Source organism: Sphingopyxis sp. Root1497 (genome assembly GCF_001427085.1).
Classification (GTDB): domain Bacteria; phylum Pseudomonadota; class Alphaproteobacteria; order Sphingomonadales; family Sphingomonadaceae; genus Sphingopyxis.
Window position 1 is genome coordinate 900,787 of the sequence record NZ_LMGF01000005.1, and the last position, 57,671, is coordinate 958,457.

Genomic DNA, 57,671 nt, shown 5'->3' on the forward strand with positions numbered 1-57,671 from the left:
AGTGGTTGAGCCTCAAACGCTCTCGCGTTCTTTCAGCCAGCCGATCCCGCGGCGCAGCAGGTCGTAGAAGACCGGCAGGTCCCAGGCGCAGCGATCGACCGTCGGCCACCACTCCATCATCGGCTGCAGGTCGTAATGCCCCCGGCAATGGCCGAGCGTGAGGTACAGCACCGCGCCCGCGCCATGTTGCTTGATGTAGAAGACCGGATAGGTTCCCGGCGCATCCTCGGCCTCGACGAAGCCGGTGCCCGGCCCGGTGCACTCGGTGTCGAGCAGCACATGCAGGTCGCCATGTGTTTCGAGGTGATAAAGTTCGTCGGTGGTCTCGAAGGGCTCGATGCCTTTGGTCAGCGCATGATCGGGGTCGGCGACGCGCACCGTATAGGGTTCGATCGCGGGGTGGGTGATGAACTGCGAGCCGAGCAAATCCATCATCAGCGGCGCCCAGCGCGGCGCGTCCCAGACGCCGGTATCGAGCAGCCGCAGGATCGAATTGGTGCCGTGCAGCGCATACCAGCGTCCGCCGCGCTTCAGCCAGTCGCGCAGCGCCTCCTGCGCCGGCAGCGACGGGGTGACGTCGCAGGTATAGGTGATGAGGATGTCGGCGGCCTCGATCGCGGCGATATTGTCGTAATTTTCGAACACCCGGGTGCGGATGCGCGGGTCCTCGGCGAGCAGCTTGAGCAGCTCGAGCCGCGCGAAATCCATGTCGTGCCAGACGCCGCCGCAGATCAGCACACAATCGATGCGGGGCGGATGTTCGCTGTCGCTCATCGTCGGTCCTCTCCTGTTTATGCTTCCATCATGCGAGACGTGTGCCGGCCCGTCACCTTGCTGTATTGATAGGTTCCTGTCGCGAGCGAAACTGGCAAGAAGGCGAAGAGAGGAGAGGCGCGATGCAGCAACGACTGCGCGACAAGGTCGCTTTGGTCACTGGCGGGACGAGCGGGATCGGCGCGGCGACGGTGCGGCGGCTGGTCGGGGAGGGCGCGCGCGTCGTCTTCACCGGCTCGAACGCCGAGGCGGCGGCCCGCGTCGAAGCCGACACCGGCGCGATCTTCCGCACCCACCGCGTCGAGGATGCGAGCGTGTGGGACGCGCTGATGGCCGATATCGAGGCCGAATATGGCCGTCTCGACATCGCCTTTGCCAATGCCGGGACCGAGGCGGGCGATGCGAGCGTCGAGGATATCGACATCGCCGCGTGGAACCATATCGTTGCGGTCAACCAGACTGGGGTGATGCTGACCGTTCAGCACGCGATCCGCGCGATGGCGCGGAATCCTGGCGGCGCGGCAGGATCGATCATCGTCAATTCGTCGATGAACGCGCACCGCGCGATGGGCAATTATGCCGCTTACTCGGTGACCAAGGCCGCGGTCGTCGCGCTCGTCAAATCGGCGGCGATCCATTGCGCGGGCAAGGGGTACAAGATCCGCGTCAACGCAATCCTGCCCGGTGTCGTCGAAACCGACATGATCCGCGGCGTCATCGACCGTTCGCCCGACCCCGCCGCCGCGCGCGCGGCGTTCGAGGGCATGGCGCCGATGAAGCGGATGGCGCAGCTCGACGAGATCGGCGCGCTCGTCGCCTTCCTCGCGTCCGACGAGGCGGGTTTCATCTCGGGCGCCGACTATGTGATCGACGGCGCGACGACCGCGGGCATGATGGGGGTCTAAGCGACCTCAGCCCCGCTCGATCCGGTAAAGGCCGCGATGCTCGCGCGGTTCGCTGCGTTCATATTGCGGCGGCACCGCGATCGTCGCGCCCAGCGCGGCGGCGGCGTGCCAGGGCCAGCGCGGGTCGTAGAGCGCGGCGCGCGCGATCGCGACCATGTCGGCGTCGCCGTTCGCGACGATCGCCTCGGCCTGCGCGGCGTCGGTGATCAGCCCGACCGCGATCACCGGCATCGCGACCGCATCCTTGACCCGGCGCGCGAGCGGCACCTGATACCCCGGCGACAGCGCGATTTGCTGCGCCGGATGCAGCCCGCCGCTCGACACGTTGATCGCCGCGCAGCCGCGCGCTTCGAGGGCGCGTGCGAAGGCGATCGTTTCCTCGATCGTCCAGCCGCCGTCGACCCAGTCGGTCCCCGACACGCGGACGGTGACCGGCCCGCCAAAGGCGGCGTGCACCGCGTCGAAGATTTCGAGCGGGAAGCGCATCCGGTTTTCGAGGCTGCCGCCATAGGAATCGTCGCGCCGGTTCGACAGCGGGGAGAGGAACTGGTGGAGCAGATAGCCGTGCGCGGCGTGGAGTTGCACGGCGTCGATCCCGAGCCGGGCCGAACGCCGCGCGGCGTCGGCAAAGGCGGTGCGGATGCGGTCGAGCCCGGCGTCGTCGAGCGCAAGGGGCGCATTCTCCGTGTCGAGGAAGGAGATCGCCGATGGCGCGAGCGTTTGCCAGCCGTTCGCATCGCCGGGGGCGATCTGGCCGCCGCCGTCCCATGGCTTCGCGGTGCTCGCCTTGCGCCCGGCATGGGCAAGCTGGATCGCGACGGGGACGGCGGAAAAGCGGCGGATCGACGTCAGCACCCGCGCCATCGCGGCTTCGGTCGCGTCGTCATAGAGGCCGACGTCGGCGTAGCTGATCCGCCCTTCGGGCGTCACTGCGGTCGCCTCGATCGTCAGCGCGCCGGCGCCCGACATCGCGAGCTGGCCGAGGTGGATCAGATGCCAGTCGGTCATGCATCCATCCTCGGCCGAATATTGGCACATCGGCGCGATGACGATGCGGTTGGGCAGCGACAGCGCGCCGATGTCGATCGGGGTGAACAAATGGGCCAAGATCGCCTCCCGCTGGTGATGAGATAGGTCCCTCTAAACGAAAATCCGACGGGACCCATGGTCAATTTGCCGAGTATCTTCGGCTGCAGGGAGGGCAAGCCCCAGCCCAAACCCAAGCCAAACTCGCAGCCGCGATAGCAAGACTATATTTCCTTCACGGAACGTCGTGATAAAGGAAGCGAACGGGCAAACGCGGACGCCCGTCCAGGCGCTCGCCGCCCAAGTTCCGCTCCACGGGCCGCATTTTGCGGCAGGAGCGCGCTTGGCATGACGATTCTCGAACCTTCTCCCCCTTCGCTCGGCCTTTTTCGGCTGTTCCTGAAGTTCCTGCGCTTCGGCTTCCTCGCATTCGGCGGACCGGTCGCGCAGATCGCGATGGTGCGCCAGGTGCTCGTCGAGGAGGAGCGCTGGATCTCCTCGACGCGTTTCAACCGGCTGCTCGCGGTGATGCAGGTCTTGCCCGGGCCCGAGGCGCATGAGTTGTGCGTCCATCTCGGCATGGTCGCGCGCGGCCGGATCGGCGGGCTGCTCGCGGGACTGGGGTTCATGCTGCCGGGCTTTTTCCTGATGCTGCTCGCGGCCTGGCTCTACGACAGCTGGATCGTCGGCCAGCCGGGGACGGCGAGCATCTTTTTCGGCATCCAGGTCGTCGTGCTCGCGATCATCCTGCGCGCGGTGCAGCGGATCGGCAGCCATATCCTCGAGGACGGATTGCTCTGGATCATTGCGGGGGTCAGTTTTGTCGCGACGCTCGCCGGGGTGCCGTTCTGGATTCCGCTGCTGGCCGGCGGGCTGGTCTATGCCTTGTCCGCACGCAAAACGCTTGCCGCGATGGTCCTCGTCGCGGCGGCGGCGCTGGCGTGGCTGATCCCGGCATCGAACGGCTTCCACCCTGCAGTGAATGTGGTGGCGGCGGGTCCGGCGACGACGCTCGCCCTGTTCATCGCGGGGCTGAAAGGCGGGCTGCTGACCTTCGGCGGCGCTTATACCGCTATCCCTTATGTGCGCGCCGATACGGTGGGGCGCGGCTGGCTGTCCGACGGATCGTTCCTCGATGGGGTCGCGCTGGCGGGCATCCTGCCGGCGCCGCTCGTCATCTTCGCGACCTTCGCGGGCTATGTCGCCGGCGGATTTCCGGGGGCGCTGGCGATCACCATCGGCATGTTCCTGCCCGCCTTCGCCTTCTCGATGATCTTCTTCGAACGGCTGGAAGCGGTGGTCGAACATCCGGCGCTGCACCGCGTGCTCGCGGGCGTTGCGGCCGCGGTCGTCGGGGTCATCGCGGCGACTTTGGTCCAACTCGGCTGGTCGACCGCCGAGCGCGCATCGGGGTTCGTGGCGCCGGTGCTGATCTTCGCGGTCGCGCTGGTTCTGGTGTGGAAATTGAAGGGCAAGTTCGTGATTCCGGCGCTGGTGCTGGCGGGCGGGGTCGCGGGCTGGCTGCTGGGCCTATGAGGCGCGCTCCGCCAGCACGTCATAGTGCCGCCCGAAGCCATAGCGGGTGAAGCGAGCAAAGCCCGCGCCGCGCAGCCGCGCCTCGATCGCGGCGGCGTCGGTCCAGCGGCGGTCGACCTCATAGAAGATCGCGGCGATGCGCGGCAGGTGCGTCGAGGCCGCCAAGGCTTCGATCACGGTCTCCTCATGCCCCTCGACGTCGATCTTGACGACCAGCGGGAAACGTTCGTCGATCGATGCGTCGACGTCGACGATGCCGAGGATCCGGATCGTTTCGCCGGTGGCGGTGCTGTTGCGCAGGCTCGCGGTGCCGCTGTGCGCGGCGTCCGTGGCGATCGTCGCGGTGCCGGATTCGAGCGAGACCGCGGCATCGACGGCGCGGACTTTTTCGCTGTCGCCGTTGAGCGCGATATTGTCGGCCAGCCGCGCAAACGTCGCGGCGACGGGTTCGAAGGCGGTGACGGTGCGGCAATGCGGATTGGCGGCCGCGATCAGGCTGTAGAGCCCCTGGTTGGCGCCGATGTCGACGAAGGAAAAGGGGCGGCGCTGGTCCGCCAGATAGTCGGCAAGGACGCGGCCGTAGGTGGCGTGATAGCAATATTGGAAGGTGCGGTCGCGCCAGTTGGCGCGCATCAGCACGCCGTAGCGGGTGCGCACCGGATCGGCGGCGGTGCGGCGGAGCGCCGACAACAGCCGCGCGCGCCATTTGGCGAGCGTCTTGAACAGGCCATATTCGATGAAAGCGCCGACGGGCGAGGGGGCGACGAGGCTGGTCATGCGCGCCCCATGAAATCGAGGATTGCGGTCGCTGCACGCTCGGACGACGGGCGCGCGTCGAGGTCGAAGCTATAGGCGAACTGGTTGCGCTGGCGGCGGCGGTCGGCGGGTTCGAGCATCGGCACCTCTTCGAAGGCGGCGGCGAAATCCTCGAGCGTCTCGACCACCGGACCTGCCTGCCAATGCGCGAAATCCTGATTGCCGCGCCAGGCGTGGCCGCGCGGGTTGAGGAAGACGCAGGGGCGCGGGCGGCGGAGAAACTCATAAACCTGGCTGCTCGCGTCGCCGAGGTAGATGTCGGCGGCGTCGGTATAGGTCATGTCGAGGCTGGCCGGGCTGCCGGTGTCGATCAGCATATGGTCGCGGTCGTAATGCGCGGGATCGGGCAGCCGGTTCCAGCCGAGCGCGAAGGGAGACAGCGACGCGGTCACCCGTTTTTGGAACAGCATGACGTGCGGCGCGAAGATCAGGTTGTACCGGTCGCTGTTCGCGAACCAGTTGAGGATCTGCGGCCCCATGCGGTACCAACTGGACAGCGCGGGCGAAGGGTGCGGATTATAGAGAACGGTCGGCCGGTCCTTGACGAACAGGCGCGGGCGCGGGCTGCGCGGCGGCAGGTCGAATTTGGGATAGCCGACGATCGCATGGCCGTCCTCGCGCAGCAGCCCGGCGTCGGCCAGCCGGTCGCGGATCTTCGCGCCCGACATCAGCACCAGGTCGAACTTGCCGCTCGCCTTGTCGAAGCCGATCGCGCGGTCACCGGCGCCGTGGCGGGTGTGGACCAGCTTGAGATTGTCGAGCCCGAAATGCGTCTTGAGCAGCAGCGAGGTTTTTTCGGGGACGACGAGCGCGTCGAGGTCGCGGAAATGGTCGAGGTTGCGGCGCAGCACCGACAGCGTGTCGGCGGGCACCGCACCGCCTGTCGCGCGCCGCGCGGTACCGGCCAGACGCGACGCCGGGCGCAGGCGGACGATGTCGGGGCGCGGCCCCGCTTCGCGATCGACAAGGCGCGTGACCTCGGCCTCGCTGCCCGCGGAGACGAGGATGCGGATGTCGGCGCGGTTCGACAGGCGGCGGAGTGCCAGCGCGACGGGGAGGGCGTGGGCGACCTGGTGGCCGCCGCTGTGGTTGAACAGGAAACCGATGCGCATGGGGTCAGTCCTTGGGCTTGCGCCAGTCGAGCACCGGCCAGCCGCGCGCGGCGGCGATGGCGGCAAGCCGGGGCGAGGGGTTCACGGCGACGGGCTCGTCGCAGAGGTCGAAGAGCGGCAGGTCGGAGGCGTGGTCCGAAAAGAAGCGGATATGCGCGGCGTCGCGATCGATGCCGGCGCGCGCGAGGAAGGCCTGAACCATCGCGCATTTGTCGGCGCCGTAACAATTGGTGCCGGTGATGGCGGGGACGAGGTGGCCGTCGCGCCACGACGAACCCGTCGCGACGACGTCGCCGATGCCGAGCCGGCGCGCGAGCGCGGCGGTGTAGAAATGCGGCGCGGCGGTCGCGAGCAGGATGCGGCGTCCGGCGGCGCGTTCGCGCTCGATCAGGGCGAGGCCCTGGCGATAGAGGCCGCGCGCGACGAGGTGCTGGGCGAAGCGATCGGCAAGGCGCGCCGCCTCGCGCTCGCGCAGCGCACCGCCGAGCGCGACCCGGTGCATCGCCTGCTTCATCCGGCCACGCGGCAGCAGTTTCAGCGCGTAGAGCAGCGCGAGCGGCAACAGCAGCGGCACGAGCAACAGCCGCCACGGCGCGCGCGTCCGCGCCGCGAAGAAAAGAAAGGGGGTGTAGGTCGGCAGGATGGAGAGGGTGCGGTCGAGGTCGAAGACCGACAGCAGGGCCGGAGCCGGCGCGATGACGGCTTGCGGTGCCTGCGCCGCGATATGCATTTCCGCCCGACCCATGGTCTGCTCCTTGTCCGGAGCGAGCCATGGCGGCGGCGGTTATCGGCTCGGTGGGCTGAAGATTTGATTTTGGCCATGTTCGGCATCGCGGCGCGAAGATGACGAAAATCAAATGTTCGAAAGCGTGGCGGTGCGCCGCCCGCTTGCCTAAGGGAAGGGGATGCAAATCCTGGTGATCGAGGACGATGCCCGTGTCGCGGAGCATATCGGCAAGGGGCTGAAAAGCGCCGGCCATGTCGTCACGCACGAGGCCGACGGCCGCGCCGGACTGATCCGCGCCACCACCGACGGTTTCGACCTGATCATCGTCGACCGCATGCTGCCCCATGTCGACGGGCTGACGATCGTGCAGACGATCCGCGCGACGGGCGACGCGACGCCGATCCTGTTCCTGAGCGCGCTGGGCGAGGTCGACGAGCGCGTCGCGGGACTGCGCGCCGGGGGCGACGATTATCTGACCAAGCCTTTCGCGATGTCCGAACTGCTCGCGCGTGTCGACGTGCTCGCGCGGCGCGGGCCGGCGATCGTCGCCGAAACGAAGCTTGCGGTCGGCGACCTCGAGATCGACCTGCTCGGCCAGCAGGTGAAAAGGCAGGGCAAGGCGATCGACCTGACGACGCGCGAATATCGCATCCTGACCTATCTCGCGCGCAACGAGGGGCGGGTGGTGACCCGGTCGATGCTGCTCGAACATGTGTGGGACTATCAGTTCGACCCGCAGACCAATATCATCGACCAGCATGTCAGCCGGCTGCGGCAAAAGGTCGATCGCGGCTTCGACGCGGCGCTGATCCACACGGTGCGCGGCACCGGTTATCTGATGCGCGCGGGATGAGCGGCGGGCGCCTGCGACGCGTCTTGCGCAGCCTGACCTTTCGGCTCGGGCTGATCTATGTCGCGCTGTTCCTCACATCGCTGGCCCTGCTGTTCGGCACCGCCTGGTGGATCGGCGTCCATCGCCCGCTGACCGCCGAAGCCGACCGGGTGCGTGCCGAAGCCGCAGCGCTGGTTCGCATCGACGCGACCCAGGGACGCGCGGCGTTGATCGGGGCGCTCGACCGGCGGCGCGAAGGCGCCGGAAAGACCCGCGCCTTCCACGCGCTGGTCGGTAGCGGCGGCGTCGTCGCGACGGCCAATCTGCCGAGTTGGCCACGCGAGCAGATCGCGGGCTGGCAGTTGCTGGAGGCCGACCTTTATTTCGAGGGGCAGGAGATTGATTTCGAAGCGCTGGTCGTCGAGCGCCGGCTGGCCGACGGCGCGCGCCTCATCGTCGGGCGCGATGTCGAGGAGATCGACGATCGCGACGAGATGTTCACGCTCAATTCGGCGTGGATGATCGCGATCGCGGCGCTGCTCGCGGTCGGCGGCAGCCTGGCGATGGGCGCGGCGATCAGCCGCCGCATCGACGCGGTGACCCGCACGGCGCGGCGCGTGATGGCGGGCAGCCTGACCGAGCGCATCCCGCTGCGCGGCACCGGCGACGATTTCGACGAACTGGCCGAAACGCTCAACCTGATGCTCGGGCGGATCGAGGAATCGGTCGAGTCGGTGCGGCGGGTGTCGGACAATGTCGCGCACGAACTGCGCACCCCGCTGGCACGGCTTCACGCCGACCTCGACGAACTGCGCACGGCCGACAATGATGCGGAGCGCGAGCGGCTCGCCGAACAGGCGGTCGCCGAAGCCGAACGGTTGCAGGCGATCTTCGACGCGCTGCTGCGGATCGCGCGGATCGAGAGCGGGCGGCATTTCGCGGGCACGAAGCCGGTCGACCTGTCGCTGTTGCTCGCCGACGCGGTCGAGCTGCACGGACCCGACGCCGAGGACCATGCCCAGACGATCGCGGCGCGGATCGCACCGGGGCTGACCATCGAGGCCGACCGCAACCTGTTGTTCCAGGCGATTTCGAACCTGCTCGACAATGCGGTCAAATATGGCGGCGAGGGCGGCAGCATCGGCGTCGAGGCCGATGCGGTCGACGGCCGGATCCGGGTCGCGATCAGCGATCGCGGGCCGGGCATCGCGCCCGCCTATCGCGAGCGGGTGAAGGAGCGATTTTTCCGCCTGCCCGAGACCGCGGGGCGACCGGGAACCGGGCTGGGCCTCGCACTCGTCGCGGCGATCGTCGCGCTGCACAAGGGCAGCATGGAGATCGGCGACGCCGCGCCGGGGACGAAGGTCGTGCTGACCTTCTGACCCCTATGGTCGCGGCGCCGTCCGCCGCGATCGGCGCCTTCGCGTCAGAACAGGTGGATGTCGTGCCGCTGCAATCCAATCTGCCAGTCGGTCCATTGATCGGGTGCGGTATCCGCCATCCAATGCGAGGCAAATCCGCCGGTATCGAACACCAGATTATCGTGCCCGGTCGTGCCGGAACCGACGGGCGCCAGGAACAGGTCGCCACCCCAGCCGCCGGACCCCATCAGCAGGTCGCCCGCCGCCGCACCCTGCGCCGCCGGGCTGGCATAGATGAAATCGCCCGACTGCAATTGTGCCTTGGTCACGCCGCGCAGCGTCACCAGATCGCCGCCGCCCAGATCGATGACCGCGTTGCCACCGACATTCTGGGTCGCATCGATCACCGCCTGATAGTCCAGGAATCCGCGCTGCGAGAGGTCGATCCTGTCGGTTCCCGACAAGAAATCGGTGATCAGATCCTGGCCTGAATCCGCGAAGAAGCGGAAGATGTCGGCGCCGCCGCGGCCGGCGAACTGGTCGTTGCCCTGGCCGCCGACCATGGTGTCGTTGCCCTCCCCGCCGCGCAGCACGAAAGTCCCGTTGGTCTCGGCCGATCCGTCGAAGTTCAGGGTCTCGGTCGCCCCAAGCGGCTTGGCATCGACGATCAGCTGCGCGCCGCTGGCGACATTGCCGTCGACGGTGGTGATCACATAGCTGTAGCTGTTTCCGGCGGTATCGCGGAAGCTCGTGTCGCTGCCCGACAACAGATTGATGCGCTCGATACTGACCAGGCTGGTCGCGGCGAAGGTCAGGCCCGCGCTGTAATTGCCCTGCAACACAAGCGTGTCGGTGTGGCCGCCGCCATTGACCCGATCCGCGGCGGTCATCGCGGCACCGAAGTAGAAGAGGTCGTTGCCGACAAGCCCCGACACGGTGTCGTCGCCGCCTTGCGACAGGTTGAAGATGTCATTGGCCGTGGTGCCGGTGATGACATTGTTGGCGCCATTGCCGTGCAGTTCGTCGCCCGGGCCTTCGAGACCGCGGACCATCACGGTGACCGTGGCGGTCGACCCGCCGACCAGGCCATAGGTGAAGGTGTCGGGTACATAGCCGTTGGCCGCGCCGAGCTGTATCGCCAGCGTGTTCTTGATCAGATAGTCGAACTTGTGGTTCGGGTCGTAGGTATAGGTCCCGTCGCTGTTCACCGTCAGCAGCGCGCCCGAAGGCAGGGTGATCGGGGTGCCGAAGGTGATCACGTCGCCATTGACCGAGCGGACGACCGCGGACTGGCCACCCGATGCCACGATATCGTTGGCGATCAGATTGCCGCTGACGGTCACATTCTCGCGAACCTGCGTCGTTTCGCCGACCGCCGTCGCCCGGGCGCCGATCAGCGCTTCCAGCGCGGCATCGGCCTGGATCAGCCCCCAGCCGGTGTCGATGTCGTAACCCGTGCCCGTGAGCACGCCGATGTTGTGGGTCGGGCGGCCGGTGGCGAGCGCCTGGATATCGATCGCGGTCGTTTCGAGCGCGGCCTGGATTTGCGCCGGGGTCGCATTCGGCGCCGCTTGAAGCAGCAGCGCCGCGATCGCGGCGGCATTGGGCGCCGCCGCCGACGTGCCGTAGAAATTGGGCAGGGTGTCGAGGTCGCTGCTGATGTCGCTGCCGAAGAAGGTGTTGTTGCCGCCGTCGGCCATCGTGATGTCGACGGTGGTGCGCGTCTCGGGCGTCGCCAGCGCATTGCCGTCGGTGTCGAAATAGATTTGCTGACCGCCGCGCGAGGTGAAGTTTTCGCCCAGCGGCGGGGTCTGGCCAAAGGCGGGGGTGTTGAACCAGTCCGCCGCCGCGACGCCGATCGCGCCCGCCGCGTTGGAATGGCCGAACGAGGTCGAGCTGTTGGTGGCATATTCGCTCGCCGACCAGGTGCCGCCGAAGGTGACATATTTGATGAAGGTCGGGTTGGTGCCGACAGGATCGACGCCGATCGAGAGGGTGAAGCTGCCATTGCCGTTCAACTGCGCGAGTTCAAGGGCGTCGGCGTTGATATTGTTGCTGTCGATGATCGTGATCACCGTGCCGTTGGTCTGGCGGAAGATAAGCGCTAGGTCGGAATTCCCGCCGACCCCGCTCGCCGAGAAGAAGGATTGCGCCCATTGCAGGTCGTAGATGACCGAGCCGGTCTGTGACATCAACTGGGTCGAATCGATCCCGGCGCCGGGATCGAAATCGTGCAGGCGATAGGTGATGCCGTTGGCGGTAAAGGTCTCGCCCGAATCGCGGAACACCGATTCATAGGAGCGCTGCGCCTGATTGCCCGCCGACGAGAAATATTGGACCCCGCCCGTCGTCACCGCATCGACCGCCTGTGCGATGATGCCGTCCTGGAACATCGGTTCGGCAAAATAGATGATGTCGTCGACGATGATATGGGCGCCGGCGTCGGCGAGGGCCTGGATGCCGGCGGCGAACACCGCCTGACCGCCCTGCGCGGTGTGGAACGACAGAGTCGCGCCCGGCGCGATGTCGTGCGCGAGCTGCATCATCGCGCGGCCTTCGTCGCGGTTCTGGGCGAGGGTGCTGTCGAGCAGCACCTCCACCCCGGCGGGCAGGTCGCCGCTGGCGACGTCCTGCGCATAATGGATGGTCAGCGCGGCGCCCGTGGTGGTCAGCGTCGCGGTGTTGAAGCTGTCGGAGATGAAGCCGATCTTCACGCCGCTGCCGTCGAGGCCGTAATGATTCTGCACCAAATCGGCGTTGCCCGAAAAGACGTTCTGGCTTTGCACCGAACCGGCGCTCGCCATCGAATAGGCCGGCCGCGCGAAATTCAGGTTGGCGAGCGCCGCCAGATCGTCGATCGCGCTGAGCGGAATATAGCCGCCGACAAGCGCGCCATAGGCGATGCCGCCTTCGAAGCCGAGCGCTTCGAGCTGCGCGAGCAAGGCCGCACCATTGCCGTCGAGTGCGGTCGCGTCGATCGCGACATAGCCTTCGACGACCGGGGCGATGCTGTTGCTGCTCTGAAAATCGGCGAGCGCGCTGGCACGCGCGGCGTCGTGCAGCCCCATCACCGCGAGGCTCGATTCGACGAACAGGTCGCCAAGGCCGAACTGCAATTTGCCGAAATCGGCGTCGGCGGCGACCATGCCGGCTGCCGTCAGGGTGGACAGGTGGGTGGCCGACAGCGCGGACTTGGAGTCACCCCAGCCGACGGTAAAGATCGGTCCGGCATCGACGGACGCGCCGTCCGTGGCGCCCGGTTTCGCGGCCGGCGCTGCGGTGTCGCTTTGGCGCGACGATAGGGTTTGACGGCCCGCCGACTGGTTGTCGCCCGACAACGCCCTGTTCGCCCGGCCACCCAATGTGGCCGTGTCATATGCATCGATTTTCATGTCAGCCCCCTGACTATCAAGTTGGCCGCGATGTCCTGGTCCGGCATCGAACGCCAACGGTCGCGACTCGCGCGAACGGAGCATCGTCTCAGAAAAATCGAATCGTTACTAGGGGGTTAACTTTACGGCGCTATTACTTTACTTCTTCTCGACCAGTTCGCGCAGCAGAAAGGCGTGAAGCATCGCGGCGCGGATCGCGTCTTCGGCATGGTCGGCGCCGACCGAATGGCCGCCCTCCATATATTCGTGATAATAGACGCGATTGCCGAGTTCCTTCAGCCGCGCGGCGAATTTGCGCGCGTGGCCGGGGTGGACGCGGTCGTCCTTGGTCGACAAATAGAGGAAGATCGGCGGGTATTTCACGCCCTTCCTGATGTTCTGGTATGGCGAATATTTCGACATGAAGGCCCAGTCGCCGGGCACGTCGGGATCGCCATATTCGGCGACCCACGAGGCACCAGCGAGCAGCTTGTTATAGCGCTGCATATCCTTCAGCGGCGAACCCGAAATGACCGCGCCATAGAGGTCGGGCCGCTGTTCCATCGCCGCGCCGACGAGGACACCGCCGTTCGAACGGCCCGAAATGGCGATCTTGCCCTTGGCGCTGACGCCGGTGGCGACCAGATCCTCGGCGACCGCGTGTAGGTCGTCGAAGCTGTTCTGGCGCTTCTCGCGCAGCGCCGCCTGATGCCAGGCGGGACCATATTCGCCGCCGCCGCGGATGTTGGCGAGGACATAGGCATTTCCGTCCTCGACCCAGAAGAGTCCGAGCGGGCCGGCGCGATAGGGCTGGCCGGTGAGATAGCTCGGCGTCTGCGCGGCGCGAAAGCCGCCATAGGCATGGACGAGCGCGGGGACGGGGCCGGTGGCGCCGGTCTTGCGGACGAGGAAATAGGGGATTTTCGTCCCGTCCTTAGATGTCGCGAAGCGCTTTTCGACACGCATGCCCTTGGCGTCGAAGGTCGCCGGCAGGCTCTGGACCGCCGCTGCCGCCTTGCCCTCCGACACCGCGTAAAGCGTCGGCGGCACCAGCATTGTTTCGGCGGTCGCGAGGATGATGTCGCGCTTTGCGACGGCACCGGCGATCGTTACCGTCGCATTGTCGGCGAGCGCGACGTCCTTCTGGCTCCATTTTCCGGTCTGGGGGTCGCGGCGCAACGCGAACAGCTTGCCCTCGACATCGTCGAGCGCCTTCACCCACAGGATATTGTCGGTCGCGGCGACATCTTCGATCGCCTGCGCGTTCGTCGGCGTCATCGCGGTGACGATGGGCACCTGACGGTCGGCCGACATATCCTCGAGCGACAACGACACGAGCGACCCCGCGGCGACGCCCGACCATTCCTTGTTGAGGAAGATGACGAGCTGGCCGTCGATGACGTCGCGCACGCTCGCGGTGTCGGGGACGATCGTCGAGATATAGCGCGACGCGTCGATGTTCGGCAGCTTGTAATCGGCGGTGTAGAAGGTCTTGCCGCGGCTGATCATCGGCCAGCGCTTGTCGCCGTCGGTGAAGGCGAAGACGTTCATGCCGACGTCTTCGGTTTCTCCCTCGGCGACCGTCTCGGCCGATGCCAGCGCCGTGCCGCGCTTCCAGCGCTTAACGATGCGCGGATAACCCGACGCGGTCATGCTACCTTCGCCATAATCGGTCGCGACGAGCAGGGTGTCGGCATTTTCCCACGTCACGCTGCTCTTGGCGAGCGGAACGGTGAAGCCCCCGTCGACGAATTGTCCGGTGCTGCGGTCCCATTCGCGGACGATATCGGCGTCGGTGCCGCCGGGGCTGAGCGAGACGAGGCAGCGCGTATAGGCTGGGGCGAGGCAGTCGGCGCCGTGCCAGACCCAACTCTGCTTCTCGGCCTTGCCGAGCGCGTCGACGTCGATCAGCGTCTTCCACTCGGGCGTGCCCGCGAGATACGCATCGAGCGGACTCTGCCGCCAGATCCCGCGGGGGTTCGCGGCATCGCGCCAGAAATTGGTGATCGTATCGCCCATCACCTCGCCGGGCATCGCGATCTGACGGTCGTCGTCGAGGATATCGCGCGCGCGCTTGCGATCGGCCTCGAAACCGGGGCGCGACCGGATCAGCGTGTCGGTCTCGGCATTTTCCTTTTTGACCCAGTCGAGCGACTTCTGGCCCTCGATATCCTCGAGCCAGAGATAGGGGTCTTTGGCCTCTTTCTCGGCGGCGACCGCGATGGTGGCGAAGGAACAGCTCAAGGCGAGCCCGGCAAGTGTAACGCGGATCATGTCTGGAAATCTCCCCGGGGTGTGCCGCTGTGCTAGCACCTCGATACAGCCCAGGGGAAGAGCCGCCGCTGCAATATAAGCCTCGTCTTTGCGAGCGAAGCGAAGCAATCCAGTGCGGTTACCGTACACTCTGGATTGCCGCGTCGCCATCGGCTCCTCGCAACGACGATGAATATCATTGATCGATGATGATCGTCCCCGGGTGATGCTTGTCGAGATGCTTCTTGATGATCTTGAGGTTGCGCGTGTTCGACCGGAACAGGAAGTCGAAGGCGTCGCCGACGAGCGGGATCGCGCCGAGCGTCGTGTCGACTCCCAGATTGCCGACCATGCGCCAGATCTTCCATTTCGGCATGCCGAGGTTGCGCGCCTCCCAGATCAGATAGGCGCCCATGACCGCGGTGATGACGTCGCCGACCACCGGCACCAGCCCGACGATCGCGTCGAGGCCGACGGGACGGTTGATGCCCGGGATGACGAAGCTGCGTTCGAGGATGATCTCGAGCGTCTCGACCCGCTTGCGCAGCGCGGCGGGGTCGCGGCGATTCTGGATCAGCGCGTCGAACAGCGCGTCGGTGTCGGGAGACGAAGGGGCCATCGGGGTCCTTTCAAGCAGCGCTCGAAATGGAACGCTCGAATATCGGTCGGTGTATTAGTTGGGTAGGGCAATCAAGTGATTCAAGGGGTGCTGGCTGCGGCCGTTGGCGCGCAGCCCGGTCAGCCGCTGCGATGCGACCGACCAGCGCAGCGGGGTCGCGATCGGAATGAAGGGCGAATAGCCCGCGAGCAATTGCTCGGCCTCGCCGATCAGGCGCGCGCGGTCGGCGGCGCTGGTTGCGGCGGTCGCTTCGTCGATCCGTTGCTGGGCGTCGCGATGGCACATGGTGTCGGCGCGGCAGGACAGGCGGCGCAGCCCCCACAGGGCATCGTCGTTGGGCATCACTTCGTCGATCAGTCGGAGGTCGGCCGTCGCGGTCATGGCGACGCGGCGGCTGGGCATGCCGATGCGCGTGAAGTCGGCGGCGATATAAGCAAAAAGGATGCGGCCGCCCGGCGAGTCCGGCACCGCGATGCGCAATGGTTCGACGACATTTCCGCTGTCCCTCCACGCATCGACGGCGCGTTTCGCCTGCTCGAAGCGCATTTGTTCGGGATAGTCGGCCCAGGCGGGCAGCAGTGGGGTCGGTCCGACGTCGCGCGTGTAAAGGTCGGGGCGCAGCGTGACTTGCGGCTCCCATTCCTGAAGCCCGAACGCACCGACGATCCGCTCGCGTCGGAGCGCGCGCGACAGCGCCTCCCGATTGGCCTGGACGCCGAGAAAACCGTCGATGCTGACGATGCTGAGGCCGAAGAGTCCCGGAACCGGATCAACGACGAGCCGCGAGCGGCCGATGTTCGAGGCGACGAAATAGGGCAGGGTCGAAAAGCGCCCGCCGACGACGCCGTCGGCATAGCCGTTCTTGAAGCGCGCGAGCGCCCCCGCCGCCGAGGTGCCGGTGAGTTCGATCGATGCGGCGGGATCGGCGGCCGCGGCTTCGGCGGCGTCGGGATCCTCGGCGAGCGGATCGGCGACCGGGGTCAGCAGCATCGCGCGGCCGGTGCGTTTGGGGCGCATCGGACCCCAGCCGAGTCCGCGGTTGACGATCGCCATCGACGGTTGGGCGAGCAGTTCGAGCATCCCCGGCTGCGGCACCGACAGGCGGATTTCGATGACGCTGTCGGTCATCGCCTTGATCGTCTCGATCTCGGGAAAATCATCCTTGAGCACATGTTTGCTGCGCGGCGCGCGATAGCCTTCGAGGATGTTGGCGACATCGGCGGCGGTCACCTTGCGCCCGTTCGCCCATTTGGCCTCGCGGATGCGGAAGACATAGCTGCGCCCGTCGGCGGTGACCGTCCAGCGCTCGGCAAGGCCGACGTCGATCTGTCCCTCGCCGTCGAAGCTGACCAGCCCCTGCGAGGTCGCGTCGAGCAGCGCCGCATTGGCGGCGGACAATTCGCCGTTGATCGGGTTGGCGGCGCTGTTGAGAGCACCGATCGCCGCGATCCGTACCGGCCCGCGTTCGCCGAACAGGCCGCAGCTGCCGAGCGCGAGCGCCAGCAGACCGGCGGCGGTCAGGCGTCCGATGGTTCGCGAAAGGGGAATGTGCAGGGGCATCGCGGTCATCATAGCCAAGCGGCGCGAAACCGGAAGGGTGCTAACGCGCCGCGGGACCTTGAAGGGTGGGGCGCTGGTGCGGACGCCGGGACTTGAACCCGGATATCCAGAGGATGGCAGATTTTAAGTCTGCTGCGTCTACCGATTTCGCCACGTCCGCCCAGCGGTGTCGGTCAAGCCTATGCCCCCGATGAGGTCAAGCGCTGTTTGCGGGTTCACCCGTCCGGTTCCGTCAGCTAGATGACCGCCCATGGAAGCTGTTCTCACCATCGCCGGACTCGGCAAGACGTACAAGAGCGGTCACACCGCGCTGTCGTCGGTCGACCTCACCATCAACAAGGGCGAGATTTTTGCGCTGCTCGGGCCGAACGGCGCCGGCAAGACGACGTTGATCAGCATCGTGTGCGGTATCGTCACCGCGACGAGCGGGACGGTGACCGTCGCCGGCCACGACCATGCCCGCGACTATCGCGCCGCGCGGTCGATGATCGGGCTGGTGCCGCAGGAACTGCATACCGACTCGTTCGAGACGGTGATGGCGACCGTCAGCTTCTCGCGCGGCCTGTTCGGCAAGCGCCGCGACCCGGCCTTCATCGAGCAATTGCTGCGCGACCTGTCGCTGTGGGACAAGCGCGATTCCAAGATCATGGAATTGTCGGGCGGCATGAAGCGCCGGGTGATGATTGCCAAGGCGCTGAGCCACGAACCCGAAATCCTGTTCCTCGACGAGCCCACGGCGGGGGTCGACGTCGAGCTGCGTCGCGACATGTGGCAGATGGTCCACGGGCTGCGCGAACGCGGGGTCACGATCATCCTGACTACCCATTATATCGAGGAGGCCGAGGAAATGGCCGACCGCGTCGGGGTGATCAGCAAGGGGCAGTTGATCTTGGTCGAAGAGAAACAGGCGCTGATCAAGAAAATGGGACGCAAGACGTTGACGCTGAACCTCGCCGAGCCGCTCGAGGCGGTGCCCGCGGAGCTGGCCGACTGGAAACTCGAACTGGCGGGCGACGGGCATGAGCTGGTCTATGAATTCGACAGCCAGGCCGAGGCGACCGGGGTGCCGTCGCTGTTGCGCCGAATGAGCGACATCGGGGTGGGGTTCAAGGACCTGCACACCCGGCAAAGCTCGCTCGAGGATATTTTCGTCGGGCTCGTCCACGAACCCCGGGCCGCGAAGGGAGCCGCCGCATGACCGCGAACTGGCGCGGCGTCCGCGCGATCTATCTGTTCGAACTGGCGCGTTTCGGGCGTACCGTCTGGACCAGCCTTGCGCTGCCCGTCATCACCACAGCGCTCTATTTCGTCGTCTTCGGATCGGCGATCGGCAGCCGGATGAGCGAAGTCGGCAACGTGCCCTATGGCGCCTTCATCGTCCCCGGGCTGATGATGCTGACGATGTTCACCGAAAGCATCAGCAACGCCAGTTTCGGCATCTATATGCCCAAATGGACCGGCACGATCTATGAGATGCTGTCGGCGCCGCTGTCGCCGCTCGAAACGGTGATCGCCTATGTCGGCGCGGCGGCGACCAAGTCGGTGATCATCGGGGCGATCATCTTTGCCACAGCGCATCTGTTCGTCGACGTCCAGGTCGTCCATCCGCTGTGGATGGTCGCCTTCATGATCCTGATGGCGGTGACCTTTTGCCTGTTCGGGTTCATCATCGGCATCTGGGCGCAAAGCTTCGAGCAGTTGCAGGTGATCCCGCTGCTCGTCGTCTATCCGCTGACCTTTTTGGGCGGCGCCTTCTATTCGCTCGACATGCTGCCTGCCGCCTGGCGGACGATCACGCTGTTCAACCCCGTCGTCTATCTGATCAGCGGCTTTCGCTGGACCTTCTTCGGGCAGGGCGACGTCGGCATCGAGGTCAGCATGGGCGCGGTCGCGCTGTTCCTGACGCTCTGCCTGAGCGTGATTTTCTGGATGTTCCGGACCGGCTACCGCCTCAAGAATTGAGCGCGGAATATTGCGCTCCGTCATTGCGAGCGAAGCGAAGCAATCCAGGGCGGTTCACGCCAACCTGGATTGCCGCGTCGCTTCGCTCCTCGCAATGACGAAGTTTTGGGACCTGGACGATCGTTGGCAACTCAGTCGTTGAGCCGCTCGCGCATTTCCTTGCCGGGCTTGAAATAAGGCACGCTTTTGGCCTGCACATCGACCGCCGCGCCGGTGCGCGGATTTCGGCCGGTGCGCGACTCGCGACCGCGGGTCGAAAAGGCGCCGAAGCCGCGCAATTCGACACGGCCGCCCGAGGCGAGCTGGTCCACGATGGAATCGAAAAACACATCGACGATCTTCTCCACCTCTTCGAGGCGCAGATCGTTGTTTTCGCTAGCGATCTTTTGAACCAGTTCCGACCGGATCATTGGCTTCCCCTATTTTTCACGCGCATCGCTGGATGCAGGCTCCCGGTCTTTGCCGGTTCGGTGCGTGAGACCCCTCCCAACGCGCCGCCAGACTAACATGAATCAAGCGGGGCGCAAAAGATATCGCCGAATCAAAAGGCCCGCCGGACGCATCCGGCGGGCCTTCTGTCTCATTCTGGTGACAAGGGGCTGGGATCAGCCCTTCTTGCCGGCCTTCAGCGCTTCGCCGAGGATGTCGCCGAGCGACGCACCCGAGTCCGACGAACCATATTGCGCGACGGCCTGCTTCTCTTCGGCGATCTGCATCGCCTTGACCGAGAAGCTGGGCTTTTTCGAGCGGTCGAAACCGATGACCATCGCGTCGAACTTCTGGCCGACCTGGTAACGTTCGGCGCGCTGTTCGTCGCGGTCACGGCCGAGGTCGGCGCGCTTGATGAAGCCGGTGGCGCCATCGTCGCCGGCCTGAACTTCGAGGCCGTTGTCGCGGACTTCGAGGACGGTGACGGTGATGACGTCGTTCTTCTTCACCGAACCGGCAGCGGCGACACCGCCGCCAACGGCAGGCGCACCCTTTTCGAGCTGCTTGATGCCGAGGCTGATGCGTTCCTTCTCGACATCGACGTCGAGAACGACGACCTGCACGGCCTCGCCCTTGCGGTGGAGGTGCAGCGCTTCTTCGCCCGAGATGCCCCAAGCGATGTCCGACATGTGGACCATGCCATCGACGTCGCCCGGCAGGCCAACGAACAGACCGAATTCGGTCGCGTTCTTGACTTCGCCTTCGACGACCGAGCCGACCGGATGCTCATCGGCGAACGCGCCCCAGGGGTTCGACTGAGCCTGCTTGAGGCCCAGCGAGATGCGGCGCTTGTCGCTGTCGACTTCGAGGACGATGACGTCGACTTCCTGGCTGGTCGAAACGATCTTGCCGGGGTGGACGTTCTTCTTGACCCAGGACATTTCGCTGACGTGGACCAGGCCTTCGATGCCGGCTTCGAGTTCGACGAACGCACCGTAATCGGTGATGTTCGTGACCGTGCCCGACAGCTTCGCACCGACGGGGTATTTGGCGGCGACGCCTTCCCACGGATCGCTTTCGAGCTGCTTCATGCCGAGGCTGATGCGCTGCGTGTCGCGGTTGATGCGGATGATCTGGACGCGGACATTGTCACCGATGTTGATGACTTCGCTCGGGTGGTTGACGCGCTTGTAGCTCATGTCGGTGACATGGAGCAGGCCGTCGATGCCGCCGAGGTCGACGAACGCACCATAGTCGGTGATGTTCTTGACGGCGCCTTCGATGATCTGGCCTTCTTCGAGGTTCTGGATCAGGCCCGAGCGCTGTTCGGCGCGCGTTTCTTCGAGGATGGCGCGGCGCGACACGACGATGTTGCCGCGGCGGCGATCCATCTTGAGGATCTGGAAGGGCTGCGGCAGGTCCATCAGCGGGCCGACGTCGCGCACGGGGCGGATGTCGACCTGCGAACCCGGAAGGAACGCCACGGCGCCGCCGAGGTCGACGGTGAAGCCACCCTTGACGCGGCCGAAGATGACGCCTTCGACGCGAGCTTCCTTGTTGAATTCTTCTTCCAGGCGGTCCCAGGCGGCTTCGCGGCGAGCGCGATCGCGGGACAGCATGGTTTCGCCATTGGCGTTTTCGACGCGGTCGACATAGACTTCGACTTCGTCACCGACTTTGATGTCGGCCTTCTGGCCCGGCATGGCGAATTCGCGAAGCGGCACGCGGCCTTCGCTCTTCAAACCAATGTCGATCACTGCCAGGTCGTTTTCGATCGCGGTCACGGTGCCCTTGACGACGCGGCCTTCAAAGCCGCCGTCGGCACCACCAAGCGATTCATCGAGCATCGCGGCAAAATCGTCGCGCGTCGGGAAAGCCGTAGTGGCCATAGATGTGTCTTCCTTACTTCGTTTGTTCCGGCCAAGCGGTTGGTTCCGCTGGTCTTAATGGCCGATATGCCGTGCCTGCCGAATGCATTGCACAGCATCCTTCGGACCTTCATCGGCGAGGGACGGGCAAAGCAAAAAGGGCGCGACGGGTGTGCCCCGTCACGCCCGACGCTCGGAACGAGCGGCGGTTCATCCGTGCCTCGACCGGCAAAAACACCCGTCGGACGCGGCGGCCTATAGTCGAACGGCGCAGCGCGGGCAAGGCGAAAGCACGGATAAACGCCATCGTAAGATGTTGGGTTTAGCGTCCCGCTGCAATCGAGAGGGGTCTCATGCAAACGGCATATCGTGGCAGTTTCGCCGATCCGGCGGTCGAGGCGCGTTTCCAGGAAACGGCGCGAATGCTGCGGCTGCCCTTCGTGCGCATCTATGGCGTGCTCTTCATGCTCGTCGCGCTCGCTTATACGATCGCCAATCCGCTGTTTGTCAGTCACGAGGATACGGCGACGCTCGCGGTCTATTTCGGCTGCATGCTGATCCTCGCCGGCGCCTATATCGGCGCGACCTTCTGGTCCGGATATGTCGCGCGGCCGGGAATCGATTTCGCCGCGCTGCTCGGCATCGTCTTTCTGCTCGGCCATATCAATCTGGTGCTGTTCGACGAACTGATCGACATGCAGGAGGAAATGCACGCGGTCGGCGTCATGAACAGGCTCTCGGTCAGCGCTTTCGCGGCGGTCGTTCTGGCGAGCCGACCGCGCCTGTTCCTGTTGTGGCTGGCGCTCGATGTCGTGGTTTTTCTCTCGACGGTGCTGGCGGTGCAAAGCCATGGCGCGGGGCTGTGGTATGCGCTGCTGTCCTACCTCAGCGGCGCGATGATCATGGTCGCGATCAATTTCGCGATCGACCGGTCGAGCCGTGGGGCCTTTGCACTCGCCGAAGCGCTCGAGGCCGAGCGCAAGCGCAACGAGGAACTGGTCTACAACATGCTGCCGGTCGCGGCGGTCGAGCGGATTCGCGACGGGCGCCTCGTCGCCGATTCCTATGCCGACGCGAGCGTGATCTTCATCGACATGGCGGGCTTTACCAAGCTCGCGCAGCGGGTGTCGCCGGGGCATCTGGTCGAACTGCTCAACACCTTTTTCAACCACGCCGACCGCTGCGCGGCGCAGCATGGGGTCGAAAAGGTCAAGACGATCGGCGACGCCTATCTGGCGATCGCCGGCGGCAACCTGACGGCGCGCAACAGCGCCGATACCGCGATCGCCTTTGCGCGATCGGTGCTCGAAGTCGTCGACGACCTGCAATCGCTCGCCGGGGTCGAAACCGGCCTGCGCGTCGGCATCCACAGCGGACCGGTGGTCGGCGGGGTGATCGGCGCGACGCGCATGGCCTATGACTATTGGGGCGAAACGGTGAACATGGCGGCGCGGCTGGAGAGCACGGCCCCGGTCAACGGGATCGCGATTTCGGAAAGCACCTGGCTGCGGGCGAAGGACCGCGGCGCATTCGGCCCGCCGCATATGGAAATGTTGAAGGGCGTCGGCGAAACCGCCGTCTATCACGCCGCGCCGGCGAAGCCCGCGGTCGACGCGCTGCCCGAGATCAGCTGGGTCGCCTGACCCGTTCGGCGACGAAGGCGATCGCGGCGGCGATGCCTTCGGCCACATCCATGTCGCTATTGTCGAGCAGCATCGCGTCGGCGGCGCGCAGCAGCGGCGCCTCGGTCCGCCCGGTGTCGCGGGCGTCGCGGGCGTGGATGTCGGCGAGCACGGCGTCGTAGCCGATATCGACGCCGCGCCCGAGCATCTCCGCATGGCGGCGGCGCGCGCGTTCCTCGGCGCTGGCGGTAACGAACAGCTTGGCGTCGGCGTGCGGCGCAATCACCGTGCCGATGTCGCGCCCGTCGAGTACCGCGCCGCCAGGCTGGCCGGCAAAATCGAGCTGGCGCTGGAGCAGCGCCTTGCGGACGGCGGGGTGAACCGACACGCGGCTCGCGAGACCGCCGGTGGTTTCGTAACGGAGCGCCGGATCGTCAAGCAAGTCGTCGGGAAAATCGCACGCGGCGAGGGCGTCGGCGGCGTTGTCTGCATCGCCATGATTGAGCTGCGTCTGATAGCCGACCGCGCGATAGAGCAGCCCGGTATCGAGCACCGGCAGCCCGAAATGGTCGGCGAGCGCCCGGGCGATAGTGCCTTTCCCCGAAGCGGTGGGGCCGTCGACGGCTATGATCATATGAACTGATATCCGTCGAAGCGCACGCGCAGCAGATTGCCGTCGTGGTCGAAGCCGATCTGGATCCAGCCGGGGTTCAGCGTCGCGCCGCACTCGACCGGACCGACATTGCCGGAGACATGCGCGGGGTCGCAATCAACCTCGACATCACCCAGAAAGCGCCGGACATTGGCGATCACGTCGGCCTGTTTTCGCGCGGTGCCGATGCCCAGCGCCGGTATGGAACGGCCAGCGAAGGTCTCTGCCTCGATGGTCTTTATGACGATATACAAATCGGCTTCGCCATCACCCCATGCAAAATGGCCCACGCCGGACCGGTCGCGCCATTCGCATTCGTTCGACTGGTCGCATCCCCGCTCGACGATCTCGGTCAGGCCGCCGCGCGCGGCGGCGAGCGCGCTGTCGATCGGGACGGAGGAGAAGCTGCGGTCGACACGCGACTGGATCGCGCTCGGGCAATATTCGACCTCGCCGTCGCACGACGCATTCTTTTCGGGCGCCGCCGGTCCCGGCATGCGCGCGCTATTATCGAGGGCTCCAGCGGTGTCCGCTATTCTCGGCAGTTCGGCCTGGCTTTGAACGCCGGCAGCCGGATGACTGACGGCGAGCAGCGCAGGGAGGGTGCCGATGAGGGCGAGGCCGCGCGGCTTCATTGCTGGAGACCCATCAGAAGCGCCTCGAAATTCGGGAAGCTCGTCGCCACGGGTGCGATGTCGTCGATCGTCACCGGCGCCTTGCTGACCAGCCCCGCGATGGCGAAGCTCATACAGATACGGTGGTCGAGATGGCCGGCGATGGTGGCGCCGCCGGGAAGCGGGTCGCCGCCGGTGCCGTCGATCATCAGGCCGTCCTCGCTCTCCTCGACGCGGGCGCCGATGGCGGTGAGGCCCGTCGCCATCACCGCGATGCGGTCGCTTTCCTTGACGCGCAATTCGTCGAGCCCGGTCGTCGTCGTGCGGCCTTGCGCGAGCGCGGCGGCGACGAAGAGGATGGGGAATTCGTCGATCATGCTCGGCGCGACGGCGGGGTCGACGGCGATGCCCTTGAGGATGCTGTGGCGAACGCGGAGGTCGGCGACGGGTTCGCCGCCGACTTCGCGTGCGTCGAGCAGTTCGATATCGCCGCCCATCGCCTGCAGCACCCCGATCAGCCCGGCGCGGGTCGGGTTGAGGCCGACATTGGCGATGAGGACGTCGGAGCCGGGAACGACCAGCGCGGCGACGATGAAGAAGGCGGCCGACGAAGGGTCGCCGGGAACGGCGATCGTCTGTGGTTTCAGTTCCGCCTCGCCAAGGATGCGGATGTGGCGCGTACCGTCGGCATCGGTCTCGACACTGAGATCGGCGCCGAACCCGCGCAGCATGCGCTCGCTATGGTCGCGGGTCGGCACCGGTTCGATCACTTCGGTGATCCCCGGCGTGTTGAGTCCGGCGAGCAGGATCGCGCTTTTCACCTGGGCCGAGGCCATCGGCAGGCGGTAGGCGAGGGGGATGGCGGGCGCGAGGCCGCGCAGCATCAGCGGCAAACGGCCCCCCGGCGAGGCGGTGATGTCGGCGCCCATCTGGCTCAGCGGATCGATGACGCGGCCCATCGGACGTCCCGACAGGCTGGCGTCGCCGATGAAGGTGACGGTAATCGGGTGGCTGGCGACGAGACCCATGAGCAGGCGCGTCGAGGTGCCGCTGTTGCCCATGTCGAGCGCTCCCTGCGGCTGGAGCAGCCCGCCGACCCCGACGCCGTGGATGCGCCATTCGCCGTCGTCGCGCCGTTCGATGTCGGCGCCCATCGCGCGCATCGCGCTGGCGGTGGCGAGCACGTCATGGCCCTCAAGCAGCCCGGTGACGCGGCTTTCGCCGACCGCGAGCGCCGACAACATCAGCGACCGGTGCGAGATGCTCTTGTCCCCCGGGATCGCGACCCTACCTTTGAGCGGAACGGAAGCGGAAAAGCTGCGGGGCGTGGCGGTGTGATCGGTCATGGCGTGCGGCTTTTGACAGCGGCCTTGCAATCTGGCAAGGCGCACGCCGATTTGATGGATGCCGCGCAGGCAACCGTCGCTTTCCAGAAATTCTAATCTCTTTCCAGAAGGTTATGAGGAATTTATGATAAAGGCTGAATGGGGCACGAAGCGTAGCTGCCCGAAATGTGCCACCCGATTCTATGATCTGACCAAGGATGATCCGGTCGCCTGCATCAATTGCGGTTATAACTGGATTCCGGAATCGGTGCTGAAATCGAAGCAGCCGATGCCGTTCGAGGAAGCGGAAAAGCCGGGCAAGGTCGTCAAGGAACCCGAGGCCGACGACGATCTGGATCTGGACGTCGATGTCGACGAGGACAGCGATTCGCCCGACAACGACGTCGACCTCGGCGGCGACGACGATCTGGGCGTCGCGACCGCGGACGACGACGACGTCGAAACCTGATTTTTGACGCGGGGGGCCAAAAAGGCATCGTCAGATGCATTTGGCCCCTTGCATCGGTCGCCGGCACTGCTAAAGGCGGCCACCCGATCGCAGTCACCCAGGCGCGATCACGAAGTTGTGGGGCCTTAGCTCAGCTGGGAGAGCGCCTGCATGGCATGCAGGAGGTCAGCGGTTCGATCCCGCTAGGCTCCACCATTTCTTCCCAAAAAGGCCCGCCGACGCGGGCCTTTTTTGTTGCCTGTCCGGTGCATCGGAAATGCGGCAGCGGGATGACCGGTGTCGGGCGGTGGCGGGCGTTCAAATCCTCCCTGTGGCCGCAGGCCATGGGGAGGGGGACCGCTCGCGAAGCGAGGGGTGGAGGGGCCGAAGGGTAGCACGACGCCTGACGGCGTCGGCCTCGCGGTTATTCGGCGGCTTCGCTCTCGAACACCGGTTCCATCGCGATCGGATCGGCGAGGTTGATGCGGTCGAGGATCGCGGCGGTGTCGTCGCGCACCTTCAGCATCAGGCTGCGCATCCGGCATTCGGATTCGGGCAGACAGTTCTTGCAATGCTCGTGCGCGTTGCGCGCGGCGCAGGGCACGAGCGCGAGCGAACCGCGGGTCAGGCGGACAAGGTCGCCATAGCTGATGTCGATCGGCGACAGCGCGAGCTGGTAGCCGCCGTCGCGCCCGCGCTGCGACAGCAGCAGCCCTTCGCGCGCCATTTCCGACAGAATCACGGTCAGGAATTTGGGCGGAATATTCTGCGCCTCCGCAATATCCGCGAGCTGGACCTGCCCCTTGCCCCAATGGTCGGCGAGGTGCTGAAAGGCGCGGATCGTATAGCGGGTCTTTTGCGACAGCATGGTTCATCCTGTGTTACATATTCAGCCTTAATTCAACCTGTCTGGATGACATTCGGGCAAGAGTTGATGAAAATCACAGCGGGTGGCATGAACCGCCCCTACAGGGGTCGCAGGGTGCCCGGTTGCGGGCGTGGTTGCGTGGAGCGGATGGAATGCGAAAGATTTTGACAGCGCCGGCGGTTTTGGCCGCATGTCTGCTGGCGGTGGCGCCCGCACAGGCGCAGTTTGGCGGCCTGTTGCGTAAAGTGACGTCGCCGACCCCGACGCCGAGTCCGAGCGAGAAGGACAATGGCGGTTGCCCCAAGGGCAAGAAGGGCAGCAGCGTCGGGCGCGGCATATTGGGCGGCGTGATCCGCGACGCGGTCGGCGATGCGGCGGGCAAGACCGGTTTCGGCAGTTACCTGCCGACCGCGGAGGTTGCGGGCACGCTGACCGACGCAATCGCGTGCCGCCTCGATCCCGGCGAGCAGTTGCAGGCCGCGGCGGCGACCGAAGAGGTCACGCGCGGCGAAGAGGTCGGCGCGACGTCGAACTGGACGAGTGCGACGCGCCCCGAGGTCAGCGGATCGTCGACCGTCGCAGCGGTCAACCAGGAAGGCGGCGGGCGCAAATGCATGAACGTCACCGACGTGGTGATCGTCGAGGGCGAGGAAACGCGCGTGTCGAAGCGTATGTGCAAGGGACCGGGCGAGCCACGCTATGTCATTGTCGCGGCGTAAACTTGTCCGCCCGCTGGCGGCGCTGGCGATGCTTGCGTGCCTGACGGCGGCGACGCCGATGGACCCGGCGAACCCCACCTGTCCGCTCAGTCCGAACTGGTCGACGAATCCGACTATGACGTTGACGCCCGTCGTTCGCGGGGGCGAGAAGGTCCTGCTTGCCGAAGGGCGGGTGGATGCCGGACTGCCCGACCGGTTGACCAAGACGCTGGCGGCTAACCCTGACGTCTCGGAAATCTGGCTGCGGTCACCCGGCGGAGACGCGCGCGCTGGCAATGCAGCGGGACGGATCATCCGATCCAGCCTCGGGATGATCACCCGCGTTCCCAACGGCTGGGCCTGTTTCAGCGCCTGCAATTTCGTCTTCATGGGCGGTAGCGCGCGGGTGATCGACCCGGGCGGTCTTTTCATCGTCCATATGTTCACCCGCACCGGGGACCGCAGCGCGATCGACATGAGCGTGGCCATGGGCACCGAAGCGACCCGCGACCTGATCGGCGACATCGAACAGGATGCGGCGCTGCTTGCCAGCGAGGACAATGATTTCCTGATCCGCATGGGCGTGTCGCGGAAATTGCTGACCGAAGTGATGTACCGCCAGAAGGCCATTGCGACCGACGACGACAAATCGACCCGGCGCTGCCTGACGCAGGCCGAGGTGAAAGCCTATAATGTTACCAACGATGGCGGATAAGCGGCTGCTTGGAGCGCTGCTTGCGCTGCCGCTCCTCGCGGCGACGCCGATCGAGCAATCGGGCGAATGCGCTCCGACGCGCCAGGGATGGGATGCACCGGCGTCGCGCGTTGAGGTGCAGCGAACCGGACGCAGTGAAACCCTTGTCATAGAGGGCAGGATCGGCCCCGACCTTCCGGCGCGCCTCAACGCGGTGCTCGCCGAGCATCCCGACGTCGACACAATCCACTTCAATGCCTCGGGCGACGACAGGGGCAGTGCGATGGAGGCCGGGCGTATCCTGCGGTCAGCGGGGAGTTTTGCGGCGCATGTCCCGGCTGGCGCGAACTGCACCGATGCCTGTGCCCTGTTGTTCCTCAGCGGGCGTATTCGGTCCGTCGATCCGACGGCTGTGTTCGATCTTGGGCAATTTTATGAGCCGTCGGCGACGTCGGTTTCCAGTGCCGACATCGCGCGGCAGAGCCTCGGAATCTCCGATTATCTGATCCGGATGGGGGTCTCGCGCCGACTGCTTACCGGGACGCTCGATCGCGAAAATGCGTCCACAGGCAAGGCACCGCAACGCCAATGCCTGACGCCCGAGGAGCTTCACGGCTATAACGTTGCAAATTGGAACGAATAATTTAGGCTGCCCGCCAAAATAGGAGAGGCTGCCATGACCGATATGACGCACGACCACGCGAGTTTCCGTTCGATGATCGACGGGACCCAGCAGGACTGGGACATCATCGCGCGCGAGCAGAAGGAGTTTGCGCCGCAGAACGGCACGCGCATCCTCGAGCATCTGAAGCTGCTTGGCGGCGATTATGGCGGGTTTCCGGTCGACCGGCTCGAACATTGCCTGCAGACCGCGACGCGCGCGCATCGCGACGGGCGCGACGAGGAATATGTCGTGATGGCGTTGCTCCACGACATCGGCGACACGCTGGGCGCGTTCAACCATCCCGACGTCGCGGCGGCGATCCTCAAGCCATTCCTGTCGGAAGAAAACCTTTGGATCGTCCAGCACCACGGCATCTTCCAGGGCCATTATTTCTTCCACTATCTCGGCCTCGACCGCGACATGCGCGACCAGTTCAAGGATAGCCCGCATTATGCGGCATGCGCCGAATTCTGCGAGAAATATGACGCCCCGGCGTTCGACCCCGATTATGACAGCGAGAGCCTGGAATTCTTCGAGCCGATGGTGATGCGGCTCTGCTCCTACCCGCGCACGAGCATCTACAAGAAGGTGATGGTCGAGGAAGCGGCGGAGTAACTGGAGCGTCGCCCCCGCCTGCGCGGGGGCGACGCTCTCCTTATTTCCCCTTGAAGGCCGTCTTGCGCTTCTCGACGAATGCGAGCACGCCCTCGACCGCATCCTCGCTGTTACCCGCGACAAACTGGCCCTTGGCTTCGGCGTCCAGTGTTTCCGAAAAACTCTGCGACAGGCCGGCGCGCAAAATCTGGCGCATCGTGCCGAGCGACACCGTCGGGCCGTTCGCCAGCCGCGTCGCGAGCGCGCGCGCTTCGGTCAGCAGGTCGGCGTCGTCGACGCACTTGTAAACGAGGCCCCATTCAGCCGCCTGTTCGCCGCCGATCTTTTCACCCAGCATCATCATCTGCGTCGCGCGCGGCAGGCCGATCAGGCGCGGCAGCAGCCACGACGAGCCGCCATCGGGGACGAGGCCGATGTTGACGAAGGCTTGCAGGAAATAGGCCGACTTGCCGACCAAGGTGAAGTCGCCCGACAGGCCGAAGCTGCAGCCGACGCCCGCTGCGGGGCCGTTGACCGCGGTGACGACCGGGATGTTCAGATTGGCGAGCGCGAGCAGCATCGGGTTATAGTGGTTGCGCAGCGCCTTGCGACTGTTGGCGCCGCCGCCGACCGCCGACGCGGCACGGTCGCCGCCAAGGTCGGCCCCCGAACAGAAACCGCGCCCCTCGCCGGTGATCAGCAGCGCGCGCGCGCCGAGGACGGGCAGGTGATCGAGCGCGTCGCGAATCTCGTCGGCCATCGCCGGGGGCATCGAATTGAGCCGCTCGGGGCGGTTGAGCGTGATCGTCGCGACATGGTCGGCGACTTCGAGCTTGATCATCTCATAGGTGGGGGTGGTCATGGGGAAGAACTCCTCTCGCGGGTTTTGGCTTTACCTTTACGTTCACGTAAAGTTGTGACCGATTTGCATCGGAAGTGCAAGGGGCGACGGGCGGGTGGATTTGATAGCGGTGGGCTGAAGGGGCCTTATTCTTCGTCCACCCGCACGCGCGCGAAGCGCAGTTCGCCGTCGTTGCGCCGCAGGACGAAGCGGTCGCCGTTCGCGCTGAGGCAGGCGCCCTGAAAATCGACCACGCCCATGTCATTGGGCACCAGCCGCACATGCAGCCGCCCCTTGTCCTCGGGGCCGAGTTCATAGCGCGGCGCGGTCACATCATAGATCGGCTCGCGAAGCTCGACCCAGCGCGGCACGCGCTTGTCGTCCTCGGGCATCGTCCAGCCATAATATTGGGTATAATCCTCGACCGGATCGCCGCTGTCGAAACCGATGGTGAAGGTGACCCCCGCGACGCCTTCGCCGGTCGGCCAGCTGACGAAGATCGTCGGCTGCGCGTCATCGACATCGATCAGAGGCGCCTTTTCGAAGGCGGGCGGCACCGGCCGGGGTTCGGTGAACAGGCAGACTGCGTCGCCCCGCTGCTCCCAGCGCCCGCCGGCGCGCTCGTCGAGTGCGCCGGCGTAGAGCGCATAGAGAAAGGTCCCGTCGGGTGCGATCTCCAGCCCCCCGCCAACGTCGGGGCCTTCGGCAAGCTGATATTCGCCGATCAGGCCGGGCGCTGCCGTGGCGGGGACGGCGGGCGGCTGAGCCAACGCGCCGATGGTCGGCAAGGCGGACAGGAACATGGCGAACGGGGCGAGGAAGAGGTTCCGCATGCGCCCAGCCTGCGCCTGTTTGCACCGCGAATCCAGCCCGATCTGGCGCGCCTTTTCCTTTGACAGCGACGCGGACGGTCGCGACGTTGCGGGCGCGAACGGGATCGATTTGCAAGGGGGCGATGGCGGACGATGACAAAGGCGGCAACGCGTACGAATTCCATGCTCCGCCCTGCAGCGCTGGCGGGACTGCTGCTGTCGGGCGCGGTCATGGCGGGCGGGCAAGCGGCCGCGAGCGGCGAGGTCACGATCGCCATCAGCGGTGAGAGCGACCAGTTGATCGGTCGCCAGACCGAGCGGACCGTGCTGATCGCGGGCGGCAGCGAAAGCGTTCGGCAGCTCGAAACCGCCTATACGGTTTCGGGCCACGGCCCGACCGAACTCAGCGATACGCTACAGATCGCGGTCGATGCCGATGGCCGTCCGCAACGCTGGCGGTGGCGGCGCAGCGTCAATGGCCGGATACTCACCGTCGAACTCGAACGGTCGGGCGCCGCGCTGGCGGGGCAGGCCGTCAACGAGGGCGAACGGCACGCGGTGAGCGCCGTCCTGCCCGTGCTGCCGATCGGCGATCCCGACACGCTGGCGCCCTTTTTGACCGAACCGTCCGCGCCGCGCAGCTGGTCGATCGCCGAATTCGATCCCGTGTCGCTGCAATTCCGGCCGGTCGAACTGGCGCTGGCGAAACGCAGCGGCACCGATCATGCCTGGGTGCTGACGCTGTCGCGCGGCGGGCGGCTGCAGTCGGTGCGCTGGCTCGACTATGCGGATGGCAAGCTGGCCGCGGCGCGCCAGCCGCTGCTCGGCAGTGCGCGCGCGTGGCGTCGCGACGAGGGGCCGCTGACCAAAGCGGATATGCTCTCGCGCGGTCGCATTGTCGCGCATGAACAATATCGCCCCAATATCCATATGACGCAGCGCGCGGCGCTCGGGCAGATGCGCTATATTTTCGGGCTTCCCGCCGACGTGCCCGTCACCGTCCCCGAAACCGGCGAGCAACGCGTCAAGTCGGATGGCGACGGCTGGCAGGTCGACATCTGCCAGGACTGCGGTCCGGCATCCGCCCCGGCGGCGGCCGACCTCGAACGCTGGCGGCGGCCGGGCCAGTGGGTTCAGAGCAACGACGCCGTTTTCAAGGAGAAGGCGGCGCAGGCGCGGCGCGGCGCGAAGACCGACGATGCGGTGATGGCGCGGCTCGCGATCGTCGCGCGCGCGCGGCTGCCGCGCATCGATTTCGACGGTTATGTCTCGGCGCGCACCGCCTGGCGGCGGCGGGCGGGCGATTGTACCGAGGATGCGTTGCTGCTCGCGGCGCTCGGCCGCGCGGCGGACATTCCGGTGCGCGTCGTCCACGGGCTGGTGTTTTCGCCGGGGCGCTATCATGGCGCCAGCAACGCCTTCATGCCGCACAGCTGGGTGATCGCCTTTGTCGACGGGCGCTGGAAAAGCTATGATATCTCGCTGAACGGCTTCGACGCGACGCATATCGCGCTCAGCCTCGGCGATGGCGAGCCCGAAGCGATGGTCGAGGCCAACCAGATCGCCGCGCTGCTCGACTGGCGCGCGATATCCGAGGTCAGGAAGCGGCCGGTCGATCCTTGACCAAAGGCGGCGGATCGCGATCGTCGCGCGCCTTGGCGTCCGTCGGGGCATCGACGGGCGCGGACGCCGGTGTCGCCTTGGCCACCGGCGCCGGCTCGTCGTCATAGACGACCGGCATATCAGGCAGGCTGCTGTCGAGATCGGCGGTCAGCCATTCGACTTCGCCCGGCTTTTTCAGCCCGCCGACGATGATATAATTATCCTCGAGGCAATATTCGCCGCTGGTGGGTTCGCCGTCGACCGCCAGCACCTCGTCGATCTGGGCATAGGCCGGGGTCGCCATGCTCGCGCCGAGCGCCATCGCGGCAAGCGCCGATTTTACGGGCACCTTGTAACTCACGCAAATCTCGTCGCTGCATCCCGCGACCAGCGCCTGGCGCGCCGCGCTCGACAGGTCGGAAATGTCATGCACCTCGCGGTGGCAGAGGCGGCAGGTGTCGCCATCCATGATGTCGCTGAGCTTGCCCTTATAAGGGCAGGGGCTTTGAATCCGCGGGAACAGGGACATTGCTCGCCTCCATTTCTCTCCGTCGGCAAAAGATGCCAGACATCGCAGCGCCGGGCAATCGCTAAAGGCCAACCCCTTCCCACGCCGCCGCGCCGCTGCTAGGCGCGCGCCATGATCGCTCAGCACCCCGACCGCCGCACCTTCGCCATCATCTCGCACCCCGACGCGGGCAAGACGACGCTGACCGAGAAATTGCTCGTCGCGGGCGGTGCGATCCATATCGCGGGCGAGGTCAAGGCGCGCGGGCAGGCGCGGCGTGCGCGCTCCGACTGGATGAAGATCGAGCAGCAGCGCGGGATTTCGGTGACCTCGTCGGTGATGACCTTCGAGCATGCGGGGCTGATCTTCAACCTGCTCGACACCCCGGGGCACGAGGATTTCAGCGAGGATACCTATCGCACGCTGACCGCGGTCGACAGCGCGGTGATGGTGATCGATGCCGCGAAGGGCATCGAACCGCAGACGCTGAAGCTGTTCGAGGTGTGCCGGCTGCGTTCGGTGCCGATCATCGCCTTCATCAACAAGGTCGACCGCGAGGGCCTGCCGCCGTTCGAGCTGCTCGACGAGATCGCCGAGCGGCTGGCGCTCGACGTGTGCCCGATGAACTGGCCGGCCGGAATGGGCGGACAGTTCGAGGGGATTTACGATTTGGTCGATCCCGCGATCATGAAGCCGGGTGGCGACGCGTCGCGGATGTATGAAGGCCAGCGCGCCAAGGTTGCGGGGCTGGACGATCCGGCGCTGGCAGCGGAGCTTTCGGAGCGCGCGCTGGCGCTGCTCAAGGAAGAAACCGAGCTGGCATCGGCCTGCTACGCGCCCTTCGACGTTGCGGCCTACCGCAACGGTGACTTGGCTCCGGTCTATTTCGGATCGGCGCTGAAAGAATTCGGCATCATCGACCTGCTGTCGGCGCTCGCCAACCACGCGCCGGGGCCGCAGCCGCAGCCCGCCGAACCCGCGCCGGTCGATCCGGCCGACGATGCAGTCACCGGCTTCGTGTTCAAGGTGCAGGCGAATATGAACCCGGCGCACCGCGACCGCATCGCGTTCATGCGGCTGTGTTCGGGCAAGTTCGAGCGCGGCATGCGGCTGATGCAGGGCGGCACGGGCAAGGCGATCGCGATCAGCCGCCCGATGCTGTTCCTCGCGCAGGACCGCGAAATGGCCGAGGAGGCTTTCCCGGGCGACATCATCGGCATCCCGAACCATGGCACCTTGCGCGTCGGCGATACGCTCTCCGAACGCACCGACATCACGATCACCGGCCTGCCGAACTTCGCCCCCGAACTGCTGCGCCGCGTCGCGCTCGTCGATCCGACCCAGACCAAGAAATTGCGCAAGGCGCTCGACGACATGGCCGAGGAGGGGATCATACAGGTCTTCTACCCCGAAATCGGGGCGAACATGATCGTCGGCGTTGTCGGCCAGTTGCAGCTCGAGGTGCTGATCAGCCGTTTGGACGCCGAATATAAGGTCGAGGCGAAGCTCGAGCAGTCGCCCTGGGAAACCGCGCGCTGGATCGCCTGCGACGATCCGGCGAAGCTCAAGGCGTTCCAGTCCGAGCACCGCGGCGCCAGCGCCACCGACCGCGATGGCGCGCCGGTGTTCATGGCGAAGGACGGCTGGGAGGTGGGCTATATCACCCAGCGCAATCCGGACATCCGCTTTACGGCGACGAAGGAACGGCGGTTGGGCGCGTTGGCAGAGTAAGCCGCTCCGATACTCGCCATCCAATATCCAGCGCCTTGCTAAGTATATCGGTCTGAGACTATGTTTCCGATTGGGGAACGGTACTAATCTTCGGAATGATGCGCAGACTAGTGGTGCCTTTTGTGCACTCTGGATTTGGAGCAGACCGCATGGGCAAGCATCTTATCGCGTTGATCGACGGTACAAAGGTCAGTGCTGCCCATACTGCCACGAACAGATCATATTCCAACGTTTTCGAACTGGCTTGCCTGCTGCAGATTTTGGACCGTTCTAAGAGCGGAGGCCCGCAAGTCGTATTTTACCGATCCGGAATATCGTCCCAGCCTGACAGCAGGAATACCTATGACCTGCTGACGGGTAACACGATAATGTCGCAGATCGTCGATCAGTACACAAACATATGCGCGAACTATAATTTTGATGCCAAAATCTCGAAGGACAAAATTTATCTGTTCGGTTTTTCTCGTGGTGCGATGGCCGTGCGGGCGTTGGCGAGCATCATATCGGAATTCGGGCTGCTCGACCCACGCCAGATCCACTTCCTTCCCGAGGTCATCTATGCCTGGGAGCATAACGAGGGAAGGGCGTCACTAAGCAACAAGGTCAACCTGACCACGGTGGAGGTCGAGTTCATCGGTATTTTTGACGCTGTGATGGGCGGCATATCAAAGCTGCCCGTGTTCAATCCTGTTCGTTTTTCCAATCATGACCTTCCGTCGCTCTGTCGGCACGGTATCCACATCATCGCGATCGACGAGGATCGACCTCATTTTACGCACAAGCTCTGGACCGGGGCCAAGTCGCGCGTCCTGCGGGGTGGAAAGGAAGCGCCGAATCCCAGTCTGCGGACGCAATCGTTCCGACAGATATGGATGCCCGGGATACATTCCGACATCGGAGGGACGGGCAACGCATTTTTGGGCAACGTCGCCCTTCTTTCGATGGTCTATTTTATTGAACGACTGACCGGTCTCGCTCTCGATAAGGAATGGATCGAGGACAAGGAGTGGCGGGTGAGGAAGGGTATTGCCGACAAGAAATTTCGAATTTCAGCCAATTATATGGAATTGCCTTACCGTAGGAAATTGGAATCAAACGGTGATTTCAAGCAATATTACCATCCAGTTTGTGAAATAATACAGATATGTAAGTATAAAATATTCCGAATCAAATATGATTGGAGGAATCGTGTTTTTGAAAAAGGATTCAAGGACAGGGTCATCATGGATGATTTGCTCTATAAATACTTTAGAAGAATAAGCTAAATTTGCTATATTAAGCTCAGCAAATCCGCAGGCGCTTTGGCTTCGCCGTCCTCCTCATCCTCTTCTCCCTCGAACTTGCTGAGCGTCAGACCCAGCAGCCGGATTCCCTGCTCGGTCGGCAGCAGCGGCGCCAAAATCGCTTCGCCCGCTGCGAGCAGCGCCGCGCCGTCGAGGATCGGTGCCGGCACCGACTTCGCCCGCGTGATCGTCTTGAAATCGGCGTAGCGCAGCTTGAGCGTCACCGTCCGCCCGCGCGCGCCTTTTTTGGCCGCACGGTCCCACACCACCGCACAGACATGCGCGAGCGCCTCGCGGATTTCGGTGTCGCCGATCAGATCTTTGAAAAAGGTCCTTTCGCCGCCGAGCGATTTCAGCGGGCGGTTCGACTTCACACACCGGTGGTCGATCCCGCGCGCCAGGTTGAACAGCCATTCGGCGTTGTTGCCGAAATTCTCCGCGAGCCACAGCGGGGCCTTGGCCGCGAGGTCGGCGCCCGAAAATATCCCGAGCCCCTCCATCTTCGCCGCGGTCACCGGACCGATGCCATGGAAGCGCCGGATCGACAGCGTCTGGACGAACGCCGCGCCCTTGCCCGGCGGGATCACGGTAATGCCGTCGGGCTTGTTCTGGTCCGACGCCAGCTTGGCGATGAACTTGTTGTACGAGACGCCGGCCGACGCGGTGAGCCCGGTTTCCTCACGAATGCGACGGCGGATCAGCTTCGCGGTCGCGGTCGCGCTGCCCAACGCCGCCTTGTCGGCGCTGACGTCGAGATAGGCCTCGTCGAGCGACAGTGGCTCGACCTCGTCGGCATAGTCGCGGAAGATCGCACGGATCTGGTGCGAAATGTCGCGATACACCTCGAAGCGCGGCGGCACGAAGATGAGGCCCGGGCATTGGCGTTTCGCGGTGACGCTCGGCATCGCTGACCGTACCCCGAATTTGCGCGCTTCGTAGCTCGCGGCCGCGACCACGCCGCGCCGCGAAGACCCGCCGACCGCAACCGGCTTGCCGCGCAAGGCCGGGTCGTCGCGCTGTTCGACCGACGCGTAAAAGGCATCCATGTCGACATGGATGATCTTGCGGACCCGGGTGTCCGCGGCGTCCCCAGCCTGATCGTCGCCGTCTTCCACGTCCGCCGCCTAGCATGTTGCCCAAATGTTCTCAATGCCGCGCCTGACGCGGCGCTTGACGAAGGCGGACCAAAATGGCAATCGCCGCCGGCCTTGGTGAGCGGGTATAGCATAGTGGTAATGCTCTAGCCTTCCAAGCTAGCTAGGCGGGTTCGATTCCCGCTACCCGCTCCAACTTTCCATCCCATGATGTTCGTATTCGTCTGGACATAGTCCAGAAATTCGCGATATTCTGCCATAATCAGACCGCAGGCGTTCCATTGCGTCCATCCAAAGCCGCCGATCCGTGGGGGCATTTTTCGGGGGCATCTTGCTGACGGTCAATTCGATGCCCCCACCCGTGGGGGCATTTCGGGGCATGATAAACCCGGAGGGAACCGATTATGGCGCTTACCGACGTGGCAATCAGGAATACGAAGCCGGGCGGCAAGCCAGTCAAACTCGCGGACGGGGGCGGCCTGCATCTTCTTGTGACGCCGGCGGGCGGGAAGCTCTGGCGACTCAAATATCGGCTCAACGGGCGCGAGAAACAGCTCGCGATCGGAGCCTACCCGGAAATAAGTTTGAGCGAGGCGCGCAAGCGGCGGGAGGCCGCCCGTTCGCTCATAGCGAATGGCAAGGACCCCTCGCAGGAAAAGCGCCGCGAGAAGGTGCGCTCGCGCGTTGCGGCCGAAAACTCGTTCAACGTCATATCGGAGGAATATTGCGCCAAGCGCAGGCGCGACGGCGACAAGCGTTGGGCGCCGGCAACGGCGACGCGGAGCGAGTATCTGCTCAGCCTGCTCAAGGCGTCGATCGGGCCGATGGCGATCTCGGAAATCGAGCCGGCCGATGTTCTCGACGCCGTCAGGCGGATCGAGCGGAAAGGAAATCTCGAGAGCGCGCGGCGGACATTGCAACTGGCGAGTATGGTCTTTCGTTACGCGGTGGCAACGGCACGCCTTCGTTCCGATCCGACGCGCGATCTCAGGGGCGCGCTCACCGCTCCAAAGGCGACGCACTATGGCGCGATTCTGAATGCTGAACGGGTCGGCGAGTTACTCCGTGCCATCGACGGATACGAAGGCATGGGCGTTGCGAAGCTGGCAATGCAGATCGCTCCCCATGTCTTCGTGCGACCGGGCGAGCTGCGCCATGCGCTGTGGGAGGAAGTCGACCTGGAAACGGCCGTCTGGACGATACCCGCCGGGAAGACCAAAATGCGCAAGCCTCATCATGTCCCCCTTTCCCGACAGGTCGTGGCGTTGTTCCGAGAGGTCCCTCCCTTGTCCGGCCCCGTGGGATATGTATTCCCGTCAATCCGCACGCGGGCTCGCCCGATGAGCGAGAACACCATTAACGCCGGTTTACGGCGCCTCGGCTATTCCAGCGACGAGATGACCGCACACGGGTTCCGGGCGATGGCATCGACGCTTCTCAACGAGAGCGGAAAATGGTCCCCGGATGCGATCGAGCGCGCGCTCGCACATGGCGATGCCGACAAGGTGCGCGCGGCCTATCACCGCGGCGCGCATTGGCAGGAGCGCGTGGAGATGGCGCAATGGTGGAGCGATTATCTGGACGAGTTGCGGCGCGGTGACGAAACCGCCTTTATTGGGGCACGCCAATGACCCGCGCGTCAGCGAAAGGGCGGTATTTAGCTGAGCACCCCTTCGTCTCATTGGTCGAAGCATTGACCTGGATCGCGTTCGCGGACGCGATGTCTCACGACGAGTTGCTCGAACAGATTGCGGGCCATAGCTCCACAGAGGCCCTTAGCGCCAAGGACAGGCTTCGGTCGTTTTTCGGAAGTCACGATGCGAATCCAGCGGACGGTCCGGGAACCGGTTATTTTGAGAATCGCGAGCGCGGGTTGCAGCGGCTAGCTGATGCTTGGCAGCACCTTCGCGAAGAAGCGGAGCGAGGCAACCTTACCGTGCGTGGCCGCTACGCCTATCACTTTACACGCGCCGAGGCGGCCGTGGCGGATACGACGGACCTCTCTCGCAATATGCTCGCTACTTTCTCGCAATTCGATGTTTCGACTGGCGGTATTCGACGCCAACCTGATGGGTCCCCGGACATGCTTTGGCCCGACCATCCCGACGGCTTCGACCGCGAGTTCGACGCGCTTGGTACCGACCCGTGCATGGCTGACGGCTACCTCTTGGTCGAGGCCGAGCGCGCGGGGGTCGTTCGCTGTTGGCCAAACCCGCGCGGCGCACCCCGCATGCGCCAGGAAGACGTCATGCTGTGGTGCGAGAACTGGATAAAATCCGGAAAGGGCAATGGTATGGACAAGGCGTGGCGGGATTTTCACGCGGATCCTTCGCACGCAGGCCTTTCACGCGAAGATGTGTTTCGTCCCGCGTGGCGCAAAGTAAAGGGAATTTAATTCAAAGGCTTACATTACGCGGTTTTTCACGCGGCGCACGCGAAAAGCGTCTTTTCCGCGTGATCTCGATGTGGCGTTTTTGGATCTCGTTCAACGAGATACGAGGTGATTCCATGTCGTCCATAAGCCGCCAGCCCGACAAGATCGGGTACAGCATCAAGGAAGCGATCGCGGCCACCAGCCTCGGCCGCAGCACCCTGTATCGATATATCGGCGAGGGGACGCTCCGCGTGGTTCGCATCGGCGGCCGCACGATCATTCCTGCCGATGCCCTGCACGCGCTGATTGCGGGGGCAGACGAGTGACCGCGACAAGCATGAGGTGACCCGCCACCCCCTAGTTGCCGCTTATTGCCGCCGGTTGCTGCGGGCATCTCACATTGTAGTTGGCGCGCGTCCTGAGAGGTGATGCGGCCGGAATTTAGTGGCGTCGGTCGTCATTGGTTCGATGCAGCGCACCGTAAGCACGGCTTCGATCAGCGAAAAAAGCTGCGACAAAATCTATTAAAGGATCGCCAAGAAATGGCTGAAAACCTCGGCATTACCAGATCACCTCGCGCACGGTGCGAAACCAGTACCCCCTCAGCGCGTTCAGCGAAGCCTGCAAGGCAGGCGTCGGTGACGCTTCCTCGCCAGACGAAATCGAGCGCAGCCATCGAGATACATACCGTCCGAGGGGTGTTGGAGGCCCTCCGCCACGCCGCACATATCGGGTTGCTGCCGACCCGGATGATCACACTCGCCCTCGATCGTGGCGACTCGACCGACCCCGTCGATACGATCGGGCGCTTCCTGAAGCTCTACAAGGACGCTGCACGCTCCCGCGGCTGGCCGACGGCGCATATTTGGGCGCGTGAATACGGGACGAGGACGGGTGAGCACGTCCACATCCTCCTGCACGTGCCGGCGTGTAGCGGCAACTGGTTGAAGCGCCGCATGCCAAGGTGGCTGAAGAGGTCGGGGCTGACGCGTCGCAAAGGAGTGTCGAAGGTGACTCAGATCGCGGGCAGGCCGACGGGTAGTGCGACCTCGTCCTCGACTCCCGAGCTTTACCGGACCAATTTGCGACAGGTTGTCCGCTATATACTGAAGCACTGCTCGTCGAGAGCCGCGGAGGTGTTCGGCATCGCAAGGCGTGGGCCGGTGGCGATCAAAGGAAAGCGTGTCGGCGTTTCGGTGAATCTGAACGTGGCGGCACGGTTGCGCTGTCAGGATTGCGGGCCGCCACGGATACTGTGAACCCGGACCGTATGGGCCGATATTGGTGGTGGTGCGTCGGTGGCGCTTTACGAGGCAGGCGTCCGATCACAGCAGGATTCGTATGGACGCGATTGCATGAATAGGGTCGTCGCCTATAAGCTGTCCGAATGACGCACGACGCCCCTATGCCTGCCTCACTCAGTGGGCGCATTTTCTCGCTGGCGATGCGTTCGGTCAGACCCGTGTCTCCCAGACACTGACCCGTCAGTTTCAGGCGGCCTTGGCCGAGTGGTCAGGCACCGGGTTTCCATCCCGTTTACAGGAGTTCGATTCTCCTAGGCCGCTCCATCGCCCCCGTCGCCCAACTGGATAGGGCAAGAGGTTTCTATCCTCTACGGTGCAGGTTCGAGTCCTGTCGGGGGCGCCAGCATTGATTGCTGATGGGAGGAAGCGTTAAGCACAGCTGCAATCATTTACGCCAGATCTGCGTTCGCTGCGCATCCGCTTTGCGCCTGATCTCGGTCGTTTGGCCTGTCGCGAAGCCGCGCCCGAAAGCCGCCATTGGCTGCTGTACGTCACAGCTACTCTCGGAGGTACGTTCTCGAGAATTTTTCCGATCAGTCTGCTCAACGAAGTTGCGGTGGCGATGGATGGCACTGTTTGTCCGCCCGATCAGAACATCGCGAGCGAGCCCCGGGCACCCGAGAGTGGTTTTGGTTGCATTGCTATATCCACAACGGGCATTCTGTGAGAATGGCAGAGCGACAGTCAGTACCCAGGCTATCGATAAATCCCGAAAGCGATCACGCATTCCATGAGCTGGGTTCACGTCGGTTCGAGCATTTTGCGCGCGCGCTTCATGCTTCACAGCCGGGGATATTTGGAGCCAATCTATATGCTCCAGACGGGCAAGAGCAATTTGGTATCGATCATGTTGCGTTCCGCCGCGATGATGGCGGCACCAGCCTGGAGGTGGGCCAAGCCAAGGCGGAGAAGCGCTTTAGCGCAGACGATATCCGGAAGGCAGCTGACAAATTTCTGTTTCACTGGGAAACCCATTGGCACGATAAAAAGGTCAGTCGCTTCATCTTGTTCGTCGGTTGCACGATCAAGAACCGCAAGGCTGGCGACGAGGTTATCGCCCAAACCAACCGCTTCGCGGCGTTCGGCATCGACTTTCTGATCTGGGATTCTCCAGCGATTTACGACCATCTTCCGGGCGCCCCCGCAGCGGTTCGGACTTATCTCGGACAGGACTGGTACGAGCGGATATTCGGCAAGCCGGCAGGACCTTTGAGTGGACTACTGCGCGACATCGAATCCGGGTGGGATCTGAGTGTCCTGCGGGTCCAATCTTTCGTCACACGGCTGAATCAAGCTGAAACCGCCGAAATTGCAGAACTGAAGCGACGGGCGCGGCGAGGCGAACGCTCACGCGTTATTGCCGAACTCGAGAATGCTCTTCATTCCGAAGTGGCGCACGCGCTGGCTCCCAACGTCAAAGCCGAAAAGCTGCGGCTGCTCGCCGGACTGATTATAGACGGCGACACGTATCAGCGCGTTCGTCAGCTACTCGACGCAGCAGATGCGCTGGATGGTGAATCCGGGCGCCTGCGCGCTATCCTGCTGATGGAAAGTGTCGGTGCGAAGGCCGCGATCGACAATATCGCAGCCGACGCCCCTGCGGAGCTCGCCGAAGTGCTCGCTGTCGCGATGCTACGGGAAGGTCGCCCGGCCGAAGCCTTTACCGCGCTCGAGCGCTTTCTGGGGGACGATGAACCAAGGGCGGAAACGCTGAGGCTGGCAGCTCTTGCGAAGCTTCTCATGGGTGACCGGCAAGCTGCCGTGGAAATAGCGGAGCGGGCGCAACTCCGCGATCCGGAGTCGCGCGCCTGCCAGCAATCGTTGGGGATTGTCGTGTTCCATCGCGCGCTTTCATCGGCCGTTGCGCCTGAGACAGGGGAATGGCCCCAGCCAGTCGACCAGCCATTGGTGATAACATCAGATACTGCGCGTGCCGATCTCGAGCGAGCAGAGGCCATTTTTCGAGCACTTGCGGTGTCGGAAGAGCTCGAGGGTCACCCGGGAATGGTTATGTGGCACTTCGGGGTGCTGGCCTGCATGCCGTGGCGTCACGCAGAAGTGCTTGCCAGGCTTGAGGCGTTACAGAAGTCGGGCACCATGCCGACGCCGCTTGTGGCCTGGGCCTTGTCGCGCGCGCTCCCGTTCGACCGCCAAGCTGCCGCTCTTCAGTGCGACGCCGAACTGGAGGCCGATCCGGCTAATTTCGAAACCCTGTTGATCCGCGTTGCCCTCGCAAACGCGAATGGCGAGGTCGCGCTTGCACGAGAGATTCTCGATGCGAAGCGGGACGTGCTTGAGCAAGCGAGCCATGGTTCACTCTACGTATATTGGTCGGCTGTGCTGGATCTCGAATGTCATTGCGAGCCATCCGAGGACGCTCTCGGCGCGCATCCCTGGTTACGTCTGAGACGTGTGCTGGATGTTCATTCTCGCAAACGCCGCGCCAAGGGGATCGCGCAAATCCTGGATGACCAACTCGGATCAAATGGCGACGCGCGCGTGATCCTGGCGGCGGCGCAGCTGCTCCTCGACGCCGGTTGGCACAAGAGTGCCGCAAAGGCGGCGGAATTTCTGATCGAGCATATCGGAACTGCGGAAGCGATTGCCGCCGCTGCTTTCGCTTACTACCGGAGCCGACGGCCGAAAGACGTCCTGTCCGCCTTGTCACGCGTTGATGCGTTTCCCGAGTCAAAGCTGCCTGTCGAACTCGATCGGCTGCGGGCCGAATGCCTCGCAGCTACAGGCTCTCTACTACACGCGCGCGACGCCAGCCTCGTCATCGCCCGGGCAACCGGACAGCCCCACGACGTATGGCGTTCGATACACTTTCAGTTGGCGATTGGCGCCGCACCGAAAGCACTTGCGCTCTATGAGGAGCATGCCGAAGCACTTTCTGCGCCGGCACCCGGGCATATCGCGCTCGCCCGCGCCGTACTGCGGTCGCACCCGGACGCGGCGCGGCGTATAACGAAGCAATTTGCCGCCCAAGCATCCGACGACTATGTCACGGCTGCCTTCGAGCTGGCCAATAAACTCAGAATGGCGTCCGAGCAGCGGTCTCTAATGGCGCGGATGCAGGTTCTGGGCAATTCCGGCAAAGGCGGAGTGATCCTGATTACCGTCGAGGACGTGATCAGGATGATCTCGGAAAGACGCGCGCAGGAAGAACGCGCGTTCGAGCAATATGCGAATGGGCATGGGCCGGTCTATTTCGTCGCGGGTCTTCGGGATGCGATGCTCTCGACGATTTACCTCGAGCCGCTGCTCGATCCGCCGCGGCCTGGCGAACTGCGACCCATGCTGTCGGCGCGCTACGGTCGCCGTCTCGAAGAGGACGAGTGGCCGGAGAACCGCGGTGAGGTCCGCCTGATAGCGGATGTGACAGCATTGCTGACCGCCCAAGGCCTGGGAATACTAGATATCGTAGAGCGGGCATTTGCGCCTTTGCGCCTCCCGCCCGACGCGGTAACGGCGCTGACCCAGATACGGGCCGAGCTCGACGTCGCTCAACCCCAGCGGCTCGATGCGGCGAAGTCGCTTCTGGCCAGAAGGAAAGATCGTGAGGTCTTTGCCGCCGCCGATCTACCGATCGCGAGCGCATCGAAGGCGGTCTGGAAGCCGGAAGATGCGACGGAGCCGAATATGCTCTCGCTCGCGAGACTGATGGAGGTTGTTCGCCAATCCCTCGGTACCGCCGCCCTCGAGCATGCGCGTGACCAGTTGGGCGATATTCTCGATTCCGAAAGCGTTGGTCCGCTGCCTGAAAAGGGAAGCGTCGTCATTCTCGAAGCCGGTCTGGCCGTCTCGCTCGAGCAAGCCGGGCTTATCGATCACCTCGCCCGGCGAAATCGGATCGGCCTCGAAGATCTGGAGTTTCAGGCATTGGAAGCGCAGGTCGCCAGCGCCGAGAAATGCCAGCGTCAGGCAGACACGATCTCGGACCTTATTGCCCGACTTCACTCGGGTCTCGAAGATGGCACCTATCAAACCGTCGCGTATGGCAACAACACGGACGCCGATCCATTGCGCCGAAGCTTCATGCAGACCGTTTCGGCGCTAGCGGACGATGGCGGTATCGCTTGGGTAGACGATCGCTTCACGACTTCCATCGATAACAAGCAGTTCCAGACCGCGACAACGGTTGAGATCATCGATGCGCTTGTCCGCTATCGTCGCCTGAACACTCGCGAAAGCGACAAACTTCGCCAGGCACTTCGCGCCGCGCGCTGGTCCTTCATGCCTCAGCGCGGCGGAGAAATAGAGAGGCATCTCCGCGCCGCTACGCGGAAAGGGCAGGTAGCCGAGACTCAGGATATCGCTTTGCTTCGGAGAGCGATTGGCGAGACACTGGTGAACCGCAGGCGCCTCCAGTGGCCTAATCCGAGCGAGGCAGCAAAGGGCGCCAAGGGCGAACTGCCCTTCTTGCTCGATAGTGGACATGCGATAACCGAGGCGCTGGTTGCGATATGGCGCGATGACAGCTGGGACATCGCGGATGCCGAGGTCGCGTCTGAATGGATTCTCGATACGCTCGAGATCGGCCTGTTTCCGCAGCAAGCCCTCGCTGCGGGGGATCCGCGATCAGATCAGTTGATCGGGGTCCATCTCGGCAGCTTGGTTCTCGTGGCCATGCAGTTCTACCGGGGACGGGAGATGGCGAGGCAAGCGGCGTATCTCGACTGGTTCTGGCGCTATTGTCTCGGCAATTCTTATCGCAGTCGGCCGGCGTTGCGGCCTGCGGTCGAAGCAATGATAGCAAAGCATCTGGAACGCGACGGTGAGGAAGGTCCAGATGAGAGACTTTGGCGCGTATATTTGGCTAAGGTCGTCAATGCGATGCCAATGCCGATACGCATTCCGTTGCTTCAACGTAGTGAATTGCGACAGAGCTTCGATCTTCCCGAGCATGGACAAATTTCGCTCGATGGAGAAGATTATGACGAACTTGAGTTCTTTTCGGCTCTCATAGGCGCCGACGTGAATTCGGTTCGGCGCGTCGTCGCAGCTTCGGGGAAGCAGGCGAAAATCGATCTGGTCATCGAAAATGGTTCCGAGCATGTTCGCCTCAAGATCGGGCGGAAGACCATGAGGATCGACGATTGGGCACGTCGGGTTTCTAGCGACGTCGAAGGCATCAGAGCCGCTGCGATCGACGAGCGACGCGCGGTACTCGACATGTCGGATGCCGAGCGTTTGTTATTGATGGCCGAACTTGGGAAAGAGCCCGACCGGATTAAACGCGTCAGGACAGTGCTGTCGCGCTCGCATGAAACCATGCAGCACGAATATAATGACTTCGAACAGATGGTCGAAGCTCGGCGACCGTTCGGACTTTCGGAATTCGCTCCCAGTGACATCGGGAAGGTGCTGCGTCACATCCGGCTTGAAAAAGACATGGAGCAATCGGCTACGAGCCTGATTGAAGAGCGCGGCCTCGCGATCGCGATCCGTCGGTTTGGTGCGCTTCCCATTATGGCTCCTGATGTACTGCGTAGCGCATTCCAGTCACTCTCCGAGGATGCGCGAACCGAGGTGCTCGATGATGCCGAGATCGAAACAGCGCCTCCCTGGACGCAGTTGCTTGCTGCAGATCTGGTGCTGGCGTCCGGCCCCAGCGCCGCACAGATCTTGCGCATACGAAATTTGATCGAACGAGCCTTCGCTTCTGAAACTGCGTCATTTTGGCAGTTGTACATTGCGCTTGCGGACTACACGGCATTTGCCGGAGCCAGCGATCCACAATGGTCCGATCTGACAAGTGCGCAGCAGTTGGCGATCTCTTGGTCGCATGCGAACTTTCTCACGGAAATTCTTGCGGCCGGCGGCGTGGTTATCAGTTCCCTGCTGGAGCTGTTGCGCGGCAACCGCTTGATTCCTCCTCGTTTCCTCGTCGAACCGATCAACAAGTTCGATAATGACACGTCGGATCCGAGGCAGATGACACCCGACCGCTTGCGCGCCCATGTCGCCGCGCCGGCGCTATTTCGTCTCCACGAGATTCCAGAGCATGAAGAATGGACGGCGGCATTGCTGCGCGCGCTTGTGCTTCAGCCCGGGGCCGATGGTACTCCGCAACCTCGAATGGAGATCGCGCGCCGGGCGCTTGCTCCCGACGATGCGCTGGGGAGCGTCGTGGCAGCCTCCTTCGGCGACGCATATGAAGCATTGTATCCGGGGGCAAAGGGGCTTTTCCGAGATGGCGTTCAGGGATTGATCGAGACGCTGCTGAGCGATGAGGCCGATCCGGACCATCGCCGCGCGTCCTGGCAGATCGTGCGCATGGCGAGTGGTGATACGCCGCTTCCACGAGAATTGTCCGAGCTCGTTCACGCCGCCGCGGCATCGGGGGATGTGGGCTTCGATTCGGACGACATCGAAGAAGCAAGGTCGGCGCTGCTGATCTTCGCCGCTCTCGCCGCGACGAATGGATGGGAAGATGCGGGTCCGCGTATCGACGCCGAAGCGGACCGGTTGGGACCCCGTCCGGAAGAAGAAGAGGTCATGATTTTATTCGAGATTGCCGTTTGGCGCGCGCGACTTGCCACTGATCCGATTGAGCGAACACGACTACTGGCGGACCGGCTGCGCCAGCTGGGCAAAAGTCCATTGCTTGTGAAACAGGCCGAAGTAGCAGCTCGGCATTTCGCACGCGGCCTCTCCGGACATCACAGCGAAGCCTTCGTAGATACGCTCGGAGTTCTGTACGCGCAGCGGTAGACAACGTCGCGGTTCTTGAACAAAGCGATCATGCATGTCGACACGATAGATGAACAGGATGGACGGACTGCTTTTTGCAATTTGCGACCGAAAGCGGACCATCCGCAGACGGCCAATCACGATTGGCATCACCGGAACATTTTGAATTGCTGGCAGGTTCTAGAGCTTCCTCGGCGACGCCGTGCGCCGGATTTTTCTGGAGACAACATGTCGATATTGCAGCGCATATTGATCGTAGAGGATGACGCGATCATCGGAATGCTTCTCGAAGAATATCTTCTTATGATGGGAAGGGAGCCGGTTGCGATCGTTGATGGTGTGGCTCCAGCCCTGGGGAGAATTTCGGAAGGCGGGATCGATGCCGCGATCGTGGACGTCCATCTTGCTGATGGGGACAGCGGCGATCCGATCGCGGCTGCTCTCGCCGACGCGAATATCCCGTTCCTCGTGGCGACAGGTGGCTTCACGGCGGCCCTTGGGAGCGCGTGGCAAAATCGGCCCGTCCTGGCGAAACCCTTCACGCTCCAGAGCCTTCGCGACGCGCTTGTCGCGCTTGACCATTAGGTCCGCCATTAACCGAATTGGGAACCGCTTCGGCCTGTCGATCATTTTCGACGGAGCAAGTGAGGATGGGTGGAGTGGAACGAGATGGAAGAGGAGAGCAGTTTGGACCGGACCAAGAAGGCGGAAACGGGGGTCTCGGGCCTCGACGATATCATTGCCGGTGGCCTTGCACGCGGACGCATATTCCTCATGGAAGGCGATCCGGGAACCGGAAAGACGACGATCGCGAACCAGTTTCTCTTGGCGGGTGCCGCGAAGGGCGAACGCTGCCTCTACATCACTCTCTCGGAGACCGAGGAGGAGTTGCGCGAAACCGCCAAATCGCATGACTGGGATCTTCCGGAAAATTTCCACATCTTCGAACTGGTGCCGCCCGAGGCGCTGCTCAACGACGAGCAACAACAGAGTCTGCTTTATTCGTCCGACCTTGAACTGGGCGAAACGACGAAGCGAATTCTGGAGAAATATGAGGAGGTGAAGCCCGACCGTGTCGTCCTCGACAGCCTCTCGGAAATCCGGCTCCTGGCGCAAAGTTCGCTGCGCTACCGCCGCCAGATATTGTCGCTCAAACATTATTTCGCGCGGCATGACGCGACGGTGCTGATGCTCGACGACCTGACGTCCGAGAGCGCCGACAAGACCGTGCACAGCGTCGCGCACGGCGTGATCCGGCTTCAGGAAATGTCGCCCGAATATGGGGCCGAACGCCGCCGCCTGCGGGTACTCAAATATCGCGGTCAGCGCTTTCGCGGCGGCTATCACGACTTCATCATCGAGAAAGGCGGCGTACGGGCTTTCCCGCGCCTCGTGTCGCTCGAGCACAAGACCGACTTCGTACGCGATGTGGTCACTACCGAAAATGCGGAGCTCAACGCGCTGCTCGGCGGCGGATTCGATACCGGATCGAGCGCGCTGATCCTAGGACCGTCCGGCACGGGCAAGTCGCTCTTCGCGCTCACCTTCGTGGAGAGTGCGATCCGCCGCGGCGGCAAGGCGGCGATGTTTATCTTCGATGAAGAACTCGGCCTCCTGTTCGCGCGCGCCAAAGGCATGGGGATCGACATCCAGGAGATGGTCGACAGCGGTAACCTCATCATCGAGCAGGTCGATGCCGCCGAGCTGTCGCCGGGCGAATTTTCGCAGCGCGTGCGCAACTGCGTCGAGCAATATGAGGCGAAGACGGTCGTGATCGACAGCCTCAACGGTTTCCAGGCCGCCATGCCCGAAGAGACTGCGCTCATTCTCCACATGCATGAGCTGCTCCAATATCTGAACAGGCAGGGCGCGATGACCTTCCTGACGGTCGCGCAGCATGGGCTGGTGGGCGACATGAAAGCCCCGGTCGATGTGACCTATCTTGCCGATACGGTCGTGCTGCTCCGCTATTTTGAGGCGGCCGGGCGCGTCCGCCGTGCGATTTCGATCATGAAAAAGCGTACCGGCGCGCACGAACATACGATCCGCGAATATCGCATCGGTTCGAACGGCATTTCGCTCGGCGAACCCCTGACCGGGTTCCAAGGTGTGTTGCGCGGGGTCCCCGAGATCATCGGTTCCGCCGAACTGATGGAAACGCCGCAGGCGCTTCCCGCCGGATGAACAAGACCTTTTCAGAGCGGGCGATCATTCTCGCGCCGCGGGGAAGGGACGCCGACATTGCTGCCTCGATGCTGCGCGAGGCCGGGATCGAAAGCGGAATCGCCAAGGGGCTGCAGGATTTTGTCGAGATCCTGCAGCAAGGCGCGGGGTTCGGGCTGGTCACCGACGAGGCACTCCGCGGCGCCGACCTTCGCGCGCTCGACGGTTTTATCCGGGCGCAGGGTGAATGGTCAGATTTTCCATTCATTCTGCTCACCGAGCGCGGCGGCAGTATCGAGCGTAATCCCGCCGCCGGACGGTTTCTAGAGCTATTGGGCAACGTCACCTTTATCGAGCGGCCCTTTCATCCCACGACCCTTATCAGCATCGCAAAGGCCGCGCTCCGCGGACGCCGCCGCCAATATGAAGCCCGGGCCCGTCTACAGGCGATCCGCGAAGGCGAACAGCAATTGCGCATCGCGCTGTCTGCCGGTCGGCTGGGCGAATGGACGTTCGACGTTTCTTCGATGCGGCTCGATGCATCGCCCGATTGCAAGAGCCACTATGGCAGGTTCGGCAATGATCCGTTCCCCTATGATGCCCTTGTCGCCAGCGTGCACGACGACGACCGGGCAACGATGCAGGCCGAAGTTCAGCGGGCTCTCACGACCGGCGCCGACTATGATATCGAATATCGTTGCGTGTGGCCCGACGGATCGGTGCATTGGGTGCAGGTCCGCGGCAAGCCCGAGCTCGATGCTAGGGGACGCGCGCTCGGAATGATCGGCGTAAGCCAGGAGATCACCGATAGGAAGGCTGCCGAAGAGACGCTCCGCAACTTTGCTGTAGAACTCGAGCAGCGCGTCGAGGAACGAACCCGCGAACATGCCGAGGTAATGGCGCAACTCCATGAAGCCCAGAAGCTCGAGACGCTTGGCCAGCTGACCGGCGGCGTCGCGCATGATTTCAACAATCTCCTCACCCCCATTGTTGGCAGTCTCGACATCCTCCGGACAAAGATCACGGACGCGCGTCTCCAGAAGCTTCTCGATGGCGCGCTCCAGTCGTCCGAGCGTGCGCGGACCCTGGTCGCGCGACTTCTCGCGTTCGCACGGCGCCAGAATCTCGAAACGCTTCCGGTCGATGTAAAAGACCTGATCGAAGGGATGGAGGAGCTTGTCCAGCGTTCGATCGGGCCGACCATCGAGCTGTCGGTCGATCTTGCCGCCGATGTTCCGGCCGCGATGGTCGATCCGCACCAGCTCGAACTCGCCATCCTCAACCTCGCCGTCAACGCGCGAGATGCGATGCCCGGAGGCGGGCGGCTTGCGATGTCGGTCGATCGACACGAGACGGGCAACGAAGATGGAGGGGTTCCCGAGGGAGTCTATGTTCGCATCGCAGTGGCTGACAAGGGGGCGGGCATGGATGCCGAGACGCTCGCACGCGCGGTGGAGCCCTTCTACTCGACCAAAGGAGTGGGGAAGGGGACAGGCCTCGGCCTCTCGATGGTCCATGGTCTTGCCGCGCAGTCGGGTGGACGTCTGGTGCTTAGAAGCCAGCCCGGCCAAGGGACCGTGGCAGAGATTCTTTTGCCTGCCGCGTCCTCCGAAGCCTTGTCGCACGTCTCGCCGGTCGAGATGCCGCTTCTGGCAACCGAACCCCTGCGCATCTTGCTTGTAGACGACGAAGACGTTGTTCGCGAGGGAACCGCAGCGATGCTCGAGGAAATGGGGCACGTCGTGACGCAAGCTGGCTCCGGAGCGCAGGCGCTCGGCCAGATACGGTCGCAGCCCTTCGATATCGTCGTGACCGACTATCTGATGCCCTCCATGAGCGGCCTCGAACTGGCGCGCGAGGCGCGCAAGGTCCGCGCCGATATTCCGGTTCTCATGATCACCGGGTTCGCCGATCTGGCCGAAGACACGGCGAGCGATGTCCTTCGCTTGCCGAAGCCGTTTCGCGCGGCCGAGATGGCGCGCGCTATCCACGATGCGATGGCGGAAGAGATGCTTGCGAGCTGACCGCAAGATGAAATGCGACGGGCCGAGATTGCAATGCGGGCGCTAGGCCCCATATGACCATCATTGCCGGGCTGACCTGCGCGCCGGCAACTGAGAGACCATTGTGCTCCCCGCCAACGGAGCGATTATGGACCTTAACGAACTTCTCTATCATCATCAGATCGCCCTGATGTCCGTCAGCCAGGCGGAGCGTCGCGGGCATGCGACGGCAAATTTCGATCTGCCGCTCTATTATGCCAAGCGCATCAACGACTATCGCGCCATTCGGGGTTTGACGGGCAATTTGATCATGGTCGGGGGATCGCCGCGAGACGCGGGGCTGTCCGGCCGCGTCGAATGCGACCGGTACGTCGGCGACATGCTGCCGATGGCGCAGCCGGCTATTCCTGCTTGAAACGTCTCATTGCCTTCGATCTCGACGGGACGCTCGCCGAGAGCAAACAGCCGCTCGACGATAGGATGGGAGAGGCGCTCGCCGACCTTCTGGCTGTCGTCGACGTCGCGATCATCTCCGGCGGCGACTGGCCCCAATTCGACAAGCAGATCGCCTCGCGCCTCCCGGACCGCGCCGACCGGTCGCGATTGTGGCTCATGCCCACGACGGGCACGAAGCTCTATACCTTCCGTTCGGATGCCTGGCAGGCGGTCTATGCGGAACTCTTCGCCGACGATGAAAAACAGCGCATATTCGAGGCTTTCGATGCCGCGCTCGAAGCCACGGGCTTCGTGCCCGAAGCCGTCTGGGGCGAGCGCATCGAAGACCGCGGCAGCCAGATCACCTTTTCGGCGCTCGGCCAGCAGGCGCCGATCGACGCCAAGGAAAAATGGGATCCGGACTTTGCGAAGCGCAAGATCATCCAGCAGGATCTTCGCCAGCGTCTTCCGGGCCTATCGATCAACATGGGCGGGGCGACGTCGATCGACATCACCCGCGAAGGCGTCGACAAGGCCTATGGGCTGACCCGGCTTCGCGACGAGAGTGGCATCCCGCTCGACGCAATGATGTTCATCGGCGACGCGATCTTCCCCGGCGGCAATGATTATCCCGCCAAGACGCTCGGGCTCGACACGATTTGTGTGCGCGACCCGCGCGAAACTCGGGCGGTTATCGCGTCTATCGTCGCTTGCCTGAAATGACCGGGGCTTCGGTGCGGCCCTATCCTCTACGGCGGAGCGCGGGTCTGGCGGAACCAAATCCCCGCTAAATTGTTCTAATTCCGGACGCTCCGTGGCTCATTGCCGCACGTCCCAAGATAATCAGAAAATTTGGGTGAGGCCTTCTGCCGCTTCATTTTGGAAGGTAAAACCTGTGTACGAAGCTCCCGATCGCACGTCGTTCGACGCAGGCCTTGAGGCTTGTCAATCGCTCCGTCCCGCCGTCGCGCCGACCCTTCGGCTCGCCCTGATCGGCGGTTTCCTTCCACGGCGCTGCGGCATCGCTACCTTCACCGCCGATATCCACGCATCGCTCGCGGCCGCCGCGCCAGAGATCGCTGTCGATGTTTACGCCATGGCACCCGCAGCGGTCCCGACCATATTCGATCCGGTGGTTCGTGCTGCGATCATCGAGGGTGATGCCGACAGCTTTATCGACGCGGCAAAACAGATCGAGGCGAGCGGCGCCGACATCGTCTGGCTGCAGCACGAGTTCGGCCTCTTCGGCGGGCTGGCGGGAGATATGGTGCTCGAACTCGTGGACCGGGTTTCGGCACCGCTGATCGTCACGCTTCATACGGTGCTCGCCGAACCCGACGCCGATCAGCGCCGCGTCATGGGTCGCCTGATCGCGCGCGCGACCAAGCTGGTCGTGATGTCCGAACGCTCGCGCGATCTGCTGCGCAGCGTTTATCATGCCGACGAAGACCAGATCGCCATGATCGCACATGGCGTTCCCGATCGCCCGTTCGGCCGCGCGTTGCAGTTCAAGCCGCAGTTCGGCTTTGCGGACAAGCAGGTCGCGCTGACCTTCGGACTCCTGTCGCCCGGAAAGGGGATTGAGGCGGTCATCGAAGCACTGCCCGCGATCGTCGAGGATCACCCCGATTTCCTTTATTGTATCGCGGGGGCCACGCATCCCAATCTGCTTGCGCATGAAGGCGAAGCCTATCGCGACCGGCTCCAGGCGCTTGCCGTGTCGCTCGGGGTCGATGCGCATGTCCGCTGGATTAATGCGTTCATGGACACCGACGATCTGCTCGACCTTCTCGAGGCGGCGGACATCTATGTGACGCCCTATATCGGGGCGCAGCAATCGACGTCGGGCACGCTCTCCTATGCGATGGCGCTGGGCAAGGCCGTAATCTCGACGCCCTACGTGCATGCGGTCGAATTGCTCGCCGACGATCATGGCGTGCTGGTACCCTTCAACGACAGCGACGCGATCGCGAACGAAATCCGCTATCTGCTCGGCGACGCCGACCGGCTGCTGACGCTGCAGCGGCGCGCCTATGACCGCAGCCGCGACATGATCTGGCCGGCGTTCGCGGAGCGGACCTGCGCGCTGATCGCGGAAAGCCGCGTCATACCGAAGGCCGCGCCCATAGCCGAGCATATCGGCATCGACGGGTTCTTGCGCATTTGCGACGATACCGGCATCCTCCAGCATAGCGTTCACATGATCCCCGATCGCGCGCACGGCTATTGCGTCGACGACAATGCGCGGGCGCTGATGCTGATGCACCGTCTCGATGACGACGCGCTCGTTCGTTGTGGACAACTGACGTCGGTCTTTGCGGCGTTCGTGCAGCATGCCTGGAATCCCGACCGCGGCGAGTTTCGCAACTTCATGGGCTTTGCACGCAACTGGCTCGAGGACGTAGGATCCGAGGATAGCTGCGGGCGAACGCTTTGGGCGCTCGGCGCGACGGCTCGCGACGCACGCGATCCCGGCCTGCGGCAATGGGCGCATGAACTGTTCGAGCGCACTGCGGCATCCGCGCTGGAGTTCCAGTCGCCGCGCGCGACTGCCTTTGCGATGCTCGGCGCCGATTTCGTGCTCGCGGCCTATCCCGAGCACGATATGGCAAGTCGGATACTGCGTACCGGCGCCGACCGGCTGATCGCGCTCTATCAGGCCGCGGCGCGACCGGACTGGCGATGGTTCGAGCCGGTCCTCGCCTATGACAATGGCCGCCTACCCGAAGCGATGCTGCGCGCGGGCGTGCGACTAGAGCGTGCGGATGTCACCGCGTGCGGAGTCGAGGCGTTGCGGTGGATCAACGATGCGCAGATTTCTCCTTATGGTCACTATCGCCCCGTCGGTTCGGACAGCTTCGGCCATGCCTATGAGCTGCCGCAGCCATTCGACCAGCAGCCGCTTGAAATCTGGGCTGCGATCGACGCCGCTTCGGCGGCCTATGACGTGACCGGCGACGATATCTGGTTAGTGCATGCGCGGCGTGCCTATGAATGGTTTACCGGAGCCAATGATCGCGGCGTAATCGTCGGCGATCCGCTGACCGGGACCAGCAAGGACGGTATAAATCCGCGCGGGCTGAATCTGAATGAGGGCGCCGAGTCGGTTCTCGCCTATCAGCATGCGACCTATGCCATTCGGGATTTCGTCCGGAAGGTCGGCTGAAAGGATATTAGCTTGCATCTCGTCCAGCATGAATTGCGGCTGCACGCCGACCCGACGCGCGTCGTCGTGCGGCCCTTCCATCTGGCCTGGCAGGCGTCCGGCCCCGATCTCGAACGCGTGCAGCGGCTGGCGCATGAGATCGTTGCCCTCAATCCGCGAACGGTTCGTGCCGAACTGGGCGTCGTGCTCAGAGACTTTGCCGACCGGCACTGGCAGATCGAGAAAGTGTTCGAGGATCGTTTTGACGAGATCGAACCCAAGCTCGGGCTCGAAGGCTTGACGCTCAAACGCGAAACGCGGCTGCTGATCGGGGCCTATTTCTGCCACGAATATAGCTACGCCGCTGCCGCCCTGATGAACCCCAGCGTTGTGCGTCATCCGGATCAAAGCGGGCTGCAGGAAGGAAGCATTCGCATCCTGCTTTCGCTGCGCGCGGTCGGCGAGGGCCATATTTCGACTATCGCCTTTCGCGAAGGCATCATCACGCATGATCGCGAACTGACCTTGCTGCCCCAACCGGGTTTTGCCACCGCGGCGATGCTGGGTCCGCACCGCGAGGACAAGCCCGACGATGTCGTCTCGCTTTACCGTCAAAAGGACAGCACCTTGTCAGGCACCGTGATCTTTCCGATCACCGAGGCGCAGCGCAACGGACTCGAAGATTTGCGATTGCTGGAGTTCGAGCGCGACAGCGGCAAGAGCGAGTGGATCGGAACTTACACAGCTTACAGCGGCCGGGACATCCAGTCAGAGCTGCTAAGGACGCGCGACTTCAGGGATTTTACGCTGATCCCGATCAAGGGCGGGGCAGGGCGCAACAAGGGCATGGCGCTTTTCCCGCGCAAGATCGACGGGCAGTTCTGCATGATAGGCCGCCAGGATGGCAAGAATCTCTATCTGCTGCGCTCGGACAGCATCGACCATTGGGAGGGCGGCGAGTTGCTGCTCGAACCGCGCTTTCCGTGGGAGCTCATCCAGATCGGCAATTGCGGTGCGCCGATCGAACTCGACGAGGGCTGGCTGGTGTTTACCCACGGCGTCGGCGCGATGCGCAAATATGCGATTGGTGCGGTGCTGCTCGACAAGGCCGATCCGTTGAAGGTGATCGGCCGGACGCCCAACCCGATCCTCTCCGCCGCCGACGAGGACCGCGAAGGCTATGTCCCCAATGTCGTCTATACCTGCGGCGCGATCCGCGTTGGCGACGATATTTTCCTGCCCTATGGCGTGGCCGATAGCTCGGTCTGCTTTGCGTTCGTCGCGATTACGGAAATCCTTGCGGCCATGGATTATTCGGCCCGGGCTGCAGGATGACGTCGCTTTCGGCCGGCGAAGGGGCACCGATCGATATATTGATCGTCGGTGCAGGGCCTGCCGGGCTGACGGCCGGCATGTATCTCGCGCGCTACCGAAGAGACGTGCGCATCGTCCATGATGGTCGTTCGCGCGCTCTTTGGGTTCCGCGTTCGCGCAATATCCCGGGATTTCCGGACGGGATCGTCGGAGCCGACCTCATCGTGCGCATGAGCGACCATGCGACGCGCTACGGCGCCGAGATCGTCGAGGGCCGCGTTGTCGAGATCGCTCGTGACGAAGACCGCGCGCTGTTTCGCGCGCGCCTCGATAGCGGCGCGGTCATCGCCGCGCGCGGTCTGATCCTCGCGACCGGTGTCGATACCAATCTGGCCAGGCTGGACAGCGGCGATCATCAGGCAGCGGTTCGCAGCGGCGTGCTCCGCTATTGCCCGATCTGCGACGGCTTCGAACATAGCGACCAGCGGATCGCGGTCCTCGGCTCCGACCTCCATGGCGCTGCCGAGGCGATGTTCCTGCGGCAATATTCGCGCGACGTCACGCTCATCCCGAAATGGCAAGTCGCGCTGACCGACAAGCCGCGGGGCGAACTCGCGGCGAGCGGCGTCGACGTTCTCGAAGGCCGGGTTCTTCGACTTGAAGCAACCGAGGAGGCGATGTTCGTCGCGATCGAGGGCGAAGCCGCGCCGCGCCGGTTCGATACGCTCTACCCGGCATTCGGATCGACCCCGCGCAGCGAGCTTGCGGCCATGCTGGGGCCGCTGACCGATCCCAATGGCTGCATTCCGTTCAGCGCTTTTTCGGACGGACTGCTTCCCGGCGTTTACGCGGCGGGCGACGTCCTTGAAGGCCTCGACCAGATCAGCGTCGCGACCGGGCAGGGCGCGATGGCGGCGACGCGTCTCCACAACTGGCTCCGTGACCAGGACGGGCATGTGATGGCCGACCAGAAATAGGACAGAATGCGGGCACGCCGCGAAACCTAAGGGCGCGCGGGGGGTTGAAGATACAATTC

47 protein-coding genes and 5 tRNA genes are annotated in these 57,671 nt (G+C 64.0%); 31 read left to right on the top strand and 21 right to left on the bottom strand.

Annotation, left to right across the window (positions count from 1 at the left end; all coding sequences use genetic code 11):
• Positions 1–12 precede the first annotated feature (12 nt).
• Positions 13–774, bottom strand: coding sequence for a ThuA domain-containing protein (locus ASD67_RS18780; RefSeq protein WP_056350456.1), 762 nt, complete (start codon positions 772–774; stop codon positions 13–15).
• Positions 775–896: 122 nt separating this feature from the next.
• On the opposite strand from ASD67_RS18780, the gene ASD67_RS18785 reads away from it, so the two are divergent.
• The gene (locus ASD67_RS18785; RefSeq protein ID WP_056350457.1) at positions 897–1,679 is read left to right on the top strand and encodes an SDR family NAD(P)-dependent oxidoreductase; all 783 of its coding nucleotides are present in this window, start codon (positions 897–899) and stop codon (positions 1,677–1,679) included.
• Between the two features lie 6 nt (positions 1,680–1,685).
• On the opposite strand, the gene ASD67_RS18790 is transcribed toward ASD67_RS18785, so the two are convergent.
• Entirely contained in the window at positions 1,686–2,786 is a 1,101-nt protein-coding gene (locus ASD67_RS18790; protein ID WP_056350459.1) for an NADH:flavin oxidoreductase/NADH oxidase, read from the bottom strand.
• Between the two features lie 267 nt (positions 2,787–3,053).
• Between ASD67_RS18790 and chrA the strand changes: the two genes are divergently transcribed.
• On the top strand, positions 3,054–4,241 hold the full coding sequence (gene chrA / locus ASD67_RS18795) for a chromate efflux transporter (protein WP_056350461.1): 1,188 nt from the start codon (positions 3,054–3,056) through the stop codon (positions 4,239–4,241).
• Here chrA and ASD67_RS18800 read toward each other — a convergent pair.
• From ASD67_RS18800 to ASD67_RS18810, 3 genes are read right to left on the bottom strand one after another with little or no spacing between them, the layout of a single operon-like run.
• The gene (locus ASD67_RS18800) at positions 4,236–5,018 is read right to left on the bottom strand and encodes an FkbM family methyltransferase (protein ID WP_056350462.1); all 783 of its coding nucleotides are present in this window, start codon (positions 5,016–5,018) and stop codon (positions 4,236–4,238) included. The two genes, chrA and ASD67_RS18800, sit on opposite strands and share 6 nt — an antisense overlap.
• Positions 5,015–6,169 carry a hypothetical protein gene (locus ASD67_RS18805; RefSeq protein WP_056350464.1) on the bottom strand — a complete coding sequence of 385 codons (1,155 nt, stop codon included), beginning with the start codon at positions 6,167–6,169 and terminating at the stop codon, positions 5,015–5,017. Before ASD67_RS18805 ends, ASD67_RS18800 begins: the two co-directional genes overlap by 4 nt.
• A 4-nt stretch (positions 6,170–6,173) precedes the next feature.
• On the bottom strand, positions 6,174–6,914 hold the full coding sequence (locus ASD67_RS18810) for an HAD family hydrolase (RefSeq protein WP_056350466.1): 741 nt from the start codon (positions 6,912–6,914) through the stop codon (positions 6,174–6,176).
• 160 nt (positions 6,915–7,074) lie between these two features.
• Between ASD67_RS18810 and ASD67_RS18815 the strand changes: the two genes are divergently transcribed.
• A complete protein-coding gene (locus tag ASD67_RS18815; protein ID WP_056350469.1) occupies positions 7,075–7,749 on the top strand; it encodes a response regulator transcription factor in 675 nt (224 codons plus the stop codon).
• A 23-nt stretch (positions 7,750–7,772) separates the two neighbouring features.
• Positions 7,773–9,110 carry a HAMP domain-containing sensor histidine kinase gene (locus ASD67_RS18820; protein WP_162248616.1) on the top strand — a complete coding sequence of 446 codons (1,338 nt, stop codon included), beginning with the start codon at positions 7,773–7,775 and terminating at the stop codon, positions 9,108–9,110.
• 44 nt (positions 9,111–9,154) lie between these two features.
• Here the strand turns inward: ASD67_RS18820 and ASD67_RS18825 are convergent, their stop codons facing one another.
• From ASD67_RS18825 to ASD67_RS18845, 5 genes are all read right to left on the bottom strand, one after another.
• Positions 9,155–12,481 carry a S8 family serine peptidase gene (locus tag ASD67_RS18825; RefSeq protein WP_056350473.1) on the bottom strand — a complete coding sequence of 1,109 codons (3,327 nt, stop codon included), beginning with the start codon at positions 12,479–12,481 and terminating at the stop codon, positions 9,155–9,157.
• A 138-nt stretch (positions 12,482–12,619) separates the two neighbouring features.
• Entirely contained in the window at positions 12,620–14,734 is a 2,115-nt protein-coding gene (locus ASD67_RS18830) for a prolyl oligopeptidase family serine peptidase (RefSeq protein ID WP_056350475.1), read from the bottom strand.
• A 175-nt stretch (positions 14,735–14,909) separates the two neighbouring features.
• Entirely contained in the window at positions 14,910–15,332 is a 423-nt protein-coding gene (locus tag ASD67_RS18835; RefSeq protein ID WP_056350477.1) for a DUF4112 domain-containing protein, read from the bottom strand.
• A 54-nt stretch (positions 15,333–15,386) separates the two neighbouring features.
• Positions 15,387–16,901 carry an ABC transporter substrate-binding protein gene (locus tag ASD67_RS18840; RefSeq protein WP_056352163.1) on the bottom strand — a complete coding sequence of 505 codons (1,515 nt, stop codon included), beginning with the start codon at positions 16,899–16,901 and terminating at the stop codon, positions 15,387–15,389.
• A 65-nt stretch (positions 16,902–16,966) separates the two neighbouring features.
• Positions 16,967–17,052 (bottom strand) — tRNA-Leu (locus ASD67_RS18845).
• Between the two features lie 90 nt (positions 17,053–17,142).
• Here ASD67_RS18845 and ASD67_RS18850 point away from each other — a divergent pair.
• Positions 17,143–18,090 (top strand): ABC transporter ATP-binding protein, encoded by a 948-nt coding sequence (locus ASD67_RS18850; protein WP_056350479.1) that lies wholly within the window; start codon positions 17,143–17,145, stop codon positions 18,088–18,090.
• The gene (locus tag ASD67_RS18855) at positions 18,087–18,854 is read left to right on the top strand and encodes an ABC transporter permease (RefSeq protein WP_056350481.1); all 768 of its coding nucleotides are present in this window, start codon (positions 18,087–18,089) and stop codon (positions 18,852–18,854) included. Before ASD67_RS18850 ends, ASD67_RS18855 begins: the two co-directional genes overlap by 4 nt.
• Before the next feature lie 131 nt (positions 18,855–18,985).
• On the opposite strand, the gene ASD67_RS18860 is transcribed toward ASD67_RS18855, so the two are convergent.
• Together ASD67_RS18860 and rpsA are read right to left on the bottom strand one after the other, a co-directional pair.
• Positions 18,986–19,264, bottom strand: coding sequence for an integration host factor subunit beta (locus ASD67_RS18860; RefSeq protein WP_056350482.1), 279 nt, complete (start codon positions 19,262–19,264; stop codon positions 18,986–18,988).
• 195 nt (positions 19,265–19,459) lie between these two features.
• Positions 19,460–21,172 carry a 30S ribosomal protein S1 gene (gene rpsA / locus ASD67_RS18865; protein WP_056350484.1) on the bottom strand — a complete coding sequence of 571 codons (1,713 nt, stop codon included), beginning with the start codon at positions 21,170–21,172 and terminating at the stop codon, positions 19,460–19,462.
• A 332-nt stretch (positions 21,173–21,504) separates the two neighbouring features.
• On the opposite strand from rpsA, the gene ASD67_RS18870 reads away from it, so the two are divergent.
• On the top strand, positions 21,505–22,794 hold the full coding sequence (locus ASD67_RS18870; protein WP_056350486.1) for an adenylate/guanylate cyclase domain-containing protein: 1,290 nt from the start codon (positions 21,505–21,507) through the stop codon (positions 22,792–22,794).
• On the opposite strand, the gene ASD67_RS18875 is transcribed toward ASD67_RS18870, so the two are convergent.
• From ASD67_RS18875 to aroA, 3 genes are read right to left on the bottom strand one after another with little or no spacing between them, the layout of a single operon-like run.
• Positions 22,778–23,407: a (d)CMP kinase gene (locus ASD67_RS18875; RefSeq protein ID WP_056350488.1), complete on the bottom strand. Its 630-nt coding sequence runs from the start codon at positions 23,405–23,407 to the stop codon at positions 22,778–22,780. The genes ASD67_RS18870 and ASD67_RS18875 overlap by 17 nt on opposite strands.
• Positions 23,404–24,060 carry a hypothetical protein gene (locus tag ASD67_RS18880; protein ID WP_056350490.1) on the bottom strand — a complete coding sequence of 219 codons (657 nt, stop codon included), beginning with the start codon at positions 24,058–24,060 and terminating at the stop codon, positions 23,404–23,406. The genes ASD67_RS18875 and ASD67_RS18880 overlap by 4 nt, the downstream gene beginning before the upstream one ends.
• A complete protein-coding gene (gene aroA, locus ASD67_RS18885) occupies positions 24,057–25,385 on the bottom strand; it encodes a 3-phosphoshikimate 1-carboxyvinyltransferase (RefSeq protein WP_056350492.1) in 1,329 nt (442 codons plus the stop codon). The genes ASD67_RS18880 and aroA overlap by 4 nt, the downstream gene beginning before the upstream one ends.
• A 124-nt stretch (positions 25,386–25,509) precedes the next feature.
• On the opposite strand from aroA, the gene ASD67_RS18890 reads away from it, so the two are divergent.
• Both ASD67_RS18890 and ASD67_RS18895 read left to right on the top strand, forming a co-directional pair.
• Positions 25,510–25,833, top strand: a complete 324-nt coding sequence (locus ASD67_RS18890; RefSeq protein WP_056350494.1) for a TIGR02300 family protein — start codon at positions 25,510–25,512, stop codon at positions 25,831–25,833.
• Positions 25,834–25,952: 119 nt separating this feature from the next.
• Positions 25,953–26,028: transfer RNA gene (locus ASD67_RS18895), tRNA-Ala, on the top strand.
• 208 nt (positions 26,029–26,236) lie between these two features.
• On the opposite strand, the gene ASD67_RS18900 is transcribed toward ASD67_RS18895, so the two are convergent.
• Entirely contained in the window at positions 26,237–26,680 is a 444-nt protein-coding gene (locus ASD67_RS18900) for an RrF2 family transcriptional regulator (protein ID WP_056350496.1), read from the bottom strand.
• 182 nt (positions 26,681–26,862) lie between these two features.
• Between ASD67_RS18900 and ASD67_RS18905 the strand changes: the two genes are divergently transcribed.
• The 4 genes from ASD67_RS18905 (at position 26,863) to ASD67_RS18920 (ending at position 29,351) form a co-directional block, all read left to right on the top strand.
• A complete protein-coding gene (locus tag ASD67_RS18905) occupies positions 26,863–27,399 on the top strand; it encodes a hypothetical protein (RefSeq protein ID WP_235535740.1) in 537 nt (178 codons plus the stop codon).
• A 115-nt stretch (positions 27,400–27,514) separates the two neighbouring features.
• Complete coding sequence (locus tag ASD67_RS18910; protein WP_235535741.1) at positions 27,515–28,093, top strand: hypothetical protein; 579 nt, start codon at positions 27,515–27,517, stop codon at positions 28,091–28,093.
• On the top strand, positions 28,083–28,715 hold the full coding sequence (locus ASD67_RS18915; protein ID WP_056350499.1) for a hypothetical protein: 633 nt from the start codon (positions 28,083–28,085) through the stop codon (positions 28,713–28,715). Before ASD67_RS18910 ends, ASD67_RS18915 begins: the two co-directional genes overlap by 11 nt.
• Before the next feature lie 33 nt (positions 28,716–28,748).
• Positions 28,749–29,351, top strand: coding sequence for an HD domain-containing protein (locus tag ASD67_RS18920; RefSeq protein ID WP_056350501.1), 603 nt, complete (start codon positions 28,749–28,751; stop codon positions 29,349–29,351).
• Positions 29,352–29,391: 40 nt separating this feature from the next.
• Here the strand turns inward: ASD67_RS18920 and ASD67_RS18925 are convergent, their stop codons facing one another.
• The gene (locus ASD67_RS18925) at positions 29,392–30,192 is read right to left on the bottom strand and encodes an enoyl-CoA hydratase-related protein (RefSeq protein WP_056350503.1); all 801 of its coding nucleotides are present in this window, start codon (positions 30,190–30,192) and stop codon (positions 29,392–29,394) included.
• A 125-nt stretch (positions 30,193–30,317) separates the two neighbouring features.
• Positions 30,318–31,004, bottom strand: coding sequence for a hypothetical protein (locus ASD67_RS18930; RefSeq protein WP_056350504.1), 687 nt, complete (start codon positions 31,002–31,004; stop codon positions 30,318–30,320).
• Positions 31,005–31,166: 162 nt separating this feature from the next.
• On the opposite strand from ASD67_RS18930, the gene ASD67_RS18935 reads away from it, so the two are divergent.
• Positions 31,167–32,606 carry a transglutaminase domain-containing protein gene (locus ASD67_RS18935; protein WP_056350506.1) on the top strand — a complete coding sequence of 480 codons (1,440 nt, stop codon included), beginning with the start codon at positions 31,167–31,169 and terminating at the stop codon, positions 32,604–32,606.
• Here the strand turns inward: ASD67_RS18935 and ASD67_RS18940 are convergent.
• Complete coding sequence (locus ASD67_RS18940; protein ID WP_056350508.1) at positions 32,581–33,114, bottom strand: hypothetical protein; 534 nt, start codon at positions 33,112–33,114, stop codon at positions 32,581–32,583. The two genes, ASD67_RS18935 and ASD67_RS18940, sit on opposite strands and share 26 nt — an antisense overlap.
• Before the next feature lie 111 nt (positions 33,115–33,225).
• On the opposite strand from ASD67_RS18940, the gene ASD67_RS18945 reads away from it, so the two are divergent.
• Together ASD67_RS18945 and ASD67_RS18950 are read left to right on the top strand one after the other, a co-directional pair.
• On the top strand, positions 33,226–34,824 hold the full coding sequence (locus tag ASD67_RS18945) for a peptide chain release factor 3 (RefSeq protein WP_056350510.1): 1,599 nt from the start codon (positions 33,226–33,228) through the stop codon (positions 34,822–34,824).
• A gap of 149 nt (positions 34,825–34,973) precedes the next feature.
• Positions 34,974–36,089, top strand: a complete 1,116-nt coding sequence (locus ASD67_RS18950; protein ID WP_056350512.1) for a phospholipase effector Tle1 domain-containing protein — start codon at positions 34,974–34,976, stop codon at positions 36,087–36,089.
• A 5-nt stretch (positions 36,090–36,094) separates the two neighbouring features.
• On the opposite strand, the gene dinB is transcribed toward ASD67_RS18950, so the two are convergent.
• Positions 36,095–37,222 (bottom strand): DNA polymerase IV, encoded by a 1,128-nt coding sequence (gene dinB / locus ASD67_RS18955; RefSeq protein WP_056350514.1) that lies wholly within the window; start codon positions 37,220–37,222, stop codon positions 36,095–36,097.
• Between the two features lie 100 nt (positions 37,223–37,322).
• On the opposite strand from dinB, the gene ASD67_RS18960 reads away from it, so the two are divergent.
• From ASD67_RS18960 to ASD67_RS18995, 8 genes are all read left to right on the top strand, one after another.
• Positions 37,323–37,396, top strand: a tRNA-Gly gene (locus tag ASD67_RS18960).
• Positions 37,397–37,605: 209 nt separating this feature from the next.
• Positions 37,606–38,832: a tyrosine-type recombinase/integrase gene (locus tag ASD67_RS18965; protein WP_056350516.1), complete on the top strand. Its 1,227-nt coding sequence runs from the start codon at positions 37,606–37,608 to the stop codon at positions 38,830–38,832.
• Positions 38,829–39,596, top strand: coding sequence for a hypothetical protein (locus ASD67_RS18970; RefSeq protein ID WP_056350519.1), 768 nt, complete (start codon positions 38,829–38,831; stop codon positions 39,594–39,596). Before ASD67_RS18965 ends, ASD67_RS18970 begins: the two co-directional genes overlap by 4 nt.
• Positions 39,597–39,664: 68 nt before the next feature.
• Positions 39,665–39,901: a helix-turn-helix domain-containing protein gene (locus ASD67_RS18975; protein ID WP_235535799.1), complete on the top strand. Its 237-nt coding sequence runs from the start codon at positions 39,665–39,667 to the stop codon at positions 39,899–39,901.
• A gap of 102 nt (positions 39,902–40,003) precedes the next feature.
• Positions 40,004–40,834, top strand: a complete 831-nt coding sequence (locus ASD67_RS18980) for a hypothetical protein (RefSeq protein ID WP_156377787.1) — start codon at positions 40,004–40,006, stop codon at positions 40,832–40,834.
• Between the two features lie 235 nt (positions 40,835–41,069).
• Positions 41,070–41,143 (top strand) — tRNA-Gly (locus tag ASD67_RS18985).
• Positions 41,144–41,145: 2 nt separating this feature from the next.
• A tRNA-Arg gene (locus ASD67_RS18990) sits at positions 41,146–41,222 on the top strand.
• Between the two features lie 326 nt (positions 41,223–41,548).
• A complete protein-coding gene (locus tag ASD67_RS18995) occupies positions 41,549–47,596 on the top strand; it encodes an HTH domain-containing protein (protein WP_156377788.1) in 6,048 nt (2,015 codons plus the stop codon).
• Between the two features lie 159 nt (positions 47,597–47,755).
• Here the strand turns inward: ASD67_RS18995 and ASD67_RS23355 are convergent, their stop codons facing one another.
• The gene (locus ASD67_RS23355) at positions 47,756–48,157 is read right to left on the bottom strand and encodes a hypothetical protein (RefSeq protein ID WP_162248617.1); all 402 of its coding nucleotides are present in this window, start codon (positions 48,155–48,157) and stop codon (positions 47,756–47,758) included.
• Between the two features lie 105 nt (positions 48,158–48,262).
• On the opposite strand from ASD67_RS23355, the gene ASD67_RS19005 reads away from it, so the two are divergent.
• From ASD67_RS19005 to ASD67_RS19035, 7 genes are all read left to right on the top strand, one after another.
• A complete protein-coding gene (locus ASD67_RS19005) occupies positions 48,263–49,759 on the top strand; it encodes an ATPase domain-containing protein (RefSeq protein ID WP_235535742.1) in 1,497 nt (498 codons plus the stop codon).
• Positions 49,756–51,762, top strand: a complete 2,007-nt coding sequence (locus ASD67_RS19010) for a hybrid sensor histidine kinase/response regulator (RefSeq protein ID WP_056350531.1) — start codon at positions 49,756–49,758, stop codon at positions 51,760–51,762. The genes ASD67_RS19005 and ASD67_RS19010 overlap by 4 nt, the downstream gene beginning before the upstream one ends.
• Before the next feature lie 103 nt (positions 51,763–51,865).
• Positions 51,866–52,156, top strand: coding sequence for a hypothetical protein (locus tag ASD67_RS19015; protein ID WP_156377789.1), 291 nt, complete (start codon positions 51,866–51,868; stop codon positions 52,154–52,156).
• A complete protein-coding gene (locus ASD67_RS19020; protein WP_056350535.1) occupies positions 52,153–52,899 on the top strand; it encodes an HAD-IIB family hydrolase in 747 nt (248 codons plus the stop codon). Before ASD67_RS19015 ends, ASD67_RS19020 begins: the two co-directional genes overlap by 4 nt.
• A 172-nt stretch (positions 52,900–53,071) precedes the next feature.
• Positions 53,072–55,342, top strand: coding sequence for a glycosyltransferase family 4 protein (locus tag ASD67_RS19025; protein WP_235535743.1), 2,271 nt, complete (start codon positions 53,072–53,074; stop codon positions 55,340–55,342).
• Positions 55,343–55,354: 12 nt separating this feature from the next.
• Positions 55,355–56,656, top strand: a complete 1,302-nt coding sequence (locus ASD67_RS19030; RefSeq protein ID WP_056350537.1) for a glycoside hydrolase family 130 protein — start codon at positions 55,355–55,357, stop codon at positions 56,654–56,656.
• Positions 56,653–57,612, top strand: coding sequence for an NAD(P)/FAD-dependent oxidoreductase (locus ASD67_RS19035; RefSeq protein WP_056350539.1), 960 nt, complete (start codon positions 56,653–56,655; stop codon positions 57,610–57,612). Before ASD67_RS19030 ends, ASD67_RS19035 begins: the two co-directional genes overlap by 4 nt.
• Positions 57,613–57,671: the final 59 nt, after the last annotated feature.

Coding starts and splice junctions, on each gene's coding strand:
- ASD67_RS18850 (WP_056350479.1), top strand. CDS start 17,143: ATGGAAGCTGTTCTCACCATCGCCGGACTCGGCAAGACGTACAAGAGC.
- chrA (WP_056350461.1), top strand. CDS start 3,054: ATGACGATTCTCGAACCTTCTCCCCCTTCGCTCGGCCTTTTTCGGCTG.
- ASD67_RS18925 (WP_056350503.1), bottom strand. CDS start 30,192: ATGACCACCCCCACCTATGAGATGATCAAGCTCGAAGTCGCCGACCAT.
- ASD67_RS18800 (WP_056350462.1), bottom strand. CDS start 5,018: ATGACCAGCCTCGTCGCCCCCTCGCCCGTCGGCGCTTTCATCGAATAT.
- ASD67_RS18860 (WP_056350482.1), bottom strand. CDS start 19,264: ATGATCCGGTCGGAACTGGTTCAAAAGATCGCTAGCGAAAACAACGAT.
- ASD67_RS18940 (WP_056350508.1), bottom strand. CDS start 33,114: ATGTCCCTGTTCCCGCGGATTCAAAGCCCCTGCCCTTATAAGGGCAAG.
- ASD67_RS19010 (WP_056350531.1), top strand. CDS start 49,756: ATGAACAAGACCTTTTCAGAGCGGGCGATCATTCTCGCGCCGCGGGGA.
- ASD67_RS18815 (WP_056350469.1), top strand. CDS start 7,075: ATGCAAATCCTGGTGATCGAGGACGATGCCCGTGTCGCGGAGCATATC.
- ASD67_RS18880 (WP_056350490.1), bottom strand. CDS start 24,060: ATGAAGCCGCGCGGCCTCGCCCTCATCGGCACCCTCCCTGCGCTGCTC.
- ASD67_RS18935 (WP_056350506.1), top strand. CDS start 31,167: ATGCTCCGCCCTGCAGCGCTGGCGGGACTGCTGCTGTCGGGCGCGGTC.
- aroA (WP_056350492.1), bottom strand. CDS start 25,385: ATGACCGATCACACCGCCACGCCCCGCAGCTTTTCCGCTTCCGTTCCG.
- ASD67_RS18965 (WP_056350516.1), top strand. CDS start 37,606: ATGGCGCTTACCGACGTGGCAATCAGGAATACGAAGCCGGGCGGCAAG.
- ASD67_RS18835 (WP_056350477.1), bottom strand. CDS start 15,332: ATGGCCCCTTCGTCTCCCGACACCGACGCGCTGTTCGACGCGCTGATC.
- ASD67_RS18830 (WP_056350475.1), bottom strand. CDS start 14,734: ATGATCCGCGTTACACTTGCCGGGCTCGCCTTGAGCTGTTCCTTCGCC.
- ASD67_RS18975 (WP_235535799.1), top strand. CDS start 39,665: ATGTGGCGTTTTTGGATCTCGTTCAACGAGATACGAGGTGATTCCATG.
- ASD67_RS18840 (WP_056352163.1), bottom strand. CDS start 16,901: ATGACCGCGATGCCCCTGCACATTCCCCTTTCGCGAACCATCGGACGC.
- ASD67_RS18980 (WP_156377787.1), top strand. CDS start 40,004: ATGCGGCCGGAATTTAGTGGCGTCGGTCGTCATTGGTTCGATGCAGCG.
- ASD67_RS18915 (WP_056350499.1), top strand. CDS start 28,083: ATGGCGGATAAGCGGCTGCTTGGAGCGCTGCTTGCGCTGCCGCTCCTC.
- ASD67_RS18780 (WP_056350456.1), bottom strand. CDS start 774: ATGAGCGACAGCGAACATCCGCCCCGCATCGATTGTGTGCTGATCTGC.
- rpsA (WP_056350484.1), bottom strand. CDS start 21,172: ATGGCCACTACGGCTTTCCCGACGCGCGACGATTTTGCCGCGATGCTC.
- ASD67_RS18870 (WP_056350486.1), top strand. CDS start 21,505: ATGCAAACGGCATATCGTGGCAGTTTCGCCGATCCGGCGGTCGAGGCG.
- ASD67_RS18950 (WP_056350512.1), top strand. CDS start 34,974: ATGGGCAAGCATCTTATCGCGTTGATCGACGGTACAAAGGTCAGTGCT.
- ASD67_RS19035 (WP_056350539.1), top strand. CDS start 56,653: ATGACGTCGCTTTCGGCCGGCGAAGGGGCACCGATCGATATATTGATC.
- ASD67_RS18825 (WP_056350473.1), bottom strand. CDS start 12,481: ATGAAAATCGATGCATATGACACGGCCACATTGGGTGGCCGGGCGAAC.
- ASD67_RS18855 (WP_056350481.1), top strand. CDS start 18,087: ATGACCGCGAACTGGCGCGGCGTCCGCGCGATCTATCTGTTCGAACTG.
- ASD67_RS18805 (WP_056350464.1), bottom strand. CDS start 6,169: ATGCGCATCGGTTTCCTGTTCAACCACAGCGGCGGCCACCAGGTCGCC.
- ASD67_RS18945 (WP_056350510.1), top strand. CDS start 33,226: ATGATCGCTCAGCACCCCGACCGCCGCACCTTCGCCATCATCTCGCAC.
- ASD67_RS18930 (WP_056350504.1), bottom strand. CDS start 31,004: ATGCGGAACCTCTTCCTCGCCCCGTTCGCCATGTTCCTGTCCGCCTTG.
- ASD67_RS18875 (WP_056350488.1), bottom strand. CDS start 23,407: ATGATCATAGCCGTCGACGGCCCCACCGCTTCGGGGAAAGGCACTATC.
- ASD67_RS18970 (WP_056350519.1), top strand. CDS start 38,829: ATGACCCGCGCGTCAGCGAAAGGGCGGTATTTAGCTGAGCACCCCTTC.
- ASD67_RS23355 (WP_162248617.1), bottom strand. CDS start 48,157: ATGGTCAAGCGCGACAAGCGCGTCGCGAAGGCTCTGGAGCGTGAAGGG.
- ASD67_RS18785 (WP_056350457.1), top strand. CDS start 897: ATGCAGCAACGACTGCGCGACAAGGTCGCTTTGGTCACTGGCGGGACG.
- ASD67_RS18920 (WP_056350501.1), top strand. CDS start 28,749: ATGACCGATATGACGCACGACCACGCGAGTTTCCGTTCGATGATCGAC.
- ASD67_RS18890 (WP_056350494.1), top strand. CDS start 25,510: ATGATAAAGGCTGAATGGGGCACGAAGCGTAGCTGCCCGAAATGTGCC.
- ASD67_RS18995 (WP_156377788.1), top strand. CDS start 41,549: ATGGCAGAGCGACAGTCAGTACCCAGGCTATCGATAAATCCCGAAAGC.
- ASD67_RS18910 (WP_235535741.1), top strand. CDS start 27,515: ATGACGTTGACGCCCGTCGTTCGCGGGGGCGAGAAGGTCCTGCTTGCC.
- ASD67_RS18810 (WP_056350466.1), bottom strand. CDS start 6,914: ATGGGTCGGGCGGAAATGCATATCGCGGCGCAGGCACCGCAAGCCGTC.
- ASD67_RS18900 (WP_056350496.1), bottom strand. CDS start 26,680: ATGCTGTCGCAAAAGACCCGCTATACGATCCGCGCCTTTCAGCACCTC.